This window comes from Paenibacillus segetis (assembly GCF_014639155.1).
Classification (GTDB): Bacteria; Bacillota; Bacilli; order Paenibacillales; family Paenibacillaceae; genus Fontibacillus; species Fontibacillus segetis.
This window is the reverse complement of record NZ_BMFT01000005.1, coordinates 57,672-115,342: the sequence shown is the minus strand read 5'-3', so window position 1 is coordinate 115,342 and position 57,671 is coordinate 57,672. Positions and strand designations below refer to the sequence as shown.

60 protein-coding genes, 1 tRNA gene and 1 riboswitch (2 of these 62 cut by a window edge) are annotated in these 57,671 nt (G+C 42.9%); of the genes, 15 read left to right on the top strand and 46 right to left on the bottom strand.

Annotated elements, in window-relative coordinates; genetic code table 11:
* Positions 1 to 125 carry the 5' portion of a Gx transporter family protein gene (locus IEW05_RS22970; protein ID WP_188542201.1) on the bottom strand. 430 nt of this gene lie to the left of the window's left edge, so the window shows 125 of its 555 coding nt (coding positions 1-125); its start codon is at positions 123 to 125; the stop codon falls past the left edge of the window.
* A complete protein-coding gene (locus tag IEW05_RS22965) occupies positions 109 to 495 on the bottom strand; it encodes a NusG domain II-containing protein (protein ID WP_188542200.1) in 387 nt (128 codons plus the stop codon). Before IEW05_RS22965 ends, IEW05_RS22970 begins: the two co-directional genes overlap by 17 nt.
* 221 nt (positions 496 to 716) lie before the next feature.
* Between IEW05_RS22965 and IEW05_RS22960 the strand changes: the two genes are divergently transcribed.
* A complete protein-coding gene (locus tag IEW05_RS22960; protein ID WP_188542199.1) occupies positions 717 to 1,808 on the top strand; it encodes an FAD:protein FMN transferase in 1,092 nt (363 codons plus the stop codon).
* A gap of 448 nt (positions 1,809 to 2,256) precedes the next feature.
* On the opposite strand, the gene IEW05_RS22955 is transcribed toward IEW05_RS22960, so the two are convergent.
* Positions 2,257 to 3,453 carry an MFS transporter gene (locus IEW05_RS22955; protein ID WP_188542198.1) on the bottom strand — a complete coding sequence of 399 codons (1,197 nt, stop codon included), beginning with the start codon at positions 3,451 to 3,453 and terminating at the stop codon, positions 2,257 to 2,259.
* A 35-nt stretch (positions 3,454 to 3,488) separates the two neighbouring features.
* A complete protein-coding gene (locus tag IEW05_RS22950) occupies positions 3,489 to 3,917 on the bottom strand; it encodes a MarR family winged helix-turn-helix transcriptional regulator (protein WP_188542197.1) in 429 nt (142 codons plus the stop codon).
* 187 nt (positions 3,918 to 4,104) lie between these two features.
* Here IEW05_RS22950 and IEW05_RS22945 point away from each other — a divergent pair, with 187 nt between their 5' ends.
* Positions 4,105 to 4,263 (top strand): asparagine synthase, encoded by a 159-nt coding sequence (locus IEW05_RS22945; protein WP_188542196.1) that lies wholly within the window; start codon positions 4,105 to 4,107, stop codon positions 4,261 to 4,263.
* A gap of 119 nt (positions 4,264 to 4,382) precedes the next feature.
* Here IEW05_RS22945 and IEW05_RS25975 read toward each other — a convergent pair whose 3' ends face one another.
* The 5 genes from IEW05_RS25975 to IEW05_RS22925 all read right to left on the bottom strand — a co-directional run bounded on the left by IEW05_RS25975 (position 4,383) and on the right by IEW05_RS22925 (position 7,270).
* Positions 4,383 to 4,511, bottom strand: coding sequence for a hypothetical protein (locus tag IEW05_RS25975; protein WP_268238765.1), 129 nt, complete (start codon positions 4,509 to 4,511; stop codon positions 4,383 to 4,385).
* A 20-nt stretch (positions 4,512 to 4,531) separates the two neighbouring features.
* Positions 4,532 to 4,834, bottom strand: a complete 303-nt coding sequence (locus tag IEW05_RS22940; protein ID WP_188542195.1) for a hypothetical protein — start codon at positions 4,832 to 4,834, stop codon at positions 4,532 to 4,534.
* A 154-nt stretch (positions 4,835 to 4,988) separates the two neighbouring features.
* Positions 4,989 to 5,435, bottom strand: coding sequence for a BclA C-terminal domain-containing protein (locus tag IEW05_RS22935; protein ID WP_229753711.1), 447 nt, complete (start codon positions 5,433 to 5,435; stop codon positions 4,989 to 4,991).
* Positions 5,413 to 6,021, bottom strand: coding sequence for a hypothetical protein (locus IEW05_RS22930; protein ID WP_188542194.1), 609 nt, complete (start codon positions 6,019 to 6,021; stop codon positions 5,413 to 5,415). The genes IEW05_RS22935 and IEW05_RS22930 overlap by 23 nt, the downstream gene beginning before the upstream one ends.
* 163 nt (positions 6,022 to 6,184) lie before the next feature.
* Entirely contained in the window at positions 6,185 to 7,270 is a 1,086-nt protein-coding gene (locus IEW05_RS22925; RefSeq protein ID WP_188542193.1) for an FAD:protein FMN transferase, read from the bottom strand.
* 208 nt (positions 7,271 to 7,478) lie between these two features.
* Here IEW05_RS22925 and IEW05_RS22920 point away from each other — a divergent pair, with 208 nt between their 5' ends.
* Complete coding sequence (locus IEW05_RS22920; protein ID WP_194434161.1) at positions 7,479 to 7,796, top strand: DUF4234 domain-containing protein; 318 nt, start codon at positions 7,479 to 7,481, stop codon at positions 7,794 to 7,796.
* A 56-nt stretch (positions 7,797 to 7,852) separates the two neighbouring features.
* Positions 7,853 to 8,239: a DUF2752 domain-containing protein gene (locus tag IEW05_RS22915; RefSeq protein ID WP_229753690.1), complete on the top strand. Its 387-nt coding sequence runs from the start codon at positions 7,853 to 7,855 to the stop codon at positions 8,237 to 8,239.
* Between the two features lie 57 nt (positions 8,240 to 8,296).
* Here IEW05_RS22915 and IEW05_RS25665 read toward each other — a convergent pair whose 3' ends face one another.
* The 3 genes from IEW05_RS25665 to IEW05_RS22905 form a co-directional block, all read right to left on the bottom strand.
* Positions 8,297 to 8,551: a hypothetical protein gene (locus IEW05_RS25665; RefSeq protein ID WP_194434160.1), complete on the bottom strand. Its 255-nt coding sequence runs from the start codon at positions 8,549 to 8,551 to the stop codon at positions 8,297 to 8,299.
* Between the two features lie 278 nt (positions 8,552 to 8,829).
* Positions 8,830 to 8,901: transfer RNA gene (locus IEW05_RS22910), tRNA-Thr, on the bottom strand.
* A 69-nt stretch (positions 8,902 to 8,970) separates the two neighbouring features.
* Positions 8,971 to 9,270 carry an MTH1187 family thiamine-binding protein gene (locus tag IEW05_RS22905; RefSeq protein WP_188542191.1) on the bottom strand — a complete coding sequence of 100 codons (300 nt, stop codon included), beginning with the start codon at positions 9,268 to 9,270 and terminating at the stop codon, positions 8,971 to 8,973.
* A 199-nt stretch (positions 9,271 to 9,469) separates the two neighbouring features.
* Positions 9,470 to 9,699, top strand: a riboswitch (cobalamin riboswitch).
* Positions 9,700 to 9,871: 172 nt separating this feature from the next.
* Between IEW05_RS22905 and IEW05_RS22900 the strand changes: the two genes are divergently transcribed.
* The 3 genes from IEW05_RS22900 (at position 9,872) to IEW05_RS22890 (ending at position 14,899) form a co-directional block, all read left to right on the top strand.
* The gene (locus IEW05_RS22900) at positions 9,872 to 11,851 is read left to right on the top strand and encodes an anaerobic ribonucleoside triphosphate reductase (RefSeq protein WP_188542190.1); all 1,980 of its coding nucleotides are present in this window, start codon (positions 9,872 to 9,874) and stop codon (positions 11,849 to 11,851) included.
* On the top strand, positions 11,848 to 12,366 hold the full coding sequence (nrdG, locus tag IEW05_RS22895) for an anaerobic ribonucleoside-triphosphate reductase activating protein (RefSeq protein ID WP_188542189.1): 519 nt from the start codon (positions 11,848 to 11,850) through the stop codon (positions 12,364 to 12,366). The genes IEW05_RS22900 and nrdG overlap by 4 nt, the downstream gene beginning before the upstream one ends.
* 199 nt (positions 12,367 to 12,565) lie before the next feature.
* The gene (locus tag IEW05_RS22890) at positions 12,566 to 14,899 is read left to right on the top strand and encodes a ribonucleoside-diphosphate reductase subunit alpha (RefSeq protein WP_188542188.1); all 2,334 of its coding nucleotides are present in this window, start codon (positions 12,566 to 12,568) and stop codon (positions 14,897 to 14,899) included.
* Here IEW05_RS22890 and IEW05_RS22885 read toward each other — a convergent pair.
* Positions 14,896 to 15,048, bottom strand: coding sequence for a hypothetical protein (locus IEW05_RS22885; RefSeq protein WP_188542187.1), 153 nt, complete (start codon positions 15,046 to 15,048; stop codon positions 14,896 to 14,898). The two genes, IEW05_RS22890 and IEW05_RS22885, sit on opposite strands and share 4 nt — an antisense overlap.
* Positions 15,049 to 15,620: 572 nt before the next feature.
* Here IEW05_RS22885 and IEW05_RS22880 point away from each other — a divergent pair.
* The gene (locus IEW05_RS22880) at positions 15,621 to 16,652 is read left to right on the top strand and encodes a ribonucleotide-diphosphate reductase subunit beta (protein WP_188542186.1); all 1,032 of its coding nucleotides are present in this window, start codon (positions 15,621 to 15,623) and stop codon (positions 16,650 to 16,652) included.
* A gap of 140 nt (positions 16,653 to 16,792) precedes the next feature.
* Entirely contained in the window at positions 16,793 to 17,296 is a 504-nt protein-coding gene (locus tag IEW05_RS22875; RefSeq protein WP_188542185.1) for a hypothetical protein, read from the top strand.
* A 9-nt stretch (positions 17,297 to 17,305) separates the two neighbouring features.
* Here IEW05_RS22875 and IEW05_RS22870 read toward each other — a convergent pair whose 3' ends face one another.
* Genes IEW05_RS22870 through IEW05_RS22855 form a run of 4 tightly spaced genes read right to left on the bottom strand, consistent with a single transcriptional unit; the run spans position 17,306 to position 24,950 of the window.
* Positions 17,306 to 19,138, bottom strand: coding sequence for an ABC transporter ATP-binding protein (locus IEW05_RS22870; RefSeq protein ID WP_188542184.1), 1,833 nt, complete (start codon positions 19,136 to 19,138; stop codon positions 17,306 to 17,308).
* A complete protein-coding gene (locus IEW05_RS22865) occupies positions 19,119 to 20,894 on the bottom strand; it encodes an ABC transporter ATP-binding protein (RefSeq protein ID WP_188542183.1) in 1,776 nt (591 codons plus the stop codon). Before IEW05_RS22865 ends, IEW05_RS22870 begins: the two co-directional genes overlap by 20 nt.
* 23 nt (positions 20,895 to 20,917) lie before the next feature.
* Complete coding sequence (locus tag IEW05_RS22860) at positions 20,918 to 24,235, bottom strand: ABC transporter permease (protein ID WP_188542182.1); 3,318 nt, start codon at positions 24,233 to 24,235, stop codon at positions 20,918 to 20,920.
* Positions 24,236 to 24,248: 13 nt separating this feature from the next.
* The gene (locus tag IEW05_RS22855; protein WP_188542181.1) at positions 24,249 to 24,950 is read right to left on the bottom strand and encodes an ABC transporter ATP-binding protein; all 702 of its coding nucleotides are present in this window, start codon (positions 24,948 to 24,950) and stop codon (positions 24,249 to 24,251) included.
* Between the two features lie 189 nt (positions 24,951 to 25,139).
* On the opposite strand from IEW05_RS22855, the gene IEW05_RS22850 reads away from it, so the two are divergent.
* Positions 25,140 to 26,180, top strand: a complete 1,041-nt coding sequence (locus IEW05_RS22850) for a S66 peptidase family protein (protein WP_188542180.1) — start codon at positions 25,140 to 25,142, stop codon at positions 26,178 to 26,180.
* 78 nt (positions 26,181 to 26,258) lie between these two features.
* Here IEW05_RS22850 and IEW05_RS22845 read toward each other — a convergent pair whose 3' ends face one another.
* The 9 genes from IEW05_RS22845 to IEW05_RS22805 form a co-directional block, all read right to left on the bottom strand.
* Positions 26,259 to 27,287: an LCP family protein gene (locus IEW05_RS22845; protein WP_188542179.1), complete on the bottom strand. Its 1,029-nt coding sequence runs from the start codon at positions 27,285 to 27,287 to the stop codon at positions 26,259 to 26,261.
* A 37-nt stretch (positions 27,288 to 27,324) separates the two neighbouring features.
* Positions 27,325 to 28,449: an FtsW/RodA/SpoVE family cell cycle protein gene (locus IEW05_RS22840; RefSeq protein WP_188542178.1), complete on the bottom strand. Its 1,125-nt coding sequence runs from the start codon at positions 28,447 to 28,449 to the stop codon at positions 27,325 to 27,327.
* Between the two features lie 10 nt (positions 28,450 to 28,459).
* Positions 28,460 to 29,608, bottom strand: coding sequence for a putative lipid II flippase FtsW (ftsW, locus tag IEW05_RS22835; RefSeq protein ID WP_308420467.1), 1,149 nt, complete (start codon positions 29,606 to 29,608; stop codon positions 28,460 to 28,462).
* A 27-nt stretch (positions 29,609 to 29,635) separates the two neighbouring features.
* Positions 29,636 to 30,169, bottom strand: a complete 534-nt coding sequence (locus IEW05_RS22830) for a hypothetical protein (RefSeq protein ID WP_188542176.1) — start codon at positions 30,167 to 30,169, stop codon at positions 29,636 to 29,638.
* Between the two features lie 88 nt (positions 30,170 to 30,257).
* Positions 30,258 to 31,718 (bottom strand): sensor histidine kinase, encoded by a 1,461-nt coding sequence (locus IEW05_RS22825; protein WP_229753688.1) that lies wholly within the window; start codon positions 31,716 to 31,718, stop codon positions 30,258 to 30,260.
* Positions 31,648 to 32,352 carry a response regulator transcription factor gene (locus IEW05_RS22820; protein WP_188542175.1) on the bottom strand — a complete coding sequence of 235 codons (705 nt, stop codon included), beginning with the start codon at positions 32,350 to 32,352 and terminating at the stop codon, positions 31,648 to 31,650. Before IEW05_RS22820 ends, IEW05_RS22825 begins: the two co-directional genes overlap by 71 nt.
* A gap of 207 nt (positions 32,353 to 32,559) precedes the next feature.
* Positions 32,560 to 33,162 (bottom strand): P-loop nucleotide/nucleoside kinase family protein, encoded by a 603-nt coding sequence (locus IEW05_RS22815; RefSeq protein WP_188542174.1) that lies wholly within the window; start codon positions 33,160 to 33,162, stop codon positions 32,560 to 32,562.
* Positions 33,163 to 33,185: 23 nt separating this feature from the next.
* Complete coding sequence (ssuE, locus tag IEW05_RS22810) at positions 33,186 to 33,743, bottom strand: NADPH-dependent FMN reductase (RefSeq protein ID WP_188542173.1); 558 nt, start codon at positions 33,741 to 33,743, stop codon at positions 33,186 to 33,188.
* Between the two features lie 106 nt (positions 33,744 to 33,849).
* Complete coding sequence (locus IEW05_RS22805; RefSeq protein WP_188542172.1) at positions 33,850 to 35,385, bottom strand: NAD(P)H-hydrate dehydratase; 1,536 nt, start codon at positions 35,383 to 35,385, stop codon at positions 33,850 to 33,852.
* Positions 35,386 to 35,570: 185 nt separating this feature from the next.
* Between IEW05_RS22805 and IEW05_RS22800 the strand changes: the two genes are divergently transcribed.
* On the top strand, positions 35,571 to 36,467 hold the full coding sequence (locus IEW05_RS22800; protein WP_194434159.1) for a hypothetical protein: 897 nt from the start codon (positions 35,571 to 35,573) through the stop codon (positions 36,465 to 36,467).
* A gap of 141 nt (positions 36,468 to 36,608) precedes the next feature.
* Here the strand turns inward: IEW05_RS22800 and IEW05_RS22795 are convergent, their stop codons facing one another.
* The 5 genes from IEW05_RS22795 to IEW05_RS22775 form a co-directional block, all read right to left on the bottom strand.
* On the bottom strand, positions 36,609 to 36,833 hold the full coding sequence (locus IEW05_RS22795; RefSeq protein ID WP_188542170.1) for a YezD family protein: 225 nt from the start codon (positions 36,831 to 36,833) through the stop codon (positions 36,609 to 36,611).
* A gap of 40 nt (positions 36,834 to 36,873) precedes the next feature.
* Positions 36,874 to 37,734, bottom strand: coding sequence for a sulfate ABC transporter permease subunit CysW (cysW, locus tag IEW05_RS22790; RefSeq protein WP_188542169.1), 861 nt, complete (start codon positions 37,732 to 37,734; stop codon positions 36,874 to 36,876).
* A 101-nt stretch (positions 37,735 to 37,835) separates the two neighbouring features.
* Positions 37,836 to 38,666, bottom strand: a complete 831-nt coding sequence (gene cysT, locus IEW05_RS22785) for a sulfate ABC transporter permease subunit CysT (RefSeq protein ID WP_188542168.1) — start codon at positions 38,664 to 38,666, stop codon at positions 37,836 to 37,838.
* Between the two features lie 70 nt (positions 38,667 to 38,736).
* Complete coding sequence (locus IEW05_RS22780; RefSeq protein ID WP_188542167.1) at positions 38,737 to 39,807, bottom strand: sulfate ABC transporter substrate-binding protein; 1,071 nt, start codon at positions 39,805 to 39,807, stop codon at positions 38,737 to 38,739.
* A gap of 404 nt (positions 39,808 to 40,211) precedes the next feature.
* Entirely contained in the window at positions 40,212 to 41,273 is a 1,062-nt protein-coding gene (locus IEW05_RS22775; RefSeq protein WP_188542166.1) for a lactonase family protein, read from the bottom strand.
* Between the two features lie 160 nt (positions 41,274 to 41,433).
* Here IEW05_RS22775 and IEW05_RS22770 point away from each other — a divergent pair, with 160 nt between their 5' ends.
* Complete coding sequence (locus IEW05_RS22770; protein ID WP_188542165.1) at positions 41,434 to 41,925, top strand: CcdC family protein; 492 nt, start codon at positions 41,434 to 41,436, stop codon at positions 41,923 to 41,925.
* Positions 41,926 to 42,005: 80 nt separating this feature from the next.
* Here IEW05_RS22770 and IEW05_RS22765 read toward each other — a convergent pair whose 3' ends face one another.
* From IEW05_RS22765 to IEW05_RS22755, 3 genes are read right to left on the bottom strand one after another with little or no spacing between them, the layout of a single operon-like run.
* Positions 42,006 to 43,163, bottom strand: coding sequence for an ABC transporter permease (locus tag IEW05_RS22765; protein WP_188542164.1), 1,158 nt, complete (start codon positions 43,161 to 43,163; stop codon positions 42,006 to 42,008).
* On the bottom strand, positions 43,156 to 44,322 hold the full coding sequence (locus tag IEW05_RS22760) for an ABC transporter permease (protein ID WP_188542163.1): 1,167 nt from the start codon (positions 44,320 to 44,322) through the stop codon (positions 43,156 to 43,158). The genes IEW05_RS22765 and IEW05_RS22760 overlap by 8 nt, the downstream gene beginning before the upstream one ends.
* An 11-nt stretch (positions 44,323 to 44,333) precedes the next feature.
* On the bottom strand, positions 44,334 to 45,269 hold the full coding sequence (locus IEW05_RS22755) for an ABC transporter ATP-binding protein (protein ID WP_188542162.1): 936 nt from the start codon (positions 45,267 to 45,269) through the stop codon (positions 44,334 to 44,336).
* A 188-nt stretch (positions 45,270 to 45,457) separates the two neighbouring features.
* Between IEW05_RS22755 and IEW05_RS22750 the strand changes: the two genes are divergently transcribed.
* The gene (locus IEW05_RS22750; RefSeq protein ID WP_188542161.1) at positions 45,458 to 46,609 is read left to right on the top strand and encodes a sensor histidine kinase; all 1,152 of its coding nucleotides are present in this window, start codon (positions 45,458 to 45,460) and stop codon (positions 46,607 to 46,609) included.
* 16 nt (positions 46,610 to 46,625) lie between these two features.
* The gene (locus IEW05_RS22745; protein WP_188542160.1) at positions 46,626 to 47,285 is read left to right on the top strand and encodes a response regulator; all 660 of its coding nucleotides are present in this window, start codon (positions 46,626 to 46,628) and stop codon (positions 47,283 to 47,285) included.
* Positions 47,286 to 47,356: 71 nt separating this feature from the next.
* Here IEW05_RS22745 and IEW05_RS22740 read toward each other — a convergent pair whose 3' ends face one another.
* The 5 genes from IEW05_RS22740 to IEW05_RS22720 form a co-directional block, all read right to left on the bottom strand.
* Positions 47,357 to 47,590, bottom strand: a complete 234-nt coding sequence (locus IEW05_RS22740; protein ID WP_188542159.1) for a cold-shock protein — start codon at positions 47,588 to 47,590, stop codon at positions 47,357 to 47,359.
* A 103-nt stretch (positions 47,591 to 47,693) separates the two neighbouring features.
* On the bottom strand, positions 47,694 to 47,894 hold the full coding sequence (locus IEW05_RS22735; RefSeq protein ID WP_009223993.1) for a cold-shock protein: 201 nt from the start codon (positions 47,892 to 47,894) through the stop codon (positions 47,694 to 47,696).
* 232 nt (positions 47,895 to 48,126) lie between these two features.
* Positions 48,127 to 49,068, bottom strand: a complete 942-nt coding sequence (locus tag IEW05_RS22730) for an EAL domain-containing protein (RefSeq protein ID WP_194434158.1) — start codon at positions 49,066 to 49,068, stop codon at positions 48,127 to 48,129.
* A gap of 207 nt (positions 49,069 to 49,275) precedes the next feature.
* A complete protein-coding gene (locus IEW05_RS22725; RefSeq protein ID WP_229753686.1) occupies positions 49,276 to 49,890 on the bottom strand; it encodes an HD-GYP domain-containing protein in 615 nt (204 codons plus the stop codon).
* A 309-nt stretch (positions 49,891 to 50,199) separates the two neighbouring features.
* A complete protein-coding gene (locus tag IEW05_RS22720; protein WP_188542157.1) occupies positions 50,200 to 51,168 on the bottom strand; it encodes a tyrosine-type recombinase/integrase in 969 nt (322 codons plus the stop codon).
* A 194-nt stretch (positions 51,169 to 51,362) separates the two neighbouring features.
* Here IEW05_RS22720 and IEW05_RS22715 point away from each other — a divergent pair, with 194 nt between their 5' ends.
* Positions 51,363 to 51,971: a hypothetical protein gene (locus IEW05_RS22715; protein ID WP_188542156.1), complete on the top strand. Its 609-nt coding sequence runs from the start codon at positions 51,363 to 51,365 to the stop codon at positions 51,969 to 51,971.
* A gap of 115 nt (positions 51,972 to 52,086) precedes the next feature.
* Here the strand turns inward: IEW05_RS22715 and copZ are convergent, their stop codons facing one another.
* The 7 genes from copZ to IEW05_RS22680 form a co-directional block, all read right to left on the bottom strand.
* Positions 52,087 to 52,287, bottom strand: coding sequence for a copper chaperone CopZ (gene copZ, locus IEW05_RS22710; protein ID WP_188542155.1), 201 nt, complete (start codon positions 52,285 to 52,287; stop codon positions 52,087 to 52,089).
* A gap of 171 nt (positions 52,288 to 52,458) precedes the next feature.
* Positions 52,459 to 52,743: a metal-sensitive transcriptional regulator gene (locus IEW05_RS22705; RefSeq protein ID WP_188542332.1), complete on the bottom strand. Its 285-nt coding sequence runs from the start codon at positions 52,741 to 52,743 to the stop codon at positions 52,459 to 52,461.
* Between the two features lie 309 nt (positions 52,744 to 53,052).
* Positions 53,053 to 53,343: a cytochrome aa3 quinol oxidase subunit IV gene (qoxD, locus tag IEW05_RS22700; protein WP_188542154.1), complete on the bottom strand. Its 291-nt coding sequence runs from the start codon at positions 53,341 to 53,343 to the stop codon at positions 53,053 to 53,055.
* A 1-nt stretch (position 53,344) separates the two neighbouring features.
* Positions 53,345 to 53,941, bottom strand: a complete 597-nt coding sequence (qoxC, locus tag IEW05_RS22695; RefSeq protein WP_188542153.1) for a cytochrome aa3 quinol oxidase subunit III — start codon at positions 53,939 to 53,941, stop codon at positions 53,345 to 53,347.
* The gene (qoxB, locus tag IEW05_RS22690; protein ID WP_188542152.1) at positions 53,938 to 55,881 is read right to left on the bottom strand and encodes a cytochrome aa3 quinol oxidase subunit I; all 1,944 of its coding nucleotides are present in this window, start codon (positions 55,879 to 55,881) and stop codon (positions 53,938 to 53,940) included. Before qoxB ends, qoxC begins: the two co-directional genes overlap by 4 nt.
* A 23-nt stretch (positions 55,882 to 55,904) precedes the next feature.
* Positions 55,905 to 56,861 carry a cytochrome aa3 quinol oxidase subunit II gene (qoxA, locus tag IEW05_RS22685; RefSeq protein ID WP_188542151.1) on the bottom strand — a complete coding sequence of 319 codons (957 nt, stop codon included), beginning with the start codon at positions 56,859 to 56,861 and terminating at the stop codon, positions 55,905 to 55,907.
* A 382-nt stretch (positions 56,862 to 57,243) separates the two neighbouring features.
* A protein-coding gene (locus IEW05_RS22680; RefSeq protein WP_188542150.1) for a beta-propeller domain-containing protein crosses the window boundary here: on the bottom strand, positions 57,244 to 57,671 show its 3' portion. It continues 1,501 nt past the right edge of the window; only the last 428 of its 1,929 coding nucleotides appear in the window; the start codon falls outside the window, past its right edge — the gene reads right to left on this strand; the stop codon is at positions 57,244 to 57,246.

Here is a 57,671-nt window from a genome sequence, read left to right as displayed (position 1 = left end):
GGCACACTCATATTAACTGGAATATACATCTCTACAAGACTTAGAACTACAGATACTGCGGCGAAGATCGCAACGATCACCGTTCTTTTTAATGCTAAGCTGGACTGCTCATTTAACGATGACATCTATGCCATCCCCTTCCCCAGGCGCCCCTTCAATTTCAACCATGAGTCGATGTGGTAGGCAAACGATAGTCCCTCCATTTCGCTCTACAAATCCAAATGTTAAACACACCTTATCTGGACAATCAGCATCGATCATTTCAATCCCATAGTCGTGAACCTTTAAAATATTATACCCAAATTCTGTTTTTACATCGATTGTCTGCTCTTCTTTTGTTAGTTCCACTGTTTTGAATAGCTTTCCATCAACCGTAATGTTAGCAACCCGGGGTTCGTTGTGATTTTTTTCACTTGGCTCAAACCACCTAGGAATTAGAAATGCCAGTGCAACGATAACGATTAACCCGATTAGTAGGATATCTCCGCGTTTCATGAGGCAAACTCCCTTATTTTTTGATTATATAAATCTTATTCATTATACATGTAACTAGGTTAACCTTCAATGCGGAACATGTGCTATTTCTCGCATTTTACTTCTTTTCACAAAATCCTCACTTCATAATACATATTATGGGTTTATCTTTCGTTTGTGAAACCTACGTCGATCTGCTAAAATCAATGTCGAAATGAAAGGGAGAAAAGAGGCTTCTATATATGAAAAAATCAAAAATAGCGATTACCCTCACCGTACTAGCATTATGTGCCAGCCTTTTAAGCGGTTGTTTTGGCAACAAGAATACGACGGAGTCTACTAATAACTCGGCTGGAAATCTGACTCAGTACGAAACACTTGAACCCATGTCTCAAACCTACTTTATATTCGATACGATCGTGAATGTGAAGATATACGATACCAGGGCAACCAAGGACAATTTAAAAGATATTGAGGATATTCTAAAAAATATCGACATGAAGATCAGCCGTAATCAAGAGACAAGTGAAATTTCCAAGGTCATCGCCAATGCTGGAATTGCACCAGTTCAAGTTTCAACAGACACTTACGACTTGGTCTCCAAAGCGCTAAGTTACGCTGAACGAACCAACGGAATGTTTGACCCCGCCATCGGAAAGCTTGTTGGTCTCTGGAATATTGGTCATGAAGGTGCACATGTCCCTGCGGTAGCAGACATCGAAGAAGCCTTGCAACGCTGTGACTACCGCAAAATTGAGATGAATGATGATAAACACGAGATATATTTGCAAGAAAAAGGGATGGATATCGATCTTGGTTCTATTGGTAAAGGTTATGCGGCCGATGTCATTTACGATTACCTAGCGGATAAAGGATTCCATAGCGCCATCATCGACCTCGGTGGCAATGTATTCGCTATGGGAAGCAAGCCTGGTGGAAAGAAATGGACAATTGGTGTCCAAGATCCTGATAAAGAAAGAGGAAATGGAATTGGTACGATTCAAGTCGAAGACAAAACGATTGTCACTTCAGGGATCTACGAGCGCTTCTTTATAGAGGACGGCAAGATGTACCAGCATATCCTCGATCCGAGAACCGGATATCCAGTCGATAACAACATCAGTAGCGTTACAATCGTAACCTCTCGTTCCACCGATGCCGATGCCTTGTCCACAACATTATTCGTGCTTGGTATTGATGAAGGACTTAAATTTATTGAGAATACGCCTGACGCTGAGGCATTGTTTATTACGAAGGATAAGAAGCTCTATGGTACTTCGGGATTCAAGGAAATGTTGAAAAAGACCAACGATAACTACACTTTTGCAAACTAGGAAAAAATACTCTATCTAGATATACGACCAACTAAACGGACGGGCTTGAGGATATATAAAGTATCCCAGCCCGTTCTTTTATATTTACTATTGACAACCAGAACGATTTTGATATATAATATAATTTGATTGATTATCCACGGTTTTAATTCCTCAACGTACAACCCTTCTATATACCGATTCCGGTATAGCATTCCTATTCTATTGACCCAAGAGTAAGAATTTGTTTTCTGATTCACACTGGCGCGGTCTTCGGAGCCGCAAGGATGAAAGAGAGGTAGGGCTTTTGTCGTTTTAGAAAGAAACAGGTTATTGTACAAGAAGGAATACCGCATGTCTTTTACGTGTACATAAAAGACAGATTATCATAACTATATTGTTTGCTCCTCCATTATTTCGGAGCAATAACAAAACGCCCCGCGATAACCCGCTGGGCGTTTTGTTATGGTTAAATACCTTTACTTATAGTTAGGTTTGAGATTGCTCTTCTCTGTCTCCGATGATGCATCGTGTAATAAATTAACACTGTGAATGCTACAATAACCGCACCGATTAAATACATACGACTATAACCTGTGGCTACGGCAATGACCCCTAGAATATATGATCCAGCTCCATAACCCGCATCGAAGAATACATAAAAGGTTCCTGTCGCCAAACCACTTCGCTGAATAGGAGCCGATTTGATAGCGATAGCTTGAAGACTGGGCACCAGAGCACCGTAACCTAGACCGATAACACCCCCGGCAGCCAAAAATGTAAACGTATTATTAGCTTGACTAAGTAGCACCATTCCAATGACGAATAATAACAGTCCGGGATATACCAGAACATGTTCACCATACCGGTCAAATAATCGTCCAGTAAATGGCCGCGAAATGAGGATCAAAGCAGCAAAGACCATGAAAAAATAACTAGCCATCGGCCCGATTCCTAGACTTTTAGCATATACCGATATGAATGTCGAAATCGCAGCGTAAGAGAACGCCAGAACAAACCCCGATAAAGAAATAGGAATCGCCTTAGGTTCAATATAGGATCTCCAGCCTTTTGTACGTTCCTCAGTTTTCTTAATGGCCATCTTAGGTATACGTATCATCATCCCAAAGACCAGGGACAGCACGGAGAACACTAGACAGCTTACAAATAAAAATGGGTACCCGAAATGAGAGGTAAAGGTCAGGCCGATAAATGGTCCAAATACCATCGCTAGACTCATGAATAGTGTGAAATAGCCAATTCCCTCCCCTTTACGTCCCTCAGGGATGAATTTGATGGCAACAGCTGAAGTACTAGTTGCAGCTACACCGAAGACCGCTCCGTGTATGACACGAAGAAAAAGTAGCGAACCTAAATTAGGTGTAACCAAATACAAGCAGCTACAAACCATAAATAATATAAGCGAAATATTGATGATCTTACGGTTGTCCCACTCATTTAGCCATTTACCCGTAAGCGGGCGGAACACAACCGCCGAGATAACGAACATTGTCGTAACCAAACCAATCCCTTGCTGGCTCCCGTTCAGTGAGTCCAACACAAAGACTGGCAGAGTAACAGCATAAATATAAAAATTAATAAAAATGAAAAAACTAGAAAAGCAAATAAACAGAAAGTTCCGACTCCACAGTGTTGTTTTATCCAATATGATCTCAGCTCTCTATGATGTAATACCGCATATCAGCGCGGGTTGTTCAAATGATCATTAATCGTGCTCAGCGCTCGGCGCAGTATTGCAATGTCTTCATCTGCTAGTGATTGAACCATATTACGCGTGAATTGGGCCTCAATTGGGAGAAGCTCCTGACTAAGTTCTCGTCCACTCTCGGTTACGAAAATGAGAAAAGATCTTCGATCTTCCCCATTAGCTCCCCTAAGAATCCAACCCTTCTTCTCCAGCTGGTCGAGTATACGGGTAACATTCGTTGGGTCCTTCTCTGTTCGACGTGACAGTTCCCTCTGAGTTATTCCATCCTCTTCAGTTAACCAGTGAAGCACGGCCCATTGCTCAGACGTAATACCAAAAGGCTGAAATTTGAGTGTCAGTTGCTGCGTCAGCTTCCGGCCAGTATTCGTAATAACATATCCCAAAGAATCCTTAATGCTCATTTAAATTCCACCTCACTTCTTGCTCTTTGCGATTCAAAAATATAAAGAATTTGTTATAGTATATAAGACAATTATATGTATAGCAACTAATTAAGTCAATAATACCCTCTTTGTTTACGAATAATAACACTCATTCCTAGTCAGAATAACGTTGTCTTTCCAAACCAGTCCAAAGGGGTGTTTTTGTATGCGTGAGGGTTTGATTCCTACTGTTCTTGGAGCTGTGGTATCCGCTTCTGCCGCATCACTGCTTGGAAGCAAGTATAAGCTTGCCGCGACGGGTGTCCTTGGTTTTGGCCTCGCACATATCGTGCTAGGCGCTATCGACCTGGTGGAACACCGGTAGTATCCGTTTGGGAGGAAATTCCGGGAAGAACACTCTTCCCGGGTATTTTATTAGCCAGTCCAATGATCATGTATGTGATGGTACTTGCTATACATGTGAACTGAGACATACTCAAGCTTCTAAGTAGCTGGCGTCGGCCCTGTTGTTAAATCCCCAATATCCTCTGAACCAAAGATAAACAACGCTATTAATATGACGATAATAACTGCCTCAGTGAAGCCTTCTCCATCGAATTCATGCATATTCATTCACCTCTTAATGAAATGGGTCATCTTCTTCCTGTCTTCTTTTTAAAAGCCGTGAACACCTCATCCAGTGTCATATCTCCATTATCATCGAGAAATTTTGTCATTTTGTCGATGTTGGGATTTCCCAAGTCGCTTAAAGTATTGAATTTTCCCACCAAACTAATAACAGTGGATGCTTCCCGGAAGAGTTCAACCGAATCCACCTTTAATTTACCTGTCAACAATAACGAAGCTACAATTACCTCTAGACTTTTATTCTTTTGGGAGGATTTTGGGGTTGAACTTTTATTATTTTGTCTCTTATTCTTGTCAAGGGGAGCCATAATTTACCCTCCCGTATCCTTAGAGTCATAATAGCCATCTTATGCTCCAAGTAAAAATTCGGTACACGACATTCAAGTATAAAAAGTTAATACCACAACAAATAAACAGGATCACCCGAAAATATGGCGAGCCTGCTTCATATTTCGCTAGTAGCTAGGCTATTTTTTTGATTACAACAAAAGTATTCACACTGTTTTGTGAGCCACCTGCTTGAGTTTGAAGTGTAACTGGGGCAGCCGAGCTATGATTTCGTAAAGTAATAAAATCACCGGCTGTTAGAGCAATTATGGATTGCCCATTGATTAGCTGAGTACCTATACCTGAACCGTATACGCTGCCTGGAACTAGAATATCATTTATAAATAATGCGAACTGGCTGGGCTCCACACACGACACTAAAAATACAACCTCATAACTACCCTGATTGGTAACTTCAATACGTGTGGTTCCAGGAACATGTGTAATTCCAGAAGTTAGAATGCCATTTGTATCAAAAATAACATCAACTTCTATCCCAACTATTCTAGCCTCTAAATTGTAAATATATCCGAACTGGGTTAACCCATAAACTAGACTCTCAGGGCCTGTGGGACCCGTCACCCCAATTGCACCTGTTACGCCTTGTTGCACCCGTCGGACCAGTTGATCCCGTCGGGCCTACTGCTCCTGTAGATCCCGCAGCATGTTCACAACCCGCATTGTAAATATCTATCACATCTACAACATCTATCGCACCGATTGATCCCACATTACCCGCTGTAGCTGCCGCCCCTGCACTACTCATAGAGCTTGTTGAACTCTTATTACCCGATGGGTCTGCTGCACTTTGCCCATTTATCACACTCGCTGTACCTACACTATTTGATGTACCTACACTATTTGCTGTACCGACAGCTTCTGCATTCCCTACGGAACCCGCTGTGCCCACGCTTCCCGAAGAAGCTACACTACCTGCTGTACCTACACTCCCCACCGTACCTACAACAGCAGCATAGCTAATAGGACCTAAATCCCCTTGAGGAACATTTACCTGTATGATTTGCTTTTTAACGACAATTTCTCGATAACAACTCTTTTTCCTAGAGGTGTAGGTTCTCTTCGAGCTTTTTTTTCTCTTCAGGGAGCAGTGACTCATTGACTTCCCCTTATAACGGCCCATTTTCCGATGAAGATGATGTGAGCTCAATGCAGACACCTCCAAGTAAGTTTGCTGTATACTACTCAATTCGTCTATTGAAGGCATGGTCATTTGTCATGTGAAAATAAATATTATTCTATAAAAAAACAAACTCAGCGGCTGAAACCGTTGAGCTTGTTGAAATAAAGAAGTTTAAACAAATCACTCACTCTTAATTGGCAAAGGTATAGCTATCATTCGTTTTGTTCAGCATTTGTTTGAAACCAGGTGAAGCATACAGCTTCTTGTCCTTAGTAATAAACAGAACTTCCGCATTGGGAATTTTCTCTACGAATTTCAACCCCTCTTCGATCCCTAGAAGGACCAGCCCTGTATCCATAGTATCCGCATCGGTCGAACGGTCTGTTACGATCGTTACACTACTAATATTATTATCAACTGGATAGCCCGTTTTTGGATTGATAATATGCGAGTAATGTTTACCATCTTCTTCGAAATAGCGTTCGTAAATACCTGCGGTCACCACCGTTTTGTCGTTTACGCGAATCGTACCAATCGGAATACCACGTTCCTGAGTGGGGTCCTGGATACCGATGTTCCATTCTTCACCGCTAGGCTTTTGGCCCATCGCAAAGACATTTCCACCCAAATCAATAATTGCGCTGTTAAACCCTTGATCCGCCAAATAATCATAAACAGCATCTGCCGCATAACCTTTTCCGTAGGAACCAAGGTCGATTTCCATACCCTTTTCCTCTAAATATATTTCATGAGTATCCTTGTTCATCTCAATCTTACGGTAGTCGCAAAGTTGTTGCATCGGAGCGACTTCTTCCTTGGAAAGAACATGAGCGCCTTCGTGACCAATATTCCACAGGGTGACGAGTCTGCCGATCGACGGATCAAGGAGACCGTTTGTTTTTTTGGCGTAATCTATCGCAATTGAGACAAGGTCAAACGTATCTGACGAAACCTGAACGGGACCTATCCCGCTATTTGCATTCACCTTGAAAATTTCACTGTCACTATTCGTACGGCTGATTTTGTTATCAATTTCTTTGAGGAGATCTTCGATTTCTGTTAAATTTTGCTTGGTCGCCCGAGAATCATAAATAGATACATTCACAATCGTATCAAAAATAAAAAAGGTTCCCTTCATTGGATCAACCGACTTATTCTGTGTCTGTTGCTCACTTGTATCTGGTTCTGCTACATTACCGGAATTGCCGCAGCCCCCGAGGAGAGTACTAATCATCAATATAGCCACCAGTAGGATTGCCGCTTTGTTTCTATTCATAAATGCGCCTCATTTCTCTCTATCATTTTCGCCATTGATTGTAGCAGAAAAGAAGCTACACTAAATGTGTAAAATTTCACGTTCTTAAGTGACAACCTATAATAAAACACTATAATTTTCTATTCCAATCCGGTATCATGTGTACAAATGATCTTATTTGGTGAAATCGAAGGAGTTGATATTGTTGATCCAACAACGAAATATTGCTATGGCTATCCTTTTTACTTTTATCACTTGTGGCATCTACGGTATTTATTGGATGTACAAAATATTTGATGAATCGAGAATTATTAGTCGCGATCCTGACGGTAGTGCAGGACTAGATTTGTTGTTAACGATTGTGACTTGCGGCTTGTATGGATTCTTTGCGATCTACAAAGCAAGTTCTCGCTTGTACGAAGCGGATGTAGCTCGTGGAAATACATATGCTAATGATGATTCTGTATTGCTCACCATTCTGTATGCTTTTGCTTCCATTATTTCTGTAGCGATTATCCAGTCAAAAATCAATAAGTTCTTGTATTAATTGATTATTGTATGTTGAATGCTATGAAACAATTGGACAGGAAACGACTCCTCCCGATGCTCATCTTTGGCGTAGTTGGTCTCTTAAGTATGGCTGCGAATGTCTTGTTTCAAAAAAGTATTTGCCTCTTCACAAATGTATTTGGCATTCCCAGTCCTGCTTGTGGGATGACCAGAGCCTATATGAGTCTACTGCAAGGAGATATTAGAGCAGCATGGATCTATCATCCATTATTCCTCATGCCCATATTAATATGTGTACTGGCATTGTGTAAGAAATTAAGTCAACCTATTATTATTCTGTTCACTATTTTGCTGTTAGTGGTGTGGATTTTGCGATTAATTTTTATACTTCCGCATAACATCGAACCGATGGTGTATAATTCTCATGCATTAATCCCGACCCTTCTATCTATTGTGAAACACTGGATTGGGTGGGTGTAATACCATAAAAAAGCACGGGATCCTCAAATTTGAGATTCCGTGCTTTTCAAAACTATTTTATAGTTCTATAAACACACTATTTAAAAAACCAAGAACATGACTGGAAGATTCGCCGTTTTTTACAGTAAATACAGAAAAAATAACGTAATTATGACGTGTTGTTACAGCCTCAATAACGGACTTTCCTAGCGAATTGGCGATCCCTTTGAATAGTCCCACATCATTAGTATCTGTAACTTTGTTTATTACATGTTCGCTATAATTCTCCATTGACGGGTTAGTTACCGCTAGTAGTATGACAACCAGTAGCAAAATGATGATCGTACCATTACGTGCTCCTGTACCATTCCTAGAAATATCGATCTCCCCCTAAAGTAATATACCTCATTATATCTTTAATTGGGATAAACTGTATATGTAAATGGACCCGTGGTAAATAGTGCGGTAGTTATATCGAACTTTACTATTACAAGTAATAAAAGAAAAACCCCCTACTTATTATCGTAGGAGGCTTCGTATAATGCCAACACATACCCATTTATTAGTCAGGAAAGCGTTCAACGTTGATATTGTGGAGTTTAGCAGGAAGATGCTGGTGAAGGGAATTGAACCCCCGGCCTACGCATTACGAGTGCGTTGCTCTACCCCTGAGCTACACCAGCATGGTACTCTTTTTTGTGAAACAAAAACTATTATACAACGCTCAGAGAATTTTGCAAGTATAAAAACACCTATAATTTCTCACGTACAGAACGTAGCTTTTGCTCGGAAGAGCTGACTTTATCACGACGATCATCTATCTTAATCGAGGTCGATACCCGCTGAGCATCGGACTGGAAAGGAGCTTCATGGATCGCCCGTATCGCGGCGAACACATTGTCGAGTGGACCTTCAATAATTGTACTCATCGATGTTAATTGATACTGTATACCTTCCTGTTTCTCCAATACTCGCTGAAGTTCAGCTACATAAGGACTAAGGCTAGTACTTCCCGTTCCGATTGGAATGACCGTAACCTCTGCAATTGCCATTGTATTACCTCCTCATTTTATTTCTCCTTCCTCTATTGTAACCACTCCGCAGTTGCAATAAAAGTTCACAATTTTTTTTGAACCCCGCGCGCCGCATCATGAAGCCAATCCTTCATTTTTGTCTCTATATCTTATGACTCATTTTGTAAAATCACCGTTTACAAACACAATATATTGGGTTACCATAATTAAAACACAACCAAATATAGTGTAAACAGGTGATCCGGCGGAAAATTGCCGCTGGTGCTTAAAAGGGAAGTGTGGTGCAATTCCGCTGCGGTCCCGCCACTGTAATCGGAAGCTTAGAGATTCGGTTTTATCTCCAAACATTTTGCCGACACAAAGCCACTGCTGATCAATTTGATCCTGCGGGAAGGCGTTGGCGAATATTCCGTAAGCCAGGAGACCTGCCTGTTTAGACGACACCGATACAGTCCTGCGAGGTTCGGGTAGGTGTCCGCTTGCTGCTTACATACAGCTTACTTTGAATCGCCTTTTATGGCTTTTCTTGAGACGCATTCGGGCATTTCCAACCTTGCCAGGGTTGGGAATGCTTTTTGTATGATATCAATGTCTAGTTTTTAGGGAGGAGAACTTTGAAATGGCATTGTTAAACCCCATCTATACCGACCGTGAGGTCATGCTTGATGAAGTAATTACCCTTGGCGAGGAAATCGTTGAGAGTCGCAATCTTGAGGTACTACGCGAGAACGCTAACCTGAATGGAGAAAGTTTCTCCGGTAAAATGAGCAAATTCGGTAGTGAATATGCGAAGTGGTATGCAGAACACTTTGTTATGCCGAAAAGACTAGTACAATCCATTAAAGATAATATCGTCTATGTACATGATCTTGATCAATATGCGATCGGTACAACAAACTGTATTTTTATCCCCTTCGATAAATTGCTTCGTGAAGGCTTCAATACCGGCAACGGAAGTGTACGTCCACCCAACTCTATTATGACAGCTATGGCTTTGGTGGCTATTATTTTTCAATCTCAGCAAAATTCGCAATATGGCGGAGTTTCGGCCAATAAGATTGATTTTGACCTAGCTCCTTATGTAAGAAAGACATTTTCTAAGAACCTTATCAAAGGTTTAGAGTACTTCGAAGAGGGCGACTTAGATTCTACTAATGTAGGAGAAATATCAATGAGTCGCAGCGATCTGCAGGAACTCTATCCAAAAGCATTTAAATTTGCAACTAAAGAAACAAAGAGTGAAACACTCCAAGCTGCGGAGAGTCTCATTCATAATCTAAATACAATGTCGAGTCGTGCAGGTGGACAAATTCCTTTTACCAGCATCAACTACGGCACCGATACTTCACCTGAAGGTCAACTCGTCATCGACTCCCTGCTAACAGCAACGATGCGCGGATTGGGTAACGGCGAGACACCGATTTTCCCCATACAAATTTTTAAATGCAAACAAGGGGTTAACCAAGCACCAGATGAACCCAACTATTCATTATTCTTAAAGGCAGCGGAGTGTTCCGCAAAACGACTTTATCCTAATTTTGCAAACCTAGATGCACCGCTGAACTTGATGTATTACAAAGCAGGTGATCCTGATACGGAATTTGCAACGATGGGATGCCGTACTCGAGTACTTAGCGACCGGTTTGGACGTAATCATTTATCAGGTAAAGGAAATCTTTCCTTCAATACTATGAATCTCGTCAAACTAGGATTAGAGCATGGTATCGTACTTGGTCAACGTAAGGTAGCAGACGAACGCGGTTTTTATCGCGAGCTTGATCTTTATCTAGATATTGCACTAGAGGGGCTTCTACATAGGTTTAATATCCAGAAAGCTCAAAAAGCCAAAGCCTCTGACTTCATGATGCGTGAAGGCGTGTGGGAAGGTGGCGAACATCTTCATCCAGAAGAGCCTGTAGGCGACCTCCTTAAGCATGGTAGTCTATCTATTGGATTCATCGGACTTGCAGAATGTATGAAAGCTATGTACGGTAAGCACCATGGGGAAGATAGCAATGTATACAATAAAGCTTATGAATTGATCTCCTATATGCGCAATTATTGCGACCGTCAGAGCGAACGCCACAATCTGAACATTACGCTATTTGCTACACCGGCAGAAGGCCTGTCCGGAAAGTTCACTAAGCGGGATAAAGCAACCTACGGTGCAATCGCAGGAGTAACAGATCGTGAATATTACACCAATTCTTTTCATATTCCAGTCTACTACTCTATTAGCGCTGCCAAGAAGATTGAACTAGAGTCCGCATTCCACGGCCTGTGCAATGCTGGAGCCATTTCATATATCGAATTAAATGGTAACGCTCGGAGTAATCCAGCAGCGTTTCTGCAAATCATTCAATATGCACTATCGCAACAGGTTAGCTATTTCAGCATCAATCATCCGATTGATCGCTGCTCCGCTTGTGGTTTTGAGGGAATTATTGGAGCAACTTGCCCATCATGTAACAGTCATGAGAACGACGTTCATATCCGTCGTCTACGCCGTGTTACTGGATACTTAACCGGAGATTATCAAACGCGTTTTAACGCCGCCAAACAAGCGGAAGTACGTGATCGATTGAAACATAACACATGAATATTTGCGGCTACTATCCGGAATCAATTAATGAAGGTGAAGGCCTGAGAGCCTCCATCTTCATTAGCGGATGTCGCCATTTCTGCAAGGGCTGCTTCAGTCCCGCCACCTGGAATTTTAATTATGGTGATCCCTTCACGAAGGAACGGGAAGCGGAGATTATTGACGACATCAAGAACAATCCCTTATTAAGCGGGCTTACGATTCTCGGAGGAGATCCCTTCTTCTCTGCAGCAGAGGTTAGCGCATTCATCGACCGCCTTCGGCAACAAGTAGGTCCAATATCGATTTGGATCTATAGCGGTTATACTTTTGAGGAAATAACTGAGAACCCTGAATCACCGGAATACGAATTACTTCGGCGTTGTCAGGTACTCGTAGATGGAAGGTTTGTTGAAGAATTACGAGATCCCTCTCTACGCTATTGCGGCAGTTCCAATCAACGATTGATTGATATTACACAGAGCCTAATACTTGGAAAGGTTTCTATATGGCAGCCAACTTTCTCTTTCTAGCGATTCAAAATTCTAGTATAATTGTTTTTCTATGATACTTTTAAGCTTTAGTAACTATTGACCATCAGGCGCTTCTTCATTGGCGCTTCTTTTTACAAGAAATACCTCAAATTTGAAATGTGAAGTTTTGGAGAAACATCTCTAACACACTTTTGATTTCATTATCCCATACCCCATACCCCGAAAGTGAGGATCTATCATGCCATCATTCGTAACCAAACCAAATAACCGCCAGCTTGCGTTCGATCAAGAACGTCTTGGTCTTTATGCTGACCGCATTCTGGAAGGATTAAATAAACTCGACAAGGAACGCCTACTGCGTGGTGTTAATGCCAAACTAAGACGTGATACAGTAACAGGCGAAGAGATTAGTAGTGCTTTTACCATGTCATCGCTAGAGCTTGTTACCAAGGAAGAGCCCGAATGGAAATTCGCCGCAGCTCGTTCCCTACTCACTTCTCTCTATAAAAAAGCAGCGGTTCATCGCCGTTACAAAGCTTATCCTGAGGAGCCTTATGGGTCATTCCATCACCTTATCGTGGACTTGTGCAAAACCGGAATTTATCGGGAAGAATTGTTAGAGTGCTACACGAAAGAGCAAATTGAAGAGTTAGGCGAAACGATTGATCCTTCTCGTGATTTGCTATTTGATTACATCGGACTGTTAACACTCACGGAACGTTATCTCGCGACGGACTTCGATGGCCGGACAATGGAATTACCACAAGAACGTTATATGGTTATTGCGATGTATCTCATGCACAAAGAACCTGCGGACAAGCGTCTTGATCTGGTCAAAGAAGCGTACTGGGCGATGAGTAACATCTACATGACAGCCGCTACTCCAACCATGTCTAACGCTGGTAAAAAAGTTGCTGGGCAACTCTCCAGTTGCTTCATCGATACAGTAGATGACTCACTCGAGGGAATCTTTGATTCCAATACCGACGTAGCTCGTCTCAGCAAAATGGGTGGCGGTATCGGCGTCTACCTGGGTAAGGTTCGGGCTCGCGGATCAGATATCCGCGGTCATAAGAATACCAGCTCCGGCGTCATTCCTTGGATCCGTCAACTTAACAATACCGCTGTCAGTGTAGATCAACTTGGTACACGTAAAGGTGCGATTGCCGTCTATTTGGATGTGTTCCATAAAGATATTCTCGCCTTCCTTGATCTTAAGCTTAACAATGGCGACGAGCGGATGCGTGCGCATGACGTATTCCACGGTGTCTGCATCCCGGACATCTTCATGGAAGCAGTGGAAGCACGTGGGGAATGGAATCTGTTCTGCCCTCATGAAGTAAGAAAAACTATGGGATGGAAAGATGCTAACGGACGCCCTCTGGGCTTAGAAGACTTTTACGATGCACAATTAGGCCAAGGCCAGTTCCGTGAAAAATATGAGGAAGCAGTAAATCACCCGACTCTATCACGGATTACGATGCCAGCTATTGATATTATGAAACGAATCATGAAGTCGCAGCTCGAAACGGGCACGCCTTACATGTTCTATAGAGATACTGTTAACCGGGCTAACCCTAACCGCACACACGGTATGATTTATTCATCGAACCTATGTACGGAAATTATGCAGAACCAATCACCAACCGTTATTGAATCTGAAGAGCTTGTTACCAAGGACGGACAAACTCGGATTGTTATTTCCAAAGTACCAGGTGATTTCGTTGTATGTAACCTGAATTCAATCCACCTAGCTCGGGCTGTACCGGCAGGAGTTCTAGACCGGCTCGTTCCTATTCAGACACGTATGCTCGACAATGTAATCGACATCAACAATATCGATGTATTACAAGCTCAATATACGAACAGCCAATACCGCGCGATCGGACTCGGAACCTTTGGTTTACACCATTTGCTTGCCCTTGAAGGCATCAAATGGGAATCTAACGAAGCTGTTGCATACAATGATGCACTATATGAGAAAATCAACTACCTTCTCGTCAAATCAAGTATGGAATTGGCCAAAGAAAAAGGCCGCTATCCTAAGTTCGCCGGCTCCGATTGGGAGAACGGAAACTATTTCACTTACCGTAACTACACGGATGGTACACGTGAAGGAAAATATGTAACGACCGCGCAATGGCAAGAGCTACAAACAGAGGTTGCCGAAAACGGTGTCCGTAATGCTTGGATGTTCGCTATCGCACCAAATGGGTCCACTTCAATCATTGCCGGATCCACTGCAAGTATTGATCCATTGTACGAACTTCTCTCCTATGAAGAGAAAACGACTTACAAAATTGCTAACCCAGCTCCAGACTTGTCTGAGAAAACGATCTGGTACTATAAAACAGCGTTTATGATCGACCAAAACTGGTCTATCGAAATGGCTGGTGCCCGTCAGCGTCACGTTGATCAGGCCCAAAGCTTCAACTTATATGTACGCCCTGACATCAAGGCCACAGAATTCCTAGATCTTCATATTCATGCCTGGAAGGCCGGCCTAAAATCAACCTATTACGTGCGTAGCCGCGCGTTGACGATTGAGGAATGTGAGAGTTGCGCATCCTAAGGCGTCTCATCCCACCCAAACCCTCCCTTACCGTAAGGGAGGGCTCCAAGGGCCTGCCGCCCTTTGGAATCCCGCTTTAAGTAACGTGTGAGGTAGAGAGGCGCTCCTGCTCGCTGTCCCCTTCGGGGATGCGCTTTTGGTTTGTGCATGGCACGCTTTTCCCCCTTCGGGTACGTCTCACTTTTGATGCACCCGGGTTACCAGGAAAAACACGTTGCAGGCACTGCTACTTCTGTGCTCGCCCGAGTTAAGCTATGTGCAATGAGCCGCTTGTCGCCCATATGGGCACGCTCTACTTTTAGGCGCTCCTGCATGAAATGCGGGTGCGTCCTGCTACTTGGGAGCTACTTAGTGGATACTTCGTGCTATGAGCCGCTCTCCCTTCGGGATACGCTTAGGGTGGATCAGGGCCTACATGGACTGCTTGCCTACCCACTTTTCGATACTTCGTGCTTGGAGGCGCTCTCCCTACGGGATACGCTTACGGTGGGTTGAAATGCTGCACGTAGCGAAGGGGACGGAATTGTTCTGAAGAAGCGAAGCGTTCGCCTTTGTCCTCAGATTTCTACCACTGTAGTATAAAATCAGGAAATCTGAGGACAACAGCGATCGGAAGAATAATCCGTCAACGTAGCGGTCATCCACACTTCTTTTTAAAGAACATTTCGCTATCGTAGGCTATCGAAATTTATATATATCAACTTCAAGGAGATGAAGATTCATGCAAATGCAAACGATTTTTAATACCGAAGCACCGAATAAATCTACTCGTATTATCGGCGGCGAATGCTCGGGTATCCTCAACTGGAACGATATTCGCATGCCGCATATGTATAAACTATACAAAGTTCTACTGCTCAACCACTGGATCGCAGACGAAATTCCGATGTCCAAAGATGCGCAGCAATTTAGACAACTTGATCCAGAAGAACAACGGACGTTCAAGATCAATATTTCACTGCTTGCTGTACTGGATTCAATGCAAACAATGTTCGTCGGTGACGTGAAACGGTATTTCACGGATTCCTCGTTAGAGGCTATCTCGGCGATTATCGGGCAACAAGAGGTCGTTCATAACCAATCCTACTCCTATGTGTTGTCCTCTATCGTATCTGATCAAGAACAGAAAGAGATTTTTGAGTATTGGAAGCATGATCCGGTCCTACTAGAACGCAACAAATTTATCTCGGATATTTATCAGAATTTCCGTGACGATGCGACGCCACAAACGTTCTTCGAATCACTGGTTGCTGATTTGATTCTTGAAGGGATTTTCTTCTACAGTACATTCGCCTTCTTCTACAATCTGGCACGTGATCAGAAAATGATGGGTACGAGCCAAATGATCTCTTATATCCAACGTGATGAGAACCAGCACTGCTATTTCTTTGCTGAAGTGTTCAAACAGCTGCTTGCTGACTATCCTGAACTCAACACAGAAGAAAATATCAAATATACGTACCGTACAATTGACCGTGCCGTGGAGCTTGAAACAAACTGGGCTCACTACACGCTTAAGGAAGTACGCGGTATTGACCTAAATGAGTTGTCCGATTACATCAAGTACACAGCGAACAAACGATTAACACTAATGGGATTGGAAAAAGCTTATGTAGGCGTGGACGTCAACTGTATGCCTTGGATCAAACCTTTCTCAGATGATGCCCTCAATGCAACAAAGACCGACTTCTTCGAAGCGAAATCTCGCAACTACGGTAAAGTCGGAGACGATAACGGGTTTGATGATTTGTAATTGAATACGATAGTGAACAAAAAACCTTGAACCGGCGTTCTCTAGCCATTCAAGGTTTTTTTGTGATTTATAATAATGTGAATGTATAGTTCCTGTGGTTATAATTTAATAACAGACTTACAAAAGATGGGATGATTGAAATGAAAAAACATGCAATATCAATATCATTTGTAATTATATTCATCGCTCTTATTGCAGTCCTTTTTTATAATCAATCGCAAATTCGCCAAGTCCCATCAGTCTATACCTTCGATATTGAAACGGAAGATTTCTACATTAAGGATATCGAATTTGTTGTTATGCCTCACTCTTTATATGTAACGAAGCAATATTTAGAAGTCATTGGAGAAGATAAGATATTTGATGGTATTAGTTATGGCCTATCAATAGGTGAAAATAGGATTGTTTCATTGAGCCAAGCGGACGATCCATTTCATTTACCCGATACCGCGAATAGCAAAATATATTTCAACACCAATAATTTATTTAAAAATATGCAAGTTAGCAAGAGCGATACAATTAAAGTGGAGATCCATTACAAAGTAAATGGTGAATCCAAAGATATCGTTGGAGAAATCAAATTGAGCGATGTAGTGAAGCCATTTACCTTAACTGGAGATAAAACACCAATACGCCTTTCATAAAACCTGAGCTTATTCAGCCCCAATTCCCTGATACAGCCCACTATAGAATCCCTGCTGCTGCAATAGTTCATCATGTGAACCTTGTTCGATTAAACGTCCTTCTTTCAGAACGAGGATACGATCTGCTTTTCGTATCGTATTCAGCCGATGTGCAATAACAAAGCTTGTTCTTCCCTCCATCAGTCGTTCCAGACCCTCTTGAATCTTGATTTCAGTTACGGTATCGATACTGCTCGTCGCTTCATCTAATACAAGAATCGAGGGATTTGCTAGGATGGCACGTGCGATAGCGAGTAATTGCTTCTGCCCTTGGCTGATCCCAGTTCCTCCCGTCTCCAGCACTTTATCGTAACCACCTTGCAGACGGTTAATGAATGAATGAGCATTTGCAAGCTTAGATGCTGCCTCCACCTCTTCATCGGTAGCATCCAATCTGCCGAAACGAATATTTTCCCTGATAGTCCCCTTAAATAGAAAAGAATCCTGCAATACAAACGCCATTTGAGAACGTAGACTCTCTCTGCGGATCGTTGTTATATCTCGTCCATCTATCGTAATGGTCCCCTGACCTGGATTATAGAATCGCGATAGTAACTGAATCAGTGTTGTTTTACCCGCTCCTGTAGGCCCTACTAATGCGATCATTTCACCGGGCCTCGCTTCAAAGCTGATATCCTCCAACGTCTCTTCTTCCTCATCTTCATCATAGGAAAAGGAAACTCTCGAGAAGACAACGGATCCGTCTACATGATCCAGCTTAACCGCATCCGTATCGCTTTTCTCTTCGACTTCCTCATCCATAACTTCGAATACCCGTTCGGCGCCTGCTATAGCTGATAGTAATGTGTTCCATTGATTAGCCAAATCGTTAAGCGGTCTGGTGAACTGCCTTGCATATTCTACAAATACGATAATAACTCCAACCGTAATCGCACCATTGATCGCCAAAATACCACCAACACCGGCCACAACGGCAAAACTTAAATTGTTAAGAGCATTCATTAGCTTCGGAATAAAACCCGAGAATGTCTGAGCCCAAAATCCAGATTGGCGAATCGCTACATTTCTTTCCTTGAATTCCCTAATGACCCGCTGTTCCTGAGAAAAAGCCTGGATAATCACTTGCCCGGACAATGTCTCTTCAATATATCCATTCAAATCCCCTAGGTTCTTCTGTCGTTGCTTGAAAAGTGGACCCGTTCGCCGTGATATCCAGCGCATTCCAAGAAACATAAGTGGCACAATGAGAAAGGTTAATAGCGTTAATAATGGACTAAGATATAGCATGACAACCAGTGTCCCCACCAATGTAAGTACACTGGAGAAGATCTGTATCGCTGAGCTATTAAGGGTGGAACTGACATTTTCAATATCATTGGTTAACCGGCTCATAATCTCGCCCTGCTGTCTTTTACCGTAAAAAGGGATCGGAAGCTGATGAAGATGACGGAACAGGTCCAGCCTCATCCGGTATACCGTCTCTTGGGAGATCTCGATCATCCAGATATTTTGCAGCCACGAAGTAAGAGAGAAGCCAACATACGACAAGCCTAAGCCTGACAGAAATAGAATCCACGCCGTATCTTCGCCGCCTTCTAGAAAGTCATCGACTGCCACTCCAACTAGGTAAGGCCCCAGTAATGAAAGTGCTGAGCTAAGGAGTACCATGAGCAGTACTAGCGTTAGTTTCGCTTTGCGGAGGGCTAGATATCTCCAGATTCGGCCGAGGGTCCCAGACCAGTCCTTGGCCTTTGCTGTCGGTTTGCGTCCAGTAGGGTTGCCCTGCTGGCGATCTAACTTGGGAAATTTATGCCTAAAAGGTTCAGAGAAGGTCTTGAACATTGCTTGCTTCCGCCTCCTTCCCATACTGAGATTCATAGATTTTCCGGTATAATGTCGACCTAACCAATAACTCTTCATGCTTACCGCTGGTAAGCAAACAGCCTTCATCAAGCAGCAAGATATGATCAGCTGCCGTGGTTGAACTGATTTTTTGGGTAATCAGGAATGTCGTACAAGATAATTCGGTCAGTGCTTCCAGTAGCGCAGCTTCCGTTCGTACATCTAGAGCACTTGTGCAATCATCCAAGATTAGAATAGAAGGCTGACGGATAAGGGCTCTGGCAATGGACAAGCGTTGCTTCTGCCCACCAGATAGGTTAACGCCACGTTGTCCTAACATCGTGTCATAGCCATGTGTCAATGACTCGATCGTATCGTGAATTTGTGCCCGTTTTGCAGCCTCTTGGATCTCTTCCAGACTAGCATCCTCTCGTCCCCAGGCAATGTTCTCCCTTATCGAGCCTGTAAACAGCATCACTTCCTGAGGAACATAGCCAATCGCGTTCCGAAGTTGTGAACTCGGAATCTCACAAATGTCCGTTCCATCGATACGGATGATACCACTTGTCGGATCATATAAACGTGGGATAAGCCTTATGAGTGACGATTTCCCTGACCCAGTTGCGCCCATAATCGCAATTCGTTGACCTGGGAGTGCTGTAAAGGAAATATCATCTAATACACTAATATCGCTTTCAGGATACCGGAATCCAACCCCTTCGAATTCTACCTTTCCAGCAATTGCTGCATGACGATTTCCCATATCTAGCCCATGATCAGAATGCTTATCGACCTGAATCGTATCTGTATCTGTATCTTGCATCATAAATACTTCTTGAACCCGATCCTTTGAAGCAGATGCACGAGAGTAGGAGGTCATAATCCAGGAGAGTGACGATAAAGCTCCAAGTGTGCGTAGTGTATAGTTAAGTATAGCAACAACCTCACCCATCGTCGCTTGCCCTGTCCCGATATCCTTCCGACCGAACCATAATATCGCAATTACTCCGGCGTTCATCATAAGTAGAACAAAAGGCATCATCGTCTCTGTTAAACGTATAGCAGATACCGTCGCCTTCATTAATTCCTTACTATGTTTCTCGAATCGTTTGATCTCATGACTCATTCGTACGAAGACACGGATCAATCTCATCCCCGTCAAATTCTCCTGAATGACCCCATTGACCGTATCTACCCTTTGCTGAACCTTCTTGAATAATCGGGAAGCTAACTTCATCATCAAGATGACAAATATAAATAATAATGGAACCGTTACAGTTAACAACAATCCAAGCTTCACATTAACGTATAAGGCCATAATCATACTTCCAAATACGACGAGCGGTACCCGCGTGGCAAAACGCAAACTCATGAACACCATATCCTGAAGCTGCGTAATATCCCCGGTCAGACGGGTAATGAGTGACGAAGTCTCAAACCTATTAAATACGCTATAAGTGAAAGATTGTACCTTATCATATAGCTTATCTCTTAGATCATAACCAAAGCCCTGACTTGCATGAGACGCAAAGAAGGAGCTAGCAATCCCCGCCCCAAAGGCAAGGATTGCGCTCCCCACTAATACTCCACCCCACAGCCAAACCACAGACAAGTTCTCCTCACGGATCCCATGGTCGATGATTTTAGAAATAAGCAGCGGTTGAAGCAACTCTACCGACAGCTCGATCAACATCATACATAACGCAGAAATCGCCGCAATCCGATATTTTTTCAGAAAAGTTAAAATCATTGCCATAAGTAATCCTCCGGGTCAAATAGCTATTCAACAGATTTTAATGCTTCAATCATATCGATATGCTTCAGTTTGTAATGCATGGTTACCATCACAATGCCTGAGAACAGCAAAGTTAGTACAGCCGCATATCCAAAACTTAACCAATTAATGTTCGGGCTGAACATCATAATATCAAGTTCTGCTGTATGAAGCACGAATCGGTGTAATAGTATTCCTAAGAAGCTGCCCCCAATAATCCCAAGGAAGCTCAGAATAATGTTCTCACGATAGATATACATCGTTACTTCTTTGTCGTAGAAGCCTAGTACCTTAATCGTAGACAATTCGCGAATCCGTTCAGACACATTGATATTAGTTAAGTTATAGAGCACGACAAATGCTAATGCCGCAGCTGATATGATGAGCACCAGCATGACCACATCCATACTTTTCATCGTGTCTTTAAAGGCATCTCCCACTCCACTAGAGAAACTTACGATTCCTACACGCTCATTATTGGTCAATTTCTCACCAAAAGCATTTTCCCAAGTCTGGCTTGTATCGCTATAGTTAATCAGTTGCGCGTTGTAGTTAGGTACCTTTCCGAAGATTTCTTCATAATATTCTGGCAACATATAAATATAGTGCATGGAGTAATTTTCAGTTATGCCCGTCACCTTGAGTTTGAAGAGTTCATTATCCGTATTTCGTACGGTCAGAATACTTCCCGGCTCCAGTCCATACAGCTTCGCCAGCTTCTCTGTAACGATCGCACCTTGTTGGGACAATTGCTCACGTTCACCCGATTTACGATCCTGTAGTGATACAAATTCATTCAATTGACTGGCTGCCTCAGGTATGAATAGAGTTACATCCTGATTATTGACTCCCTTTGCGATCGTTGTCATGCTATCCATCGCTACGTTTAACGTTCCCGTAATTTCAGGGATTTCCGCAATCAAATTGTCATAGTCTTGCTTTAACCTTCCACTCTCATCTTTGTCGTCATTAAAAGCGACCAAAGCATTGTATTTCATAATTTGACCATACTGAAGTGGGGCGATATCTCCAATTGAATCCTTCAATCCAAAACCTGTTAGAATCAAGGCCGTACATCCCGCAACCCCAATTACGGTCATAAACATCCGTTGTTTATATCTGAATAAATTACGTGCAGTGACCTTGCCAATGAAGCCTAGACGTTTCCAAATGAAAGGGATTCGCTCTAACATTATCCGTTGTCCACTCTTTGGAGCTCTCGGCCGCATCAACACGGAGGCATTGCTGCGCAGTTCGACTCTTGTAGCAATAATCGCTGTCATCGTTGTACAGATTAGAGCAACTACAATAGACAAGATGCTATAGCTTGCATAGTAACTAATCCGTACTTTAGGTAAATTGTATATAGTTCCATACGCGTTGAAAATAATATTTGGAAAAACGGTAAATCCGACGATCAGCCCCGCGATAGATGCAACAAGGCTTGCTAGCGTACCATAAACTAGGAATTTCTTCATTATATCCAAATTACCGTACCCAAGCGCTTTAAAGGTACCAATCTGTAACCGGTGTTCTTCTACCATTCGCGTCATCGTTGTCAAACTAACCAAAGCCGCGATGAGGAAGAAGAAGACAGGAAATGCCGTTGCAATTGAAGCTAACCGCTCTGCATTATCACTGTATTCGTTATAACCAGTGTTACTGCTGCGATCCAGCACATAATATTTAGGCACTTCTAATTCATTTAATTCCTTCTGCCCTTTGGCTATATCGTCCTCCGCTTTCGCTATGTCAATGTCTGCCTTTTGCTTCTCAGCTTTATAATCTGACATCCCTTGATCATAATCGGCCTGTCCTTGATCAAGCTCCTTCTTTGCTTTGGCTAAACTTTCTATACCTTCTTGTTTGCTCTGATCCAGCTTAGTCAGCCCTGCTGTGTATTCTACCTCACCTTGAGCAAGCTTGCGTTCAGCTGCAGCTAACTTGTTCTTACCCTCATTAATTACTTTCTGCTTCGCGTTAATCTCAGCCTGAGCATCCTGAAGCTGTTTCTCCCCTTGAGTTAAGCCTTGATCAAATGTGGAGAGGGCATTCTTCAGCGTATTCACGTCAACGCTACCATTCATGAAGCCTGCAACTGCCCCTCCTAACTGAGGATCTGCAGCTTCTGCTCCAGCAATTAACTGCTGCTTCTGCTCTGTCGGAATACTATCTGGTGACAGGCTTATCACTTGATTCAGAGACTGTACTAACTTTCTACCTTGTTCGATTTGAGGCTGAATACTCTCCTTCTTCGCATCCAAGGCAGCTTGTCCTGCCTTCAACTGATTTTGACCTTCGTTCAGCGATTTACGGTTCTTGTCCAGTTCTGCCGTGCCAGCCGCGATATCTTTAGCGGCCTGATCTAATTTAGCTTGACCCTTAGCGATTTCGGAGTTGAGCTTAGCTACTCCCTCATTGTAACTTTTCCAGCCTTCATCAAGTTTGACCTTAGCATCCCCTAGCTTCTGTTCTGCTTCAGTGAGTTGCTTTTTAGCATCGTCGATTTTGTCCCGAGCTTCATCCAGCTTCTTCTGTCCCTCAGCGCGCACCTCTGCCAAACGCTCTTCAGGCTCAGCGCTAAAAGCCTGTTCCAGTGCTATTTTTTGCTTCTCTACTAAGTCATCATATTCAGAAGTGTAGGCCGTTTTATCCGTTACGCCCTCTAATCCTATGTAAGCCTCCGTAAATATAGATAAATTGAAATCGCCCTCAGGTATTATAGCGAAGACATCCGTAGTCCCTTTACCAATACGACTGGTCCCTCGACCTATCGATTCTACATATTGCGGACTATTCACAATGCCTACGACCTTATAACTGCTGACATTAAAAGTATCGCTTAAATCAACCTCTGGGTCCGGGTTCGTAAAGGTAATCGTATCTCCCAAACCGAAGGCGCGAGCCATACGCTGATTCCCATCAATCGCAATTTCGCCCGAATGCTCCGGAAGCCTACCCGAAATAATTCGATATCCATTCAATGTATCATCACTCTTGTAAGAGAACACTTTAGCAATTAGACTCGTATCGCCCAAGAATACATCTGCACTATACCCAGGTTGAACAACGTTTACCCCAGGGGTCTGCTTAATGAGTGCGATATTGCTTTCCGTTAATCCATAATTAGATACAACCTTTAAATCCATCAATTTATGCTGCTTATAATAATAATCAGCGGTATCGAGCATATCGGGGCCCGTTGCTTTGATACCCGAAAAAAAGCCCACGCCAAGAGCTATAATAGCAAATATAGATAGGAACCTTGCCTTCGTACGCCAAATTTCACGAGATATATCAGTCCACAGTGCTTTTTTCTTCAATTGACTTAGCTCCTTACCACTCGATATCGTCGACGGATATCGGGTTCGGATTAACTACCATTTTACGAACCTTGGCGTTATTAATTTCAATCACCCGATCTGCCATCGGTGTCAGTGCAGAATTATGTGTAATGACAATAACTGTAGTCCCGGTATTACGACAAGTATCTTGCAGCAACTTCAGCACTTGTTTGCCCGTATTGTAATCTAGAGCGCCAGTCGGCTCATCGCAAAGCAGAAGCTTAGGTTGTTTGGCGAGTGCCCTGGCAATCGCAACCCGTTGTTGTTCCCCACCAGATAGCTGGGCTGGGAAATTATCAAGTCGATCTCCTAATCCTACATCCCGAAGCACCTGCTCTGCGTCCAAGGCATGGGGAGAAATCTGGGAGGCAAGTTCTACATTTTCTTTCGTCGTTAAGTTCGGTACCAAATTATAAAATTGGAATACAAAACCGACATCATTACGACGGTACCCAATCAATTCTTTATTGCTAAAACGGGCAATATCAGTCCCATCAACCAGTACCTGACCTTCGTCCGCCGTATCCATACCACCCAAAATATTCAGTACTGTTGATTTCCCTGCTCCACTGGGACCAACGATAATCGCAAATTCACCTCGTTCAATCTCAAAGTTAATTCCATCATTAGCGACAATTGTCGTATCACCCATTTTATAACGCTTATACTCATCTTTAATGGTTACAAATGTCATTGTTTCTCTCTCCCGTCCCCTAATGCCTAACCAAGCTAGTTAACGAACTAACTAGTATCTAAGCCGTATTTATACTTACTACCTAGTTTATCACAATAAATATGCTGCACAAAAAAAGATGGTAGGGTGTGGAAATGTTTCTACGACAATATGGTAATATTCTAATAAACGTGACTGGGAGGCAGAAAAATGATAAAACCCAAACGACTTAAACCTGGTTCAAAAATTGCCATAATTTCACCTTCAAATGGTCTACCTTATTGGTTCCCCGACATTTATGAGCTTGGAATCAAGAATCTACGTGATATCTTGGGACTAGAAGTTATCGAGATGCCAACGGCAAGAATGTCTCCCGATGAGCTATATAAAAATCCGCAAATCCGTGCAGATGATATAAATAGATGTTTCGCGGATGAGAGCATTGACGGAATCATTACTTCAATTGGTGGATATGAGTCGGTAAGAATACTGCCCTTTTTGCATACGACAACCATCCTAGCAAATCCCAAATTGATCATGGGTTTTTCAGATGCAACTACGTTTCTATCCTATTTAAACCAATTAGGCATGGTCACTTTTTATGGACCTTCTGTAATGGCTGGCCTAGCTCAAATGAAGCACCTTCCAAATGAATATACCGAGCATTTACAAGACATTTTATTTAACGATAGTTTCCCTTATAGCTACTCTCCATTTGAGATGTGGACCCATGGTTATAAGGATTGGAGTAACTTGGACACGTTAGGTAAGTGTTTGCCGTTTCATAGTAATGAGAGTGGATGGACGTTCTTGCAAGGAGACTCCATCCAGCATGGAGTTCTATGGGGTGGTTGTATCGAAGTATTAGAGTTTATGAAATCAACGGTATATTGGCCAAGTGATTCTTTCTGGAGAGATAAAATCCTATTCTTCGAAACTTCGGAAGAAAAACCTTCTCCGATGCAGGTTGGATATATGTTACGGAATTATGGTATGCAGGGAATATTCGCGAAAATTAACGGAATCATTTTTGGAAGGCCCAAAGACTATAGCGATGAGGAGAAGCAAGAGCTTCATGAGATGATCGTGAAAATCATTAAAGATGAGTTCGGCATTGACCATATACCTATCGTCGTGGATTGTGATTTCGGACATACAGATCCCAAATTCATATTACCGTTGGGCTGTCAGGTAGAGTTGAATCCTATAACAGAAGAAATCATTCTATTGGAAAGCCCATTTCAAGGTTAAAAGAAAAGAATAGAGCGTGTTGCCTCCTAACATTAGTATCTTTTAATTTTAGGAGGCTATATTTATGTCATTTCACTTCTACATCCCGCCAACACCTTCCAAATTGATCGGCAGATCTGAAGTGACACCTGCTTCATCTCGTAGAGCAGCTAAAGCCATTTGCAGGTCCTGTTTCTTTACGTACACGTAGGGACTCTTCCATTGGGACTCTATTTGTAGGGAATGAATTTGATCCGGTTTGATTTTGGGAAAATTATAAATCCATTGATGAAGCTCGGATTCAGGAATATCTGACTTCACATTCTCACCAATGATATCAATTACTTTCCCCCATTGGGATATCTTTTGGAATGCTCCCAACTTTTCTGTAATTTGCTTGATTACTTGCTGCTGGCGATCGTTACGCGCAAAATCTGAGGATTCCCCGGTTCCTTGATTTGATTTGCGATACCGTACGAAATCAAGCACTTGTTTACCATCGAGCATCTGCAATCCCTTTTTCAAATCGATATGAGTTCCGTCTACAGAATCGTTATATTTCATATCCATATCAACATCGATTTCAAGACCACCAAGCGTGTCTACCGTTTGGCGTAAGGCGTCAAAGTTCACCAGTACCATATAATCAATCGGAAGCCCCAGCAAATCGCCAAAAAACTGCTTTGTGTTAGAAATGGCTGTTGACTTGTCCTTTATCGAGTAATAGGCATAATAAAAGTTTGCCTTACGGGAAGGTAATGATTTAGGTTTGAGCAGCAAATCACGCGGCAGAGATAACATACTAGCAGAATGCGTTTGCGGATTAAAACTTATAAGCATAAGAACATCTGTATTAAGTAAGCCCGCACCACCGTCCCGACTATCGATTCCTGCTAGAAGCATGATCATCGGTTGGATCGGTTCCTTTTCTTCATCTTCAGACGAATTATCAACTAATTTATCTTTCTGTTGAAGGTCTGATGGAGCTGCTATCCGCTGAATCGCAGCATCCGCCTTATAATATATGTACCCGCCATAGATTCCTACTCCGATGATCAGAGAGCCTATGACAAGGGACATGATCAGTACAACTTTACGAATTGCTATTCTCTTGGGTTTGACTGACATAATTACCTCCACTTCATTACATTTATCTGATTTAAATTTATATATAATGAATCTCGTCTTTATGGACGCTCACACTCAACACCAAACCAATTGCAATCATATTGCTGAGCAGTGAACTACCTCCATAACTTATAAAAGGTAATGAAATGCCCGTCAGTGGTACCAATCCTATGTGCATGCCTATATTAACGAAAATCTGAAAGACGAACATCCCCATCAGCCCGATAACCAGGTAAGATCCGCCAAGGTCTCTACTGTCCATAACGATCTGGACCATACGATACACGAGCAGAAAAAAGAGGAGTAACAACACCGCAGAACCCAGAAAACCATATTTCTCGCCTATGACCACATAAATCGAGTCGGAATAGGCATAGGGGATATATCCTTTACGCAAGAAAAATCCGTCACTTCCGGTCATTCCTCCAGAACCAATCGCAATGATCGCATTCTTAACATGCCATGATTTATCGGGGTCGCTAGTTGGATCAAGAAAGGTCTGAATTCTGGATAATTGGTGGGGCTCTGTAACTTTGGACAATAATTCAAAGTTGGCATAGTACAACCATAGAATAGTACCAATCGTAACAGCCATAATACTTATGAATAGTACCATGTATAATGAACGAATATTCCCCATCCATAGCATACTAAGCAGAACGCCTACAAAGACAAGAGCTGTACCTAAATCTGGCTGTTTCATGATTAAGAGGATCGGAATTATAAAAATAAGGCAAACCGGCAATAAATCTTGAATAATACGGAGTTTCGCTCCCTCTCGCTTACTCAATACATGAGCAACCAACATTACTGTACAGATTTTAGCTATTTCAGAGGGTTGAAGTTGGAAATGCCCAATACTTAACCAACGAACTGCACCGTTAATATTCTCTCCAGTAAACTTAACGAGCACTAGCATTCCGATGCCGATTCCATAGAAAAGGTAGGAAAGCTTACCTAGCAGAATTTGATAATCAAACAATGCGAGCAGAAGCATTGGAATGCAAAATGCACCGAATAGATATAAATTTGTTATGTGGAGACCATCTAAATTGGTCTCCGTTGTGGCTCCATAAATAGCAATGGTACCTATTGCAATAAGACACAACACAATAAATAGTACGAGTTTATCTAGATTTGCGATTTTACGGATGATAGTCATTTAACAACCTCTATTTTGTTGAATTTCTGGTAGCTTCTTGTCGTCTTCGATTGTTATCCCTTGAAATACTGAGTAGAATACCGGTACTTGCTAAACACAACACAAGCGAAGAACCTCCATAACTAGTAAAAGGAAGCGGTACTCCCGTAATTGGCAAGATGCCAGTTACAGCTCCAACATTCAACAGGAATTGAATAAATATCATCATAATGATGCCTATTCCTAACATAATACCGAATGGATCGTAACTTCTTATCGCCGCTGTAAATCCACGCCAGATAAACAAGAAAAACATGAGAATGAGCAAAGCTGTACCTACAAATCCTAATTCCTCACCAACCACAGCAAAGATAAAATCGGTATGTGCCTCCGGCAGATAAAATAATTTTTGTACACTTTGTCCAATTCCTACTCCTGTAAGACCTCCATGTCCTAATGCATACAGAGACTGAATCAGTTGATATCCTGAGCCTTGAGGGCTATCCATTGGATTTAGAAATGAGGTGAGACGTTGGAGACGATAACTCTTACTGAACGCAAAATAAATTATTATTGGGATAAATCCCAAGCTAAGAATGACAAGATGACGAAGATCAATACCACCGATCAATAAGATCGCTACAGCAATAAAGAACAAAATTAACATCGTACCGAAATCAGGCTGTTTTATGACAAGCAGCAGAATGATGACAATCATCACCAAAATCGGCAATAGTCCTCTCCGAAACTCTCGAATACGTTCACCCTTTTTGCTTATTATTGCGGACAAATATACGATAATGGATAACTTGGTAAACTCAGCCGGCTGAAAATTAAATCCACCTAGAACTAACCAGCGTCTCGCTCCATTTATGTTCACTCCCCCAATTAATACGAGAATGAGCGCCAGTAAGGAGAACAGCAGGAGTTTCGGCGCAGCCTTCTTCCACCAAGTAAATGGGATACCCATAAAAGTGAACATCACAAATAACCCGATGAGTGCAAATACGCCTTGTTTCATGACGTAATACCACGGATTATCGTGTTCTATTAAGGCCATGTGAGAGCTGGCACTAAAAATCATAATCAACCCATTACCAACAAGTAAAATAGTCAAAAAAAGCAGGAGAAAATCAGGGCGACCTCTTATTTTACCGCTCAAATCATGGGACACCTCCATCTCGATAACCACAATCCTTACGGATGATTACTCAAGATCGAGCTTGCCGTGGTAATCTTCCCTAGATAACAACTTCAACTCATCACCGCTAAACCCATATACATCTAGGCCACCTCCGGCCTCCCCTAATGACCAGCCTAGTACTAGCTCGGATCGACCATCATGATTGATATCCGGAAATCCAGCATACTCCAAACCATAACCAAAACCCTCGACTTGCGAGATAATCCGCCATTCCTCATTATGCTGCTGGAACAATGCCGCTTTTAACAATTTACCTGTCGCTTTGCTCTCTTCATACACAACGACAGCTTCATTGATACCGTCTCCGTCCATATCTCCGAATGAGATATCATTGCCCAACTTTCCTTGCATGGGAGCTAACAATTGAACTTCGTCAGGAAGTAATTTGATAAGTTCATGGCTTATTTTATCTCGTTGAATACTCCCCTCAGCTATTGGAGGCTTAATCATATCGGTCGGGGTTACCGGAATCCCACATCCTCCAACCAATACAATTGTAATCAACATCATCCCTACGCTAATGAGCTTGTTGAACATACTGATATCCTACTCCTCGCTTGTCACGATTAAGTACTATTCTATCTTTGCAAGAGAACAAAGTGGTTATGAAATAGTTAAATTTCGATTATTTTGTCGGAAGATAGATAGAGACCGTCGTTCCCTTACCTACCTCACTGGTTATACGTAATTCTCCATGATGCAGTCTAATGATCTGATCGGATATGGAAAGACCCAAACCACTGCCAGAAGCATATTGATTTGCTTTGTAGAACTTTTGCAGCACATATTCTAAATCCCTCTCTGCGATTCCAGAACCTGTATCCGTAATAGTGATAACAATTTGTCCAGGAGAAGTATGAGCGTGAACAAGGATTCGACCGGAAGGGGTAGTAAATTTAAGTGAGTTATCCATAATATTAATAAATACTTGCTTCATACGATTCTCGTCAGCTTGAATAACTGGAATATTGTTATCCATTTCAATTTCGAGTGAAATCCCTTGCCTTTCTGCCCTTGGAGCCAGTTGTCTACAAATATGATCTAGTAATTCTGGTAGATGAACAGGTGCGAAGTGCATGACAATTCTTCCGTTATCCATCTTAGAAAAATCTAAAAGTTCATCCACCATATGCGTTAACCTGTCACTTTCCGAATCAATAATCTCAAGTCCCTCAAGAAGTAAAGGCTTGTCTTCAACTCCATTCGATTTCAACGTAATAACCCAGCCCTTAATCGACGTTAATGGAGTACGCAGTTCATGGGATACCGAGGAAATGAAATCATTCTTAAGATGTTCACTTTTCAATATTCTTTCAGCCATCATATTTAACGTATCTGCGAGAGAGCCTAGTTCATCCTGATAGCGCTTACGGAGTTTGATGCTGAAATCTCCCTCAGACATTCGGTCTGCCGCTCGCTTAAGGTCCCTAATAGATCTCGTAATCGTCCAGGACAACACGAATCCGAGCACAGTAACAATCCCAATCACAAGTAATCCAACACCGACAAGAATGACCGTAATTCGATGAACCGTATTTAAAGTTTCAGTTAGCGAAGTAACAAACCTGACTACTCCCACGGTATTACCATTTGTCTGTAAGGGAAAAGAGACCGCTAATATATCTTCTTGAGTTGAGGAAATCTTCCCTTTCCATGTACTAGGTGTCCCTTGGATAGCTTCTTGTACATCTGTATGCCCAACCATGATGTTGTTATCCGGCAGTCCAGTAGAGTCTTGCAGAAGTCGTCCCGTTGGAAGAATAATCTGAACTTGTGCGTCGGAATTGTGGGCAAATCCTTTCAACAATCGATCTGATTGTTTCTCTAAATCTTCACCCGTAAAATATTGCTGAAAAAAGGAAGCGGATAATTCTGCCTGATTCCATAGGGTCCGTTCTACGTTATGCAAATAATAATATCTCACCGAAAAAATGAGAAAAATCTCAAGAATGAGCACCGTGAGGGTAATGACGATTACATAACTTCCGACTAATCTTTTCTGGATACCCATTTTTTCATCCGTCCTTCCTCCAGCGGTACCCCAAGCCCCATACTGTCTCAATCCAATAAGGATTTGAGCTGTCATCTTCAATCTTCTCTCTTAGCTTTCGCACATGGACATCTACCGTTTTAGGATCTCCAATGTAGTCTTCGCCCCATACGAGATTCAACAATTCATTCCTAGATAATGCCGTATTGGGATGTTCTAGAAAAGTTCTCATCATGAGGAATTCCTTCGGTGTGAACTCAATACAAACATCATGTTTAAATAGCTGATTTGAATTCAAATCCATCCGAATTGGACCTGATTGCAGGACTATCCTTGGCGGTTGTATGGCAATATTTGTTCGACGTAAAATCGCTTTGATTCTTGCTACAAGTTCTAAAGGATTAAATGGCTTAACAATATAATCGTCAGCACCGATTTCAAGTCCTTTGATCTTATCTAGGTCCTGTCCCCGTGCAGTTAAAAAGACGATGATAATCGCAGGGTCCTTCTCTCTTAGCTTCCTACAGATCTCAAATCCATCCGTATCAGGTAGCATAATGTCCAGAACAACGATATCAGGTCGGCTCAATTCAAAGCTCAATAAAGCTTCTGCTCCTAATGCAGCTTCATTCACCACAAATCCATTACTTGTTAAATGAATCGTTATAAACCGTCTTATATTATCGTCGTCTTCAACAAGAAGAATTTGATTACGAATATGAGTATCCAAGATATCCCCCTCCAAATTGATCCTTAGCAATAAAATATAAAGATGGCTCCCCCCCAATAAAGAGAGAGCCACATCAGGTGTGGATACTACTCTAAATTGATTCACTTGTCAAAATCCGCCAACAACCTAAAAATGACGCATTCACTGAAGTCAGTTTATGCGTCATTTATTATGATCCCATTTATTATGATCAAATCCTCAGCTATCTTACTTACTGCTGTCCGAGCCATTCACAAACTGATACACGCTTTCGAGCTTCTCTTCCGTCAAATCGCCGCTATTATCGAATACAAGAATCGAGGACGAAGGAATATCCCAGTTAATGTCCGGTACAAATTGAACTCGTTGCTTAAAGTCATCCCAATGCTCAAGCTTGTACGTGTCACGTTCAGTTTGTCTGTCCACAATACGTTGACGCTGCGTTTCCATGTCGGACAGAGTAACAGCGATGACCTTAACATCCACTTCCTGCTTGGTAAGTCCCGCTGCAGAAATGACTTCTTCAATCCATGCCTTATTCTTCAACTCAGCTGTGAAAGGCGAAATCATAAATACATTCTGACCTGCGGCTAGGTTCTCAATGCAAATGTCTTTGGTCGTATCATACTCTAAATCGCGAAGGTGCTTCTTATAAAAGTCGGAATCGCGGTCATTTACATCTAGCCCGTTCATTTCCAACATCTTCTCAACAAATCTACCCCCAACGGTATCCCTGTCCAAAAAGGCCGCTTGCATACGTGTAGCCAATCCCCGGGCAACCGTTGTTTTACCTGTCCCAGCAACCCCTACAAAAAACACTAATTTCTGCATCGTTATTATAATCCCCCTCTGTCTTATTCAGCCAACGAAGCATAATGAAGGCGACGCTTGGTTTCATCGGCCAGTTCCTTCACATTGTCCTCTAGTCTTCCTACTAGTTCCTCTGAAATGTCGAAGCCACCCTCTTCTGTCCGGGCTACCTGGGAATCTACAGTATAGACTCCCCCCAAAATATACCTTGCACCTAGTGCAGATAGTACTGGCTTGAGAGAATAATCGATCGAAAGTAGGTGTGCAAGGCTACCCCCAATGAAGAGCGGCAAAATAACCTTGCCAGCCAGACCCTTTTCCGGAATGAGGTCCAAAAATGTCTTCAAGACACCCGTGTATGAAGCTTTATATACCGGACTAGCCACAATAACTACATCAGCCCCGGCCACCAACGCATTCGCTTTGACAATGGCCTCACTTTCGAATTTGGTATGTATCAAATCTCCGGGCGGAAGTTCTCCCACGTTAACGTGGTCCACTTCGTAGCCTTCTTTGATGAGTAACTCACTAGTTAAAGATATAACAGCCGTCAACCGAGACCCCGGCGTTGGACTGCCATTGATTATCGTAGCTTTTGGCATGATGACACGCTCCCTTTTCGTTTTAGAAAAAAATCCGATTAATCCACTATACTTTAAATTGATGCTATCAATAATTTATTTTCCTGTCAATTATTCGACAACCTACTCACAGTGCCTCGATAATATCTCCAGCTAGCAACGAAGCAGGATTGAAGCGTTTGGTGGCGGCACGTTCGCCTGCCAGACCGTGCAGGTATACGCCAAGTGCAGCCGCTTGAACGGCGTCTAAACCTTGGGCTAACAGCCCCGCGATCAACCCGGTGAGTACGTCGCCCGAACCGCCGGTTGCCATGCCAGGATGGCCCGTGTAATTCACGAAGTAGCGCCCATCGGCGGCGGCAATTACTGTACGCGCACCTTTAAGCACGAGCGTTACGCCGTGCTCGGTGGCAAAGCGGCGCGCAAGACCGATGCGGTCCCGCTGCACCTCGGCCGTCGTGAGACCGGCCAGTCGGGCCATCTCGCCGGGATGCGGCGTCAGGATCGTCGCCGCCGAATCCCGGCGGGTCCACGCCGCAAGGCCGTCACCTGCGGCGAGCATGTTCAGGGCATCTGCGTCCACCACCAGGGGACGCGTAGTGCCCTCCCACAAGGCGCGCAGGAAGTCGTTCTCGCCCGGGAAGCGGCCCAGCCCCGGGCCGACGGCGAGCACATCCCGCGCTGCCAGGAGCCGCACCACTTCGTCTGCTGCGGCCTCTTCCCATGCGCCGGTGCCGCTACCTGCGACCGGCGCCAGCATAAGCTCGGGCACGGTGCCGACGACATGCGGCAGCAAGGCCGCAGGCAGCGCCCATGTCGCGAGCCCACAGCCCGCGCGCAGCGCAGCTTTCGCTGCCAGCAGGCCGGCCCCGCTCATCGGCAAGCTGCCTGCGGCCAACAGCACGTGCCCGTAAGTGCCCTTATGACCGTCCTCCTCTCTCGGACGGTCCACATCAACTCCGAGTTCGCCGCGCAGCGTCTCCTCGGTCAACACCGTGCCCGTCCCCGCCATTCCCGGCGGGAGCACGTTCGGAATACCGATATAGCGAACGATCACTTCTCCTGCCACTTTCGCCCCCGGATACTGCGTTAGCCCCGCCTTAAGAAAGGCGAGACTAACTGTAATCCGGGCGCGGATGCATGGATCGTGAACAACGCCCGTATCGGCATCCAACCCACTAGGGATATCGGCTGCTATAATCGGGAGTCCGCTGTCGTTCGCTTCCTTAATTAAGGAAGCATAGACACCGCATGGAGCTCCCTTTGCCCCCGTACCAAGCAAAGCATCCACAATTCCAGTGTAATCGTTGAACTCAATTGTCTGTTCAGGTGAATATATCAAACAAGGCAAACCAAGCGCTTTCGCGATACGGTACTGCAAAGCAGCTTCTCCAGTTAGTGTCTCTGGGGACTCCGCATATAGAAGAGTAACCTGCATGCCTGCATCCTTTAAATGTCGTGCACAGACGATCCCATCCCCACCATTGTTTCCTTTGCCAACGAATAGCAGCCAGCGATCGCAGTTCGTATCCCCCTTAAATCTCAGTACCTCTTCAGCAATTGCCCGCCCTGCATTCTCCATTAATGAGGCAGCGGGAATTCCTAACTCCTGAATTGTGTATCGATCTATTTCCCGCATTTGGTCCGAAGTTACAATCTTCATCTCTGCTCCTCCACATCTATTACCCTACAATAATTTCCCATCCTCTTCCTTTATTATAATTATCATCATGAGGCAATTCTATCTGATCCTCTCATAAATTCTGTGTTTCATGAGCTATAAATCTTCATAGAGTCTTGAAATACGCCCCAGACGTATGTAATAGTGGAGAAAGGAAAATCGAAAGGGTGATCAGAGTGTCACTTTCGGAATGGATAACCTGGCTTCAGCAACACGAGAGGACAGTATTAACCTCCTTCCTTGCGCTGTCACTATTTCTTGGTTTATATGTCGCATCCGAGCGCAAGACTTCACGACGAGAACGCTCCCGACTAGATCATCTCAGATACAGTTTGGAATTGTACTCCGCTGCTGCTGGGCCACTGATGCGAGAGGTCAATAGGATTGGAGACTCACCTAACGAACAGGAACTACTGAGTGATAAACTGCTTGCATGCCGTGCAGCTCCGTATGTTACCGCTGACCTACTAACGCAAATTGGAGCTTATATCCATGATCAGGACCCAACTCGTCTCTCATTACTACAGAAAACATTAGAACGGGAAAGTGAACATTTAATTGAAGAAAGAGAGACATTATTGAATGGAATGGAACGTCCTGGATGGGGGCTGTCATTTTGGCAGCAAATCCGTCCTATAATTCCTTTTCTATTCGCATTAGCTCTATTCTTTTGCTTATGTTGGCTATTTCAACTCATTGAGATTTCCAGAATGGCGACTGCCAATAGTGGTCTAACACTTCTGAATAGCTGGACAAGCTTCGCATCCGTCCTCTTCTCTCTTATAGTTCTCTATCCTGCACTGATGGGTGGCCGAAGAAGAACAGAAGGATCTGCATTACTCTGGACCCTGTCTATCTTCATCGCTCTACTCGGCATGCTCCATACAATTAATTTAGAATTGGCTCCATATATTCTTGGAGCACAGGTGCTACTCTTCTTGTCGGGCTTTACTCTAGCAGGGAGCAAACCGCGGAAATCCCGTCCTTATGTCGGTCACTATGTTCAAGATAAAGAAAATCCACTATTGATCGAACGCACAGATGAAGAGCCACGGATAGAGTAGACTGGGACAGGTTTCTTGTCCCACTTTATCTACCTAGACCTGCAAATACCCCGATTACCTAGCAAACCAGGCTCTGTAGCCAGGTACAACTAGAAATCGGGGTATTTAAGTTCAGCTTTTGCTATCTTCAGTTTACTTTATCTATCTCGACCCTGATCCGCGCAAAGGCTTAACGGCATTTCGTAACTGGCCAGGTGACTTAACGGAACTAGATTGACCGATCTCATAACGCTTCCGTTCCGTACGTTCCACTTGAACAATTTGCCCTTCATGAACGATAATGTTTAACGATCCGAATTCCATCTCATTCAACATTCCAGCGATCCGCTCCAGCCATACGCTATCTACATGTAATGGTTTTGCCATACTGCAATCTCCCTCCCTTTGGCGATTCAGTTCAAGCAATCTAACGATGACTCTTACGAGTGAACCAGTTCTTCAGTAGCAAGGTTACAAGCGCTAATAGCAATAGTAACGATGATACCGCAAATGACGCGGAGAACTGATACTCGTTATATAAAATCTCCACATGCAACGGAAGTGTATTGGTCTCTCCCCGGATATGCCCTGATACAACGGACACGGCTCCAAATTCCCCCATTGCTCTCGCATTACATAAAATGATGCCGTATAACAATCCCCATTTAATATTAGGTAACGTCACTTTCCAGAAAATCCGAAATCCACGCGCCCCAAGTGTGACTGCCGCTTCTTCCTCTTGCTGACCTTGATCCTCCATCAATGGAATAAGCTCCCTTGCCACGAATGGAAAAGTAACAAATAATGTTGCCAGTATAATTCCTGGAAGGGCAAATATGACCTTCAAATCATGTGCCTGCAACCAAGGTCCGAACCAACCATGTGCCCCGTAGACAAGTACATAAATCAGTCCCCCAATGACAGGCGAAACGGCGAATGGTAAGTCGATCAAGGTCACCAAGATCCCTTTACCACGAAATTTAAACTTCGTAATCGCCCATGCCGCTGCCACACCGAATATCGTATTAAGTGGTACTGTAACTAAGGCAACCAGTAACGTAAGCCTCAATGCGGATAAAGCATCGGGATTCGAAATGGCCTCTACATATACCCCCCAACCCTTCTTCAGGGCTTCCGTCAGAACGATAGCGAGTGGCAGCACAATCAACCAGAGCAGCACTAACACAGCAGCTCCAATCAACGTCCACTTTACAACCTTAGATTCCGACACCACCCGATTTCTTGCGGTGGAGGGTTTATTTGAAGCTAAAGGTACAGATCCTGCCATGTTTAGTATCCTCCGTTCATCGTCATATCCAACTTAACCTGAGGCCCCTTATGTCCCATCAACTTTGGGATCGACTGGGACAAGGTTCCTGCCCCCTGTCCCTAGCGTGCTGTTTTGCGGAAGCGGCGCTGTAGTGAGTTTATAAGCAGCAGTAACACGAATGAGATCAGCAACAACAATAAAGCTACGGCAGTTGCTCCTGCATAATCGAACTGTTCCAGCTTCGACATGATTAGTAGTGGAGCAATCTCTGTTCTCATCGGCATGTTACCTGATATGAAGACAACGGATCCATACTCCCCAATTCCACGCGCGAAGGCCAGAGCAAACCCAGTCAAAAGGGGTGGCAATAGCTCCGGAAATAGCACGGAACGGAAAGTACGAAACCGACTTGCTCCCAGCGTAGCCGCTGCTTCCTCCACTTCAGCATCCAGATCCTGTAACACAGGTTGAACCGTACGGACGACAAACGGAATACCAATAAACATAAGTGCAAGCGTAATACCAATAGGTGAAAAAGCGATTTTAATCCCCAAAGGCTCAAACAATGAGCCAATCCAGCCATTGGAAGAATATATCGCCGTTAGTGCTACCCCTGCAACCGCAGTAGGAAGCGCAAATGGAAGGTCAATCATCGCATCAAAGATGCCTTTCCCCGGAAAGTCATATCTCACAAGCACCCATGCGAGTAGTAGACCCAGTACCGCGTCAATCAACCCTGCCGCTGCAGCGGTCAGAAAGCTAACTTTAAACGAAGCAAGGACTCGCGGGTCTGTGGCAATATCCCAGAATTTCCCCAAGGTAAGTCCCGTAGAATTTAACAGCAACGCAGACAGTGGAATCAACACTACCAGACTGAGATAAAGAACACTGTATCCCATAGTCAATCCGAAGCCGGGTAACACCCCGCGCTTTGTCGTAGTACCGAGCATAAACTTTCATCCTTTCCCAATAGCATCCCTACACCGGATGTAGGGATGCACCTCCGTTTTTTACGGTCGGTTATTTAGGCGCATAAATCTGAGTGAATATTCCTCCGTCACTAAAATGCTTCGGCTGCGCCTCGGACCAGCCCCCAAACTCATCAATCGTAAACAACTTAATGTCAGGGAACTGATCAGCAAATTTGGTCTTTACGCTTTCTAACGTAGGTCGGTAATAATTCTCAGCTGCGATTGTTTGGCCTTCCTCTGAATATAAATATTTCAAATAAGCCTCCGATACTTCACGAGTTCCTCGTTTATCAACAACTTTATCTACGACAGCTACCGGAGGTTCGGCTAGAATACTTTCAGAAGGGTATATAATATCGAATTTATCCGGTCCAAGCTCCTTAACCGATAACCACGCTTCATTCTCCCAAGCTAGTAATACATCGCCTAAACCACGTTCTACAAATGTTGTCGTCGCTCCACGAGCACCACTATCCAGAACAGGAACGTGTTTGTATAACTCCTTCACAAATTCCTTTGCTTTTTCCTCGTCATTGTTGTTCTGGTGCAATGCATAACCCCATGCGGCTAAATAATTCCAACGTGCTCCGCCTGAAGTTTGTGGGTTTGGGGTAATAACCTCAACACCATCTTTAATCAAATCATTCCAGTCTTTAATCCCTTTTGGATTCCCCTTACGTACGAGAAAAACAATCGTAGAGGTATACGGGGAGCTATTAAGATCATTTTTCTTCTGCCAACCTTCATTTATAAGTCCACTTTGTTGAATGGCATCAATATCATATCCAAGAGCCAATGTCACAACATCGGCCTCCAAGCCGTCAATAACCGCTCTTCCCTGCTTACCCGAACCGCCATGCGATTGCTTAATGGTTACCTTCTGACCTTTTTCCTTGAGCCAATGTTCTGCAAATGCTTTGTTATATTTCTCGTAAAGTTCACGTGTCGGGTCATAAGATACATTCAATATTTCGATGTCTTTTAGCTTCTCGCCACTCCCCGTCGTATTGGGAGCCGCGTTCGCTGCGTCGTTCTTCTTTTCATTCCCACATGCTCCTACAACCATGGACATAGCCAGAACCAAACTCAACAGAACCCCTTGCTTCAACACCTTTTTCATCGTATCACTCCCCATACTCTCTTTATCATTATCCAAACATGGTTCACAGAAAGGGTTATACCTCTACAGAAAAACGGAGAAACACCCCTCCCACCTTACGGTCAAACCGAGCCACTACCCCGTGTCTGCCTTGGCAAGTAGAGCGTTCCTCCGTCCGTACGGTTAGAACTTTCTGTAATTATTCCTACCTGTTTAGTATGCTATGGTGATATTCTATATGCAGCCCGTTTTGTTGTCAAACCTTTTTTGTAAAAAAAATGAAATTCGCATAAGTATTGCTTATAAATGCCATTCAATCAAACCAAACAAAATAACCTCCAAGGTCACTGGAATAGCGACTTCAGAGGTTATTCTCATTGTTTTTCCTTACATAGATTGGTGGCCCATATGATTAATGCCTACACTCACTTGCCATATATAGGTTCGATACAAACAGGTTTATCTAGCGTAAGTCCGCTACCTGTTGCTGTAAGCATGCCTGTATCACCATCTCGCTTAAATACAGCAATATTGTTGCTATTCTGATTAGCTACGAGCACATAATCCTCCAGCACGGCGAAATTGCGTGGCCATTTCCCTCCAGCTTCACTCCATACAGGCTCACTAAGCAGACCCGTTGTGGAATCAATAGCAAAACGCACGATGCTGTCATGCCCACGATTAGACCCGTAAATATAACGTCCATCTGGTGATAGGTGAATATCTGCTGGATAGCTTTCCCCAATGAAGCCCTCAGGTAGTGTACTTATATGCTGAACGATCTCAAGATCACCATCTATTGAATTATAGTTATACGTTGTTATTGAATTATTCAGCTCATTAATACCATATGCAGTATTTCCTGATTCCCGAATAACGAAATGCCTTGGACCGGAGCCAGGAGGAAGCTCCACATGACCACTCGCCTGAAGTTTACCATCCTCAAGTCGATAGATTACGATCTTATCCTGACCTAAGTCGGAGACATAGGCATAGGTTCCTTCTTGATTCACTACAATGCTATGGGCATGAGCTGCTTCCTGACGATCACTAACCGCACCACTGCCTCCAACATGCTGTATCTGTGAAACCATCTCAGCGAGTGCACCATCGGTATCCAGAGCGAAGGTATTCAGATGACCGCTAGAATAATGCGCTATCAATATGTATCCTGTTGAAGAAAGGGTAAGATAACAAGGATCTGCCCCCTCCAACTCCTTCATGCCAAGCTCCGACAACTTACCGCTTTCTGGATGGATCGCATAGGCCGCCACTGCACCTTGAGCAGATTCACTAATTGAATATAATCTGTTTCCATCCTGATTACCCACAAGAAATGATGGATTAAGGATACCCGCGAAACTATCAATCAATGTAAGTTCCCCTGTATTGCGGTCTAGTTTGCATTGATAAATACTAGGTTCATCTTGTAACGCATACGACCCAACATACAGTAGTAATTCATCATTGCCTCTTTGGTTATTCATTTTCTCAATCCCCTCTCATGCTACATATAATTTTATTTAAAACTCCACCTTAATCACACTTTTCCTGAATTTTTATATTTCAAAAGGCGATTATGTTATAATGTTCTAGCTAAACTAATGTTATGTCTATTCTATTACATAAAGAGAAGGGGGCCAAATTATGAATTTTCTACATTCCTCTTATATACCCGTTATTGTTACTGTAGGAGCGCTCATTATGGCTGTAATGACACTCTTTATCCGGCTCAAAGCAAGCCGTAGACCCGTGACCATCAAAGGGATTATCATCCCACCTCTCGGTATGTCGACGGGGTTCTTCATGTTCGTCGCACCCGAAATGCACATTCCGATCCTTTGGGGGCTAACCGCCTTTGTAGTAGGAGCATTACTCTTCTCTTACCCGCTCATCCGCAGCACTCACTTTGAAGTTCTTGACGGACAAGTATATGCCAAACGCTCACGAGGATTCGCCTATATTCTGATTGGACTGCTTGTAGTAAGATTAGCCCTACATGAGGTCGTAGAACAATATATCACTGTATTACAGACGGGATCCGTATTCTTCATCTTAGCATTCGGTATGATCTTACGCTGGCGTTTGTTTATGCTGAAAGAATACCACAAGATTACCGATTCTGCTCGCATGAATTAACTCTTGAACCAATATATTAACAATAGGTTATCCAACAGGCTACTCTCAGCTGCCGGATAACCTATTTTTATTACTGCGTTTTACATCCCCACATTATTTTCACTAGGACGAAGAATGGCTGAACCAATTGCTAATAATATTACTGCCATTAGGCCAAGGACCAGCATAGGTATCGTAAGACTTTGCCAACCTGCTCCGGATGATAATTTCTCAATCGCTTCAATTGCCCACTTTTGTGGCACAAAATTTGCCGCCTTTTGCATGATATCTGGCATGAAGGAAACCGGCCAAAAGCAGCCGCCAATCATACAGGTTGGGGTAATAATCAAATTGTTTATTGTTCCTATGTTCTGCGGGTTACGAATCAAACCAGCAACAGCACTTGCAAGGCCCATGGCAACAAGCATAAAGGCGGATAAAATGAGAAAGTGTGCCAGCAACGAGACACCATAATCATAATTCAGCACCACACGGGTCATAAACAATACGACGATAATTTGAAAAATACCCACTACAAAGCTTCCGAGAAAGTTACCCAGTGCAATTTCCCACGCCCTCACTGGAGCACTAAACACCCTAGCCATCGTTCTACGGCTGCGATCCTCTACAATTCTCGTCACGGTGCTGCTAACCAACCCCATCAGAAACAACAATGTAAACCCTGTAACCGTAGTAATTCCAGGCTTCGGATACAGCCTAAGATCATTATCGACTGAACTTATCTGGTGCTTCTGAATCTCATGGAGTACTTCCTTGAAATTCGCATCAATATCACTTGACGATGCTGACGAAGCATTAACTCTTCCTGCTGTCGAAGCTAGCTCTGATACCAAATTGTTAATATTCAGTTTGATCGTAACCGATGCCTCACTTGTCTTCATTTCATAGACCTTCAAAATTGGAAACTTGCCTGATACAATATCATTCGTAAAATTGGCAGGAATAGTGAATCCGGCATTCCCTTTCAACGCGATGAGGTATTCTTTCATCTCCTCTTCACTTTGGAACGATTTCAATTTATAATCCGGCTTACTGGCCAACTCATCGAGCAAATATTGGCTCGCTATACCCGTATCTTCATTAAAATACACAATGTCCGCCCTGGTTATTTCGTCTCTACCTAACAGGCCAACCACTGCAGCAATTACAATACAAGGCAAGAGAATATATGATATTACACCTTTCTTTGTCCCTATCGTTCGCTTGACCATATTCCAGGCAATCGTAAAGCTATTCATGGTAACCCACCTTTCGGTAAGACATCGTGCCTACTAATAGCAACACAACACTAAATATGCCTAACATCAAAACGTGATAAAGTATTTCTCCGCCACTCGCATTTAACATAATACGTATAATACCTTGAAGCGCCCAGTGATTAATCGTAAATTTACTCAACTTCTCGATAATATCAATCGGGATGGGCTGAAATCCGCCACTAAGAAAGGTCATAACAACGATGATGATCTGAATAATGGTCTGGGCATTTCCTGAAGATCTCGACATAAGCGTAACAATTACCGATATTAACATGGATGCGATAACAACGAATACACATATCAATATCAGATATAAAGGATGCTCGCCCCAATTAACACCATATAGCCATGTAGTTCCGAAAATAATAACCCCAGCCTGGATGAAGGCAACAAGACTATTTCCACCTATCTTACCCAAGAAAATCTTCAGCGTACTTACCGGCATTGAATTCAGACGATACAGCGTCTTGTTCATTTTCTGGGCCTGGAGACTATTGCTTGCCGTAAGTCCAGAGTAAAGCAAGAACATGATAAGCATCGACGCAGCATAATACTGAAAAGATGAATAGGTATTCCCCTTCTTATTAAGAGATGTCATTTCAACATACGAGGCCGATCCAGGTTCTGTTGCAGTCGCGATCGAATTAGGCCCAAGCACTATAGTTGCAGCTTGCACACCATTCAACTGATCCAAATAGGATTCAAAGATCATTTTGGCTACATGATTCTTAGTGTGGTTCTTCCCAAGGATCATCTCCCATTTGACTGTTTCCCCCTTCATTACCTGGTCTGCAAAATCAGGGGGAATTATGACAGCAAAATCACTCTCTCCTGACTTTAGTGCACTCTCTGCTTCCTGCCGACTGTTACCGTGCTTAATCTTCAATAACGCCTGTATCTGAGGATTCTTCAGAAATTCATTCCATCCTAAACTTTCTAACTTTTCCTGCCCTGATGGCTCGATAATCATAGTTGTAACCGAATCAATAGGAGCACTATCTCCTAACGAAGTGATCCCTGATAACGCATTGCCTAGAATAAAAATCAGCACCATCGGCAGCAAGAATTGATTTAGTAGTACGACCCGCATTTTTGTTAACATACGGAGTTCAAACCAAATGATATGCCACATCTTCATTGCATTTCCCCCTAATCCCGTAACTTGCGCCCGGTTAGATTTAGAAACAGCGTCTCTAAAGTAGGCCGTTCACATACAACCGAATGAATGACCACATCATGCTTGGCACAAATATAGAGAATATCCTGAAGATCGCTTTGCGACGAAGAAGTATACATCTCTACAACGTTATCGTGTTGGTGTATGCGATTAATCCGTGGGTGAAGCTTTAACTCCTCAAGAACTATCTCGTGAATTCCCAGCGCTGTCATCACAATCTTTTCTTCTCCAGCAACAAGATCACGTAACTCCTCCTGAGTCCCACAAGCAATGACATGTCCCTGATCGACAATAGCTACGCGGTCGCAAATTGCCGATACCTCTTCCATGTAGTGACTCGTATAAATAATCGTGGAGCCCATCCGGTTCAATTCTCGAACTGATTCTAGAATATGATTACGTGACTGCGGGTCAATCCCCACAGTAGGTTCATCCATAATAATCAACTTCGGGTGATGCATTATCGCACAGGCAATGTTCAACCTGCGTTTCATCCCACCAGAGAACGTTCGAGGTAATTCTTTAGCACGATCCTCAAGACCAACAAAACGTAGCGCTTCCATTACTCGATCTTTGAGTTCACTACCACGAAGACCGTATAATTTTCCAAAAAACGCAATATTATCTGCGGCTGACATTGACTCATACAGCGCCAAATCCTGTGGGACGAGACCAATCTTCTTCTTCACTTCCAATGTCCGATCTTTGACTGAAATTCCGTCTACACGAATCTCACCTTGATCTAGCTTAAGTAAGCCAACGATCATATTTATCGTTGTACTTTTCCCGGCACCATTGGGACCAAGTAATCCAAAGATTTCCCCTTTCTCAATGTGTAGGTTCAGATGATCCACAGATAGCTTATCCCCATAACGTTTAACAACATCATTTACTTCTATAAATGCCATATGATTATCTCCTTCATAATTCGGACTCTATTTTATGAGTTCATTGTACCAATTCCGCCGTACTTCCAAAGGTCCTAATCGTCATGTATTCAAGGTGACTATAGTCACCTCTTAGGATAAAAACGATTGTGTTATAATAAATTCATCCTCGTTAATTTTTCCATATTTTTGAATGAAGGTTGGAAATTATGCCTAAACATTTGCTTTTATCATTGATGTACGGGATGGTGCTGACCCCAAGCTTCATCAATATTTTTGTAATGAGTGATCATTCATATGACCTATTTGTTATGCATGTTCTGTTATTCTTCGCTATCGTGGTACTCGGTCGTTTTCTCAAAAGAGAAGTTCATTTAACGGCATTAACTATAATCGAGATCCTCTTCTCTGCATGGATATGTATGACATACGGAAATTTAATGTTTATCTTAGCTTTAACTCCACTATTTGTTTACTTACTTCTGCCCAACATTACGTTACGCTGGATGATGTTTGGATTCCACCTGATCGCTGTAAATTATGCCCTTTTACAACAGCCCCCCGTCTTGATAGCAGCCAGTAATATTTTCTTAGTACTCATCGCTACTCTGGTATCCTTACTCCAACAAATGGATAGACGCAAAAATACGGCTTTACTTATGTACGACGAGCTGCGCAAAAAGCATTATGAACTTGATGAGTCTAAGAACCGCTTGGTCTTATTCACAAAACAAGTGGAAGGATTCGCCCAAGCTGAGGAACGTAGTCGTATATCCCAACAACTACACGATGATGTTGGACATCGCTTGATACGCACTAAAATGATGATGGAAGCAGCGCTTCAGATCATGCCGAACGATCAAAACAAAGGTATGCTTATGATGAGAGAAATTAGAGACCAATTGGCCACGGGACTAGACGAAATGCGTGCGACTGTTCGCCGTTTGAGACCCTCGACACAAGTTACTGGGATACATTCTCTAAGCCGTTTACTAGAGGAAATCGGCAGGGAAACTGGCATCAGGACAGCCCTTAATATCGAGGGGAACCCTCTCTCCCTCTATCCGAGTCAAGAAATTATTTTATATAAGAACGCACGCGAAGCGGTGACCAACGCCCTCAGGCACGGGCAAGCAGAATCAATTGAGATTACTATTTTGTATACCGATAGTGAGGTACGTATGTCCATTAGCAATGATGGTACCTTACCTGAGGGCAATCTCCAGCATATGGCTGGACTAGGGCTTGCGGGAATGAAAGAGCGATGTACTTTGGCCGGGGGATATTTAGAATTTTCTATACAATCACCTTTCACCATCATCACAAGGCTACCTATAACGCAGCATCAAAAGATCCAATGACAAAAGGAGATTAACTATGTCTAAGATAAAGCTACTCATCGTGGATGATGATCCATTTATTCGCGAGAGTCTAACCCTATTAATTGGAATGGATCCCGACATTCAAGTGATTGGGTCAGTATCAAATGGGGCGGAGGCTGTAGACTTCGTACAAGGAGGAGGGCAGCCTAACGTGGTGCTAATGGATATTCGGATGCCTATTTGTGATGGTGTGGAAGGGGCCCGCAGAATTAAGGCAATATCGGCAGATATTTCAGTTCTGATGTTGACTACATTTGATGATGACGAGTTTATACTCGAAGCGCTTCGAAACGGGGCCAGTGGATATCTACTCAAAAATATCCCGCCAGATCGGATTATTCAGGGGGTTAAAACAGTCCATAGCGGCAGCATGCTTATTCATCCAGATGTCGCACGCAAACTATCTGGGCTACTGCGCCCTTCTGTGCCAACCCCACCAGCAGATAAACTATCTGCCGCAGGTCTAACAACGGCCGAGCATAATGTTGTTTCGCTTATTGCAGATGGAATGTCTAATAAAGAGATTGCGCAACAGCTATATCTCAGTGAAGGCACAGTCAAGAACCACATAACCGAAATCCTTGGTAAACTAGGCGTTCGTGATCGTACACAGATCGCTATCCTGTATTGGAAGGGGCAACAAACACCTACCTAAATTCATGAATAGACAACAAAAAAGCAGCATATTCGCTAATGCGAGCAGGCTGCCTTGTCTTCAACAAATAATCATTGATCGATCTTTACACCTTTTGGTAACGATTTAGGATCGGTATTTGTATTCACAAGTTGGGGGAGCATTTTCGTTCCCTTCACCATTTCAGAGGAACACAGAGGACATACCGGAGTGTAATCAAACGCAAAATTATCCCTCATCCATCCGTTACAATCCTCACTGCTACAAGACCAAACCGGTGTATTCTCCTCAGGAATTTCTTCTAACGTTTTTTTACGGTAATTCATGCTTTTCCTCCTTTGGGTTTTGGAATGGGTCTATAAGATCCCGATACCCCAAAAATAACAAAAACTGCTCTTAACGCACGCGTTAAGAGCAGTTTAGCCTGCATTACAGTTTTACAACGTTTTCGGCTTGTGGTCCACGGTTGCCTTGAACAACGTTGAATTGCACACGTTGGCCTTCGTCAAGCGTTTTGAAACCTTCGCCAGTGATAGCGCTGAAGTGTACGAATACATCGTTTCCGCCTTCAACTTCGATAAAACCGAAGCCTTTTTCAGCGTTAAACCATTTTACTGTTCCTGTTTCCATGAGGGTACCTCCTAAAAAATATTAACATGCTCCTTTTTTACATAAAAAAATTCACATATTGAAAAAAGTTCCATTTACAAGAGTGACACTCTTTTCAATGTGTGAATATTAGTTTTGGAATGGCTCAAGTAATTTCATTATAGCCTCCTTTTAATTAAAATGCAAATCCTGTATTCTCTAAACTAAGAGAATCTTATCCCTCAAAAGTTGACTGCCTAAGTGCAACCCTTAATCAATAAGGCTTGCCAGGTTTACCAAACAAGTAACCCTGAGCCAATACCACACCACTATCCACACAAAATTGAAAATCCTCCATTTGTTCTACTCCTTCAGCCAGAGCCTTCCCTCCAAAAGCACTCGCTCGCTGTATGATAAGCTTAATCTGCTCTTGCTTTGCTTGGTCTTGGCTACATCCGCCAACTAAACTTCGATCAATCTTGATATAATCTGGCCGCAGTGCATCCATTTCTTCGAGCGTTGAATAACCTGATCCCACATCGTCAAGGGCCAAGGAAATCCCCTTCCGGCGACATACTTCAAATATCTCCTTCAAATGAGCCATATGTGTGATTCGTTCCGTCTCCACAACTTCAAATACGAAGTCCCGCGCGTCAAGAGACAGTTGCTCCATCGCAACAAATGTCTGATTTAGGCATTGATTCGGATTCTCAATAGAAGAAGGCAAAAAATTAATAAACCGCTTGATCCCCTGAGGCAAGTGTCGCGCACTCGTCTCAATAGCAGTCAATCTAGCAGCTTGATCTAATTGAGATTGAAGCCCAGTCTCTCTGGCTATATCAAATAGATCACTGGGATAAAAGAAATTTCTACTCGATGATGAACGCAGTAGAAATTCATATCCAATGACCTTTTTTTGGGTATTCACAATAGGCTGCATATGACTCTCAATACCTTGATTAACGATAATATTAATAATTCTGCGTCGATTTAGTCTAAACTCCATTTGAGGTATTGGGAACCATAAAGGAGATCGATCATGGCACTCTCCATTAATTAAGCTCCCAATTAACTCATCACCTGTTATTAAACAATAGTTATTCACGTATTCAAGTATCCGCATTGCCTCATCCCTTGATTCATACGAATACTGGCAATCAGATATATTGTTATCACGCAAATACCCCTGTTCATTCATATATGTTATCAATGACATTGAACACGGACGAAACGAGAATACTCCTTGTTCTTCAGGGTCCGTGTGAATGCCATGATTACAGCCCAACATATAAATCCCCCTTGAACTACCTTAGCAATGGACAAGGAAAATTATAACATGGTGCTATTCGTTCTTAGAGTGACCTTAGTCTCTTTCATGAACCCTACTTTTCCACATATGCAAATAAAGAATAGAGCTAACCTGTCATTCAAGTGGATAGATATTAAGGCTTTCTTCTCTTAATTTCATAAATGCATGCACCACATCTGGATCAAATTGAGTTCCGGCATGTCGCAATAATTCTAACCTGGCCTCACTTGTATGCTTTCTTCTTACATACGGTCGATGTGACAACATAGAGTCAAACGCATCAATAACGGCACATATTCTCGCCGATAATGGAATCTGCTCCCCACTCAAGCCTTCAGGATATCCTTTACCGTCCCATCGTTCGTGATGGTAACGAATTAATCCAATAATTTCACCGCTAAATCCCGTATTTGCTTCCACCATTTCTGCCCCTAGTACCGGATGCAACTTCATAATTTCCCATTGCTCGCTTGTTAAGGGAGTACGCTGAAGAATGAGCTCTTTCGGAATCATTGCCTTGCCAATATCATGTAAAAAGCAGCCACGAATTAGATTATCTTTACTCGAACTGCTAAGTTTCATCGGTACCGCTATTTTCTCAGCTAGGATTGCGACTCTCACACAATGCTGGTATGTCTCAGGATGTTTTCGCCATAACATACCAACCCACTTGACCGTATCTGGTTCTTTATCTAGATAAAGTTTCTTAGCTCCAATCGGAACAGTCACTTTCTTTTGCCTCCTACAACTAAGTCGTAATTACTCGAACTTTAGTCCCTATGACCCTCTTTAACACTCTTTCATGTTCCAACATAGATCGTGCCGATATAAACTCATAAAACTCCTCGATTTACCCGAATATCTTAATATGTATAGAAAATAAACCGATGTCGTACAATAACAATTATGCGACAATCCAAGTGGAAATAATAGTAGAAAATAGGTAGACTTTGTCGAGATGTCAATTAATATTATAGGACAAAATAGACACTTTGGCATAGGTGTAAAGTGTCAAATAATAGATAATAAGAACTAATTTCAATCGATATATTCTTGCAAGCAGTCTTGAACAAAATCTGGGGCTGCTTTCTTCATCTGCTCTACCGTATGTAAATAACGTTGTGTTGTATTAATATGTGAGTGTCCTAGAGTCTCTTGCACCTGCTGTAAAGAGGCTCCTTGAAGAAGAGCTAACGTAGCGTTTGTATGACGAAGCCAGTGAGGGGTCGGTCTCTTAACAAACCGACTGCGCTCGCCTGCAGCTTTGATTATCCTTTGGATCTGGCGTGGAGTGACCTGAAAAAGCACTAAGTCCTGATCGGGATCAGATGTATCACAAAGAGAACGGGCATGCTCCAAATACAGTTTCCAAAGTTGTTGAGGTACTTTAACTTCTCGAACCTTCCCTCGTTTTGCATGCGATATGGTAAGCCAAGTTGATGTCCCCAAGGCATCGTTATGAAAATCTCCCCATCTGATTCCTGAGAGTTCTGAAACACGGAGCCCTAAAAGCACAAGCGAAAGGCCAATTAAGTAATTACGCAAACTTTGTTCCCGCAAAATCTCTAATAATTCTCCGACTTCATTTTTGGTCAGATAATGGCGTCTGCTCGTAACCGTGGTAGTCGGAATACGAACACTAGCCGTTGGATTATGCTGAAATATACTGATGCCGTCTTCACTTCCCCATTTAAAGAAAGATTTCAAAGGAGCTATAAAGGCTGCTACACTTGCGGGTGCCAAGGGTCTTCCTGAGGTTCTATATATACCTTGAGTTAATGAAAGCTTGTAGGCTTCAATTTCTCGCCAAGTTACGTCTTTTAACGGGATACCCGATAAAAAGTTTTGGAAATCGCTAATCGCTCTATAATAATTTCTTCTCGTATTGGGAGCTGTAGTGCATACCGATAGAAACATCTGAATGATCTGCTCGTCAGTATAATTATGATCCGGAGAATGGGATGGAATTTTCTGTCGAAGTGCTAATAGATTATTTTCTGTTTTCATGTTATGTTGCCTCCTGTTGAATTCATTATGTAGTCGTACAATTGTTATTGTACGACATCTCAGAAATGAAGTAAGTCTCTCCAGGCAACTAACACTTCATCAACTCACAAAATTTGTCATTTTTCCAACTGCAAATTATTTAAAGCAACTAAAATCTTCCTTTGTACGTTTATATTTCGAGGGGGGATTTTTTTATGCGTTTTATGAAAGGGTTCGTTTATTTAACCGCCATTTTCTTATTACTTGTCGCGTGTTCCTCTGAGGGAGCATCTAAAGTGAGTTCACCTGATTCGCTACCTACTGAAACGAATTCGCCAGTCGGAACAATCACAAACAATCATTCAAGTGATAGTGATGGGAATTCTCCCCTTCCGAATACGTCCCTAAAGGAAATGAATGGAACTGCCGGGCAATTGTATGGATATACCTTCGAAGCGATGATGCAATTGGATGAGAACTTAAACACAGACATGAAATATATTGCCGTTGATCTCAATCCATTAACTCAATTAACTGAGGCAGACAAATTATACATTTTGAACTACTTAGAGCAGAAATTTAGTATAACTGTTCAAGACAACACATTGGAGCAGCTCATTGAGAAAGAAGACCTAAAGGAAGACTTGTTGGTCCTAGAAGGCACTTTACTGCGCATAGAAAAGGTTGAGTTAGGTGAAGACACGGCCGTCATCACAGGATCAAAGTTTCGCTCCGGAACTGGTAGCGTCGGCACAAAGATTGAGCTAATACTCGAAAATGATTCATGGAAGGTAGCTTCTGCTGCCATGACCTGGATCAGTTAAAACTAAATCATTACATACGGAAGCCGCTTCCTACTGGAAGCGGTCCATTCATACGCAAAAAACGCCTGCTATTCGCAGACGCCTTATTAATGAAGCATTAGAAAAAAACTATTCTTTAGACAACATCATAACCTTGTTCTTCGATGGCTTCTTTAATAGCTTCAACTGTCACTTTGCTCTCATCAAAAGATACGCTAACATTTTTAGCATTCAAATCAACCTTTGCCTCTGCCCCAATTTCAGCAATAGCTCCTTCTACCGATTTAACACAATGACCACATGACATACCTTCTACGTTCAAAATAATATTTTGCATGAATAATTCCTCCTAAAAGTTTTGTTAGCATTACTTCCTTGATTATTGTTCGTACAAAACTTACCTCGAAAGCATACACTTAGTTTTGTTAGCATTACTTCCTTGATTATGGTTCGTACAAAACTCACATCGGAAGCATACACTTAAGTTTTGTTAGTATAACTTCAAATATTATTTCATTAACTTGTTCATTGTAACCAATAACTCATCAACAACATTGTCTTCTCCAGCCTGAATACGTTCAATTATGCAGCTCTTCATATGGCCCTCGAGGAGTAAACGTGCCACACTATTCAACGCAGACTGTGCAGCAGCAATTTGATTAAGCACATCATCGCAGTAGGTATCCTTCTCGATCAAACCTTTGATTCCGCGAATCTGACCTTCAATTCTATTCAATCGGCTTGTTAAATTACTCTTCGTCGCTTCCGAATGATGACTGTTTCTGATCTGCATGCCGCCCTGTTGAGTGTCTTCTCCAGCACAATGCGATGGATGAGACTGACTCTCTTTTACCACATTACCCCTCCTCACAAAACCCATTAGCTTTGCCTTACATGATCATTATAACATACCCCATGGGGGTATGTGAAGTAAAAAATATAATCATTCTCTTACTGTTCTCTCTAGCAAGTAGAAGTATACATCCTTGTGTACGGCTTAGAATTAAATGTCCTTATACGAAAAAAATCACCTCGGGCGCAGATATATATCTGCACCTAAGGTGATATAAATTTACTATAAGAATCATGCAATAGCGTTTGATTACTTAATCTGGTATCCCCAAATCATTGTAAACAATGTACCAAATATTGTGACCAGACCTACAACTACCGCGTAGGCAAGATTTGTATACAGTGCCGACTTCGATTTGTTCTCACTAATATGCATGAACATGAACAGCTGAACACCCAACTGGATGACCGCACAAACGAGGAGAATAGTTAGACCCATCGCTACGGAAAGATCCCAGACGACCACGGACAATGCAACGACTGAAAGGATAAGCGAAAATAGATATCCCATCACGTGTTGAACCGGGAATAGCTTTTTCATATCACATCAGTCCTTTCAAATATACAAAACTGAAAATGAAAATCCAGACAACGTCAAGGAAATGCCAGTATAGCGAGAATATAAACGACTTATTTGACGTCTCTAACGTGAAGCCTTCACGCCGGATTTGTAGCATAAGTCCTCCACCCCACAGCAAGCCCATGAACACGTGCAGTCCGTGTGTTCCTAGCAGTACAAACAAGCTGGAGAGGAACGCACTAGTCTGAAGCGTTGCTCCTTCATTTACGTACGTTACAAACTCCGTAATCTCTACACCAAGGAACACAAGGCCCAATAGTAGTGTGATCGAGAAGAACACCATTGCAGGCTTTTTCAGTCCAAGCCGCATACTATGAATCGCAAGACCGCAGGTAAAACTACTGGTCAAGAGTACAAATGTTTCAATGAGCACAGGGCCCAGTTCAAATATTTCTTTAGCATCAGGTCCATTACCTGTACGAGTCCACAAGGTCAGATAGACGGCAAACAGAGTCGAGAAGAGCACAATTTCTGCTCCAAGGAACAACCAGAATCCTAAAATCCGGTTACTATTCTCTTCTGATTGATATTCAAGTGGCAAAGTATTGTCTAATTTCATGACTGTTCACCCCGCAATCTTTGTTCCGTCTCCCTAATTTCTTTGACCGAGATATGACGTCCATGATCGCGTTCGAAAGAACGTACCGCGAGCATGATGACAATGCCTATGCCGAAGATAATTGAAGGAACCCACCAGCTAAATACCATACAGAATCCAAAGGCCATAAAGATCATACCTAGGATAAACGGTTGTCCGCTATTGTTAGGCATATGAATCTCTTCGTATTCACCTTCAGTTAAAGGTTGCCCCGTCTTCTTGGATTCCCAGAATGGATCTAAACCATTCACCTTAGGAATAAGTGCAAAGTTATATTCTGGAACCGGGCTAGGAATACTCCATTCCAGTGTACGTGCATCCCACGGATCATTTGTAGTATCTCTCTTCGCATAACGGAAGCTCCAGTAAATGTTATATACAAGGTATACAAATCCGAGAGCTAGACCGATAGCACCGATCGAAGCAATCATATTTAATGGACCAAAACCTGTTTCTGCCGAATACGTGTACGTACGACGTGTCATTCCCTTGAGTCCCAAGAAGAACAACGGCAGGAACGTCACATTGAAGCTGACTGCGATCAACCAGAAGGCCCGTTTGCCTTGGCGATCGTTCAATCTGAAACCGAACATTTTCGGGAACCAGTAGTAGAAGCCAGCTAGGACGGCGAATACAGTACCCGGAATTAATACATAGTGGAAGTGGGCAACCAGGAACATTGTATTATGATACTGGTAATCGGCACTTGCCATTGCGAGCATGACACCTGTTACACCACCGATCGTAAAGATCGGAATGAAAGCAAGTGAGTATAACATCGGTGTCGTAAACTCGATCTTGCCCTTTCGGAGTGTAAATAGCCAGTTAAATATTTTAACCCCGGTAGGGACCGCGATAGCCATCGTTGAGATGGAGAAGAAGCCATTAACTGTAACTCCATGCCCCATTGTATAGAAGTGATGCGCCCATACAAGGAACGACAATAGCGAGATAACAACCATACTGTATACCATCGATTTGTAACCATATAGGTTCTTGCGTGAGAATGTTGAAATGATCTCACTATAAATACCAAACGCTGGCAGTATAACGATATAAACCTCAGGATGGCCCCATACCCAGAACAGGTTGGCCCAGAGCATATCCATACCACCGTTTGCCATGGTAAAGAACTGTGCACCGAACATACGGTCAAACATCATCAAAGCTAGTGAAACCGTTAGTACCGGGAACGCGAACAAAATAATAACGTTCGTGATCAGAACAGACCATGTAAACATCGGCATACGCATTAATTTCATACCAGGCGCACGCATTTTAAGAATCGTTACCAAGAAGTTCACACTTGTTAACAAAGTACCTATCCCTGCAATCTGCAACGCGATAGAGTAATAGTTATTACCTACAGTCGGGCTAAGCTCTATACTTGCTAGTGGGAAATAAGCCGTCCAACCTGCATCTGGTGAACCCCCAATAACAAATGAAATGTTTAGTAGCATCGCACCGGCGAAGAACAACCAGAAGCTGACTGCGTTAAGTCTTGGGAAAGCAACGTCTCTAGCACCAATTTGCAGTGGTACCACGACGTTCATCAGTCCTATAACAAATGGCATCGCCATAAATAGAATCATGATAAGACCGTGTGTGGTAAATATTTCATTGTAATGCTGCGCGTCCAAAAGTCCATTCTCCGGAACAGCGAGTTGGGCTCTCATAAGCAACCCGTCCATACCACCGCGGAAAAGCATCAGTAGGGCAGCAATAATATACATGATACCGATTTTCTTATGGTCAACAGTCGTCAACCATTCACGCCACAGGTAACCCCATTTTTTAAAATAGGTCAGACCAACGACAATTGCGAGTGATGCCAGAACAATACTAGCCATCGCACCGTAAATCATCGGTTCCCCTGTAACGAAAAATTCATCCCATTTCATTTCGAATATACCCCCTTCCAGTTTTAGTTACCATTCGTCGTGTTATCTGTGGAATGGTCCATGTCCATATTGGAATGATCCATCTCGGAGTGATCCATTTCAGAGTCCGAATTAGATTCGGAATCCGTTGAACCTCCATGATCATGTCCAGCATTCTCACCCTCAGGCGCTGGACGGAAGTCCAAGTGCGTTGAGGTATATGTTTTTCTACCTACAAAGTTCGTTTCCAACAATGTATTAAATTCTTCCTCGGTCAATTCCGAAGCCGTATTCTTAACATCTTTAATCCACTCTGCATATTCTTTGTCCGACATCGCTAGAACCTCAAACTCCATTTGGGAGAAGCCTTTACCCGAGAAGTTAGAGTTCTTACCAACGAAAGAACCCTGATGCTCTGCTACAAGGTTAAGCGTGTTAACCATATCGCTCATGGCATATTTCTGGCCGCCAAGTTGTGGAACCCAGAAACTCGTAATTGCACTGAAGGAGTACAATCTAAATTCTACTGGGCGATTAACAGGAATGTTAACATAGTTAACTGTTTCAATCCCTTCCTCTGGATAGCTGAAATGCCATTTCCAGTCCGAGGATGACGCATAAATAACCAACGGTTTCTGATCCTCATAACCCGCTGGTACCTTCTCCACCGCACTAGTACTACGTACCGTAACGACAGACAATACAGTGACAATAATGATTGGAATGACAATCCAAATCATTTCTAACAACCAATTCCCCTCTTCGTGGGGTGGTTCATAATCTGGTGCCGCTTTAGAAGCGCGGTATTTGGAGATTATAACCACGTACAACACATAAACAACTAGCAATATAAGCGCCATTACTATCATAGAAAAAATAATGACTTCAGATTGGGTCTTGGCCACAGGACCTTTCGGATTCAATACTGCTAATGAATTACAACCGGTCAGGAGAACAAGAAGCGCTGAAAAACCAGCAAGCAGCAACCCTTTCCTTTTCATAGGATACCGATACCCCTTTCTCTAAATATCGTCAGCCCGAACTCATCAGGAGGACTTCATATAACATCTAGAACCTATGTTATGGAAGCACCAAATTAATTACAAATCATAGAGAAAGTAAATTATGTAATATTATTACATTTAATTATAGATCCATCATACTTTTTCCGTACATAAGTCTCATATATACCGATATTCGGTCATATTCAGCCAAATAATCCGATTTCAATAATTGTTCACAATAGTCGTCTCATGTGCATAAGTTCGGAAAATTGTCATATAATTTACCCAGTTTGTGATTCTTGTCACTTATAAAAAATAAAAAATCACCAAGTCCAAAAATTAATTACTAGGACTGGTGATTTTTTAAACCTATTTATATTCAGTTTGCACTCACTTCGCCTGACTGGGGATCAAATGAGAAGAATACTTCTCTACCGTCCATATCCGCATAGAAGATCAACTTTCCATGATTCCAGAATCGAGTGTATACCTCTTTCGGTTTCACTCCCATAATTTGCTCGGACAATATCGTCATTTTATGATCTGGCAGATGATATATTACCAAATCCGGCTTACCATTCAACTCAGTCGATATGGCTACATTTTGGCGCGTATCATCCAGTTGTAAGAGATATGAGCTTGAAGCTCCCTCAATAGTACATACCTCAGTAAATTGTTTGGATTCCATGTCATATCGCAACAATCCAAGCTCTGACTGATCGCCACTTGCCCGTGTCACGGTAAACCATAACGTATGATCCTCCTCCACATGCAGCAGACTCCAAAGCTTACCATTTTCCCATGTAC

Coding starts and splice junctions, on each gene's coding strand:
- IEW05_RS22825 (WP_229753688.1), bottom strand. CDS start 31,718: ATGACAGCTCAAATCCTTATTGGATTGAGACAGTATGGGGCTTGGGGT.
- IEW05_RS22870 (WP_188542184.1), bottom strand. CDS start 19,138: ATGTTCAAGACCTTCTCTGAACCTTTTAGGCATAAATTTCCCAAGTTA.
- IEW05_RS22925 (WP_188542193.1), bottom strand. CDS start 7,270: ATGAATAGAAACAAAGCGGCAATCCTACTGGTGGCTATATTGATGATT.
- ssuE (WP_188542173.1), bottom strand. CDS start 33,743: ATGCCAAAAGCTACGATAATCAATGGCAGTCCAACGCCGGGGTCTCGG.
- IEW05_RS22855 (WP_188542181.1), bottom strand. CDS start 24,950: ATGACATTTGTAACCATTAAAGATGAGTATAAGCGTTATAAAATGGGT.
- IEW05_RS22770 (WP_188542165.1), top strand. CDS start 41,434: ATGAATTTTCTACATTCCTCTTATATACCCGTTATTGTTACTGTAGGA.
- IEW05_RS22850 (WP_188542180.1), top strand. CDS start 25,140: ATGATAAAACCCAAACGACTTAAACCTGGTTCAAAAATTGCCATAATT.
- IEW05_RS22960 (WP_188542199.1), top strand. CDS start 717: ATGAAAAAATCAAAAATAGCGATTACCCTCACCGTACTAGCATTATGT.
- qoxA (WP_188542151.1), bottom strand. CDS start 56,861: ATGAAAAGGAAAGGGTTGCTGCTTGCTGGTTTTTCAGCGCTTCTTGTT.
- copZ (WP_188542155.1), bottom strand. CDS start 52,287: ATGCAAAATATTATTTTGAACGTAGAAGGTATGTCATGTGGTCATTGT.
- qoxD (WP_188542154.1), bottom strand. CDS start 53,343: ATGAAAAAGCTATTCCCGGTTCAACACGTGATGGGATATCTATTTTCG.
- IEW05_RS22750 (WP_188542161.1), top strand. CDS start 45,458: ATGCCTAAACATTTGCTTTTATCATTGATGTACGGGATGGTGCTGACC.
- IEW05_RS22755 (WP_188542162.1), bottom strand. CDS start 45,269: ATGGCATTTATAGAAGTAAATGATGTTGTTAAACGTTATGGGGATAAG.
- IEW05_RS22900 (WP_188542190.1), top strand. CDS start 9,872: ATGGCATTGTTAAACCCCATCTATACCGACCGTGAGGTCATGCTTGAT.
- IEW05_RS22705 (WP_188542332.1), bottom strand. CDS start 52,743: ATGCAGATCAGAAACAGTCATCATTCGGAAGCGACGAAGAGTAATTTA.
- IEW05_RS22915 (WP_229753690.1), top strand. CDS start 7,853: ATGCTCATCTTTGGCGTAGTTGGTCTCTTAAGTATGGCTGCGAATGTC.
- IEW05_RS22845 (WP_188542179.1), bottom strand. CDS start 27,287: ATGTCAGTCAAACCCAAGAGAATAGCAATTCGTAAAGTTGTACTGATC.
- IEW05_RS22780 (WP_188542167.1), bottom strand. CDS start 39,807: ATGAAAAAGGTGTTGAAGCAAGGGGTTCTGTTGAGTTTGGTTCTGGCT.
- IEW05_RS22840 (WP_188542178.1), bottom strand. CDS start 28,449: ATGACTATCATCCGTAAAATCGCAAATCTAGATAAACTCGTACTATTT.
- IEW05_RS22745 (WP_188542160.1), top strand. CDS start 46,626: ATGTCTAAGATAAAGCTACTCATCGTGGATGATGATCCATTTATTCGC.
- IEW05_RS22740 (WP_188542159.1), bottom strand. CDS start 47,590: ATGAATTACCGTAAAAAAACGTTAGAAGAAATTCCTGAGGAGAATACA.
- cysT (WP_188542168.1), bottom strand. CDS start 38,666: ATGCTCGGTACTACGACAAAGCGCGGGGTGTTACCCGGCTTCGGATTG.
- qoxC (WP_188542153.1), bottom strand. CDS start 53,941: ATGAAATTAGACAATACTTTGCCACTTGAATATCAATCAGAAGAGAAT.
- IEW05_RS22795 (WP_188542170.1), bottom strand. CDS start 36,833: ATGGCAAAACCATTACATGTAGATAGCGTATGGCTGGAGCGGATCGCT.
- IEW05_RS22890 (WP_188542188.1), top strand. CDS start 12,566: ATGCCATCATTCGTAACCAAACCAAATAACCGCCAGCTTGCGTTCGAT.
- IEW05_RS22950 (WP_188542197.1), bottom strand. CDS start 3,917: ATGAGCATTAAGGATTCTTTGGGATATGTTATTACGAATACTGGCCGG.
- IEW05_RS22805 (WP_188542172.1), bottom strand. CDS start 35,385: ATGAAGATTGTAACTTCGGACCAAATGCGGGAAATAGATCGATACACA.
- IEW05_RS22875 (WP_188542185.1), top strand. CDS start 16,793: ATGAAAAAACATGCAATATCAATATCATTTGTAATTATATTCATCGCT.
- IEW05_RS22865 (WP_188542183.1), bottom strand. CDS start 20,894: ATGGCAATGATTTTAACTTTTCTGAAAAAATATCGGATTGCGGCGATT.
- IEW05_RS22885 (WP_188542187.1), bottom strand. CDS start 15,048: ATGCACAAACCAAAAGCGCATCCCCGAAGGGGACAGCGAGCAGGAGCG.
- nrdG (WP_188542189.1), top strand. CDS start 11,848: ATGAATATTTGCGGCTACTATCCGGAATCAATTAATGAAGGTGAAGGC.
- cysW (WP_188542169.1), bottom strand. CDS start 37,734: ATGGCAGGATCTGTACCTTTAGCTTCAAATAAACCCTCCACCGCAAGA.
- IEW05_RS22920 (WP_194434161.1), top strand. CDS start 7,479: ATGGCTATCCTTTTTACTTTTATCACTTGTGGCATCTACGGTATTTAT.
- IEW05_RS25975 (WP_268238765.1), bottom strand. CDS start 4,511: ATGAATATGCATGAATTCGATGGAGAAGGCTTCACTGAGGCAGTTATT.
- IEW05_RS22905 (WP_188542191.1), bottom strand. CDS start 9,270: ATGGCAATTGCAGAGGTTACGGTCATTCCAATCGGAACGGGAAGTACT.
- IEW05_RS22815 (WP_188542174.1), bottom strand. CDS start 33,162: ATGCAGAAATTAGTGTTTTTTGTAGGGGTTGCTGGGACAGGTAAAACA.
- IEW05_RS22715 (WP_188542156.1), top strand. CDS start 51,363: ATGCGTTTTATGAAAGGGTTCGTTTATTTAACCGCCATTTTCTTATTA.
- qoxB (WP_188542152.1), bottom strand. CDS start 55,881: ATGAAATGGGATGAATTTTTCGTTACAGGGGAACCGATGATTTACGGT.
- IEW05_RS22945 (WP_188542196.1), top strand. CDS start 4,105: ATGCGTGAGGGTTTGATTCCTACTGTTCTTGGAGCTGTGGTATCCGCT.
- IEW05_RS22765 (WP_188542164.1), bottom strand. CDS start 43,163: ATGAATAGCTTTACGATTGCCTGGAATATGGTCAAGCGAACGATAGGG.
- IEW05_RS22965 (WP_188542200.1), bottom strand. CDS start 495: ATGAAACGCGGAGATATCCTACTAATCGGGTTAATCGTTATCGTTGCA.
- IEW05_RS22830 (WP_188542176.1), bottom strand. CDS start 30,169: ATGTTCAACAAGCTCATTAGCGTAGGGATGATGTTGATTACAATTGTA.
- IEW05_RS22720 (WP_188542157.1), bottom strand. CDS start 51,168: ATGAAAACAGAAAATAATCTATTAGCACTTCGACAGAAAATTCCATCC.
- IEW05_RS22760 (WP_188542163.1), bottom strand. CDS start 44,322: ATGAAGATGTGGCATATCATTTGGTTTGAACTCCGTATGTTAACAAAA.
- IEW05_RS22880 (WP_188542186.1), top strand. CDS start 15,621: ATGCAAATGCAAACGATTTTTAATACCGAAGCACCGAATAAATCTACT.
- IEW05_RS22730 (WP_194434158.1), bottom strand. CDS start 49,068: ATGTCATTGATAACATATATGAATGAACAGGGGTATTTGCGTGATAAC.
- IEW05_RS22775 (WP_188542166.1), bottom strand. CDS start 41,273: ATGAATAACCAAAGAGGCAATGATGAATTACTACTGTATGTTGGGTCG.
- IEW05_RS22735 (WP_009223993.1), bottom strand. CDS start 47,894: ATGGAAACAGGAACAGTAAAATGGTTTAACGCTGAAAAAGGCTTCGGT.
- IEW05_RS22940 (WP_188542195.1), bottom strand. CDS start 4,834: ATGGCTCCCCTTGACAAGAATAAGAGACAAAATAATAAAAGTTCAACC.
- ftsW (WP_308420467.1), bottom strand. CDS start 29,608: ATGGAGGTGTCCCATGATTTGAGCGGTAAAATAAGAGGTCGCCCTGAT.